We start from the raw sequence: 57,671 nt of genomic DNA on the forward strand, positions 1-57,671 counted from the left end.
CGGGTCCTGAAAGATTACAAATGGAGGAAGGTCCAGTTTATCTGCAACCTTTTTACGTTCTGTCTTTAACAGCTTAAACAGATTTTCATCTGTTGCACCTCCACCCTTTTGAGCTACAACAATAGTATCATCATTGGCTTCTGTATAGGAATGGTCTTCCGTCATTAAAAATGATGTAGGTGATTTTATAAATTCCCTGCCTCGTTTCGTGAGTTTGATAATTCCGTAAGTCTCAATGTCTTTTTTAAGATATCCCGCTACCAGTAATTGTCGCAACAAGGCCATCCAGAAAGAAGGTTCATTATCCACTCCTACGCCAAAGAAGTCTTGCGTATCAGTACGGTGAGATTTTATTAGGGCATTTACTTTACCCACCAAAACATTCACGACTTCTTTTCCTTTGTACTGTTCATTGGTCTTGTCAACAACATTTAATAAAGTTTCTGCTGCCGCTTTAGCTTCTTTTTTCTTTTTGGGATACCGCATATTATCGTCCATATCACCACCATCACCAGTTTCGTTGTCAAACTCTTCTCCAAAATAATGAAGAATAAATTTTCTTCTGGAGATGGAAGTTTCCGCAAAAGCGACTACCTCCTGAAGTAGTGCGTGCCCTATTTCCTGTTCGGCAACAGGTTTTCCGCTCATAAATTTCTCAAGCTTTTCAATATCCTTATATCCATAAAATGCCAAACAATGCCCTTCTCCCCCATCACGTCCGGCACGTCCGGTTTCCTGATAATAACTTTCTATACTTTTAGGTATGTCATTGTGGATCACAAAGCGAACATCCGGTTTATCAATACCCATCCCAAATGCAATCGTCGCCACAACGACATCTGCATCTTCCATTAAGAACATATCTTGGTGTTTTACCCGTGTCTTAGCATCTAAACCTGCATGATAGGGAACTGCTTTTATTCCATTTACCTGAAGAGTTTGCGCCAATTCTTCTACTCTTTTACGACTTAAACAATAAATAATACCACTTTTGCCTTCATTTTGTTTTACAAAACGAGTAATGTCTGAATCAACATTCTTTGTTTTTGGGCGAATCTCATAATATAAATTAGGACGGTTAAATGATGCTTTAAACGTATTTGCATCCTGAATTCCGAGATTCTTCAAAATATCTTCCTGAACTTTAGGAGTAGCAGTAGCTGTTAGACCAATAATGGGAATATCATCACCAATACGTTTAATAATACTTCGAAGGTTACGGTATTCTGGCCTGAAATCGTGTCCCCATTCACTAATACAGTGCGCTTCATCTATAGCTACAAAAGATATTTTTACTGAATTCAAAAACGTTACGTTCTCTTCCTTTGTGAGTGATTCCGGAGCAACATATAACAATTTTGTGACCCCGTTGGTTATATCACTTTTCACTTTTTTGATTTCAGTTTTATTGAGGGAAGAATTAAGAACGTGGGCAATACCTTCTTCTGAAGAAAGTGCGCGTAAAGCATCTACCTGATTTTTCATCAAAGCAATTAGAGGAGAAACCACAATAGCCGTACCTCCTTTTATTAATGCCGGAAGTTGATAGCAAAGGGATTTACCTCCTCCCGTTGGCATAATTACAAAAGTATTGTTATTATTAAGAACACTTTTAATAACATCTTCCTGAAGCCCCTTAAACCGGGTAAATCCAAAAAATTTCTTGAGTGCTGCGTAAATATCTATTTCAGCCACGCTGCTTATATACTTTTAAATTTATTACAATGCATAAGGTTTTGCTATTATAATTGCGTATACAGGGGAACAATTGTAATTTTGCAACCAATATGGTAAAACTGTATCTATAAAATGTAATGCGAACACTATAAATTTTAATATTTTCTGTTCGCATTCTAAATATACTAATTTCTGAAACAGTTACAAACTATTAAAAGTGTAAAATTTTGAACGAACAAAAGCGTATTATATCGGTAGCAAAAAAAACCATCGAAACAGAAAGTAAAGCTATAATGCACCTTTCTGAATTAGTTAACAATGAGTTTGCCGATGCTGTAAGTTATATATTTCAATCCAAAGGCCGTGTAATAGTTACCGGAATTGGTAAAAGTGCAAACATCGCTACAAAAATAGTGGCCACTTTAAACTCAACAGGAACTCCTTCTATTTTTATGCATGCTGCAGATGCTATTCATGGTGACCTGGGTACTATCCAGGAAAATGATACGGTGATTTGTATATCAAAAAGCGGAAACACTGCCGAAATAAAAGTATTGGTTCCTCTTATTAAAGCCATTGGCAATAAACTAATTGGAATTACTTCAAACAAAGACTCCTTTTTAGGACAACAAGCTGATTATATTCTGAATGCTTATGTTGAAAAAGAAGCCTGTCCCAATAACCTTGCTCCTACCACCAGTACAACTGCACAATTGGTAATTGGTGATGCTTTGGCAATGTGCCTGTTGGAATTACGTGGGTTTTCAAGTAAGGATTTTGCTAAATTTCATCCTGGAGGTTCACTCGGTAAAAAACTATATTTACGGGTAAGTGACCTTACTTCTCTGAATGAAAAACCACAGGTACATCCTAACACCGATGTAAAAAATGTAATCGTTGAGATCTCTGAAAAAATGCTTGGTGTGACTGCTGTAGTCGAAAACAATAAGATTTTAGGTATCATTACCGATGGAGACCTGCGTAGAATGCTTACTCGTGTGGATTCCTTTACCGGACTTACAGCAAAAGATATTATGACGCAAGACCCAAAAATTATTGCTAATGATGCTATGGCAGTTGAGGCAATGGAGTTAATGGATACAAATGGCATTACACAGTTGTTGGCCGAAAATAAAGGAAACTATAGTGGTGTAGTACATATTCATAATCTAACCAAAGAAGGTATTATTTAATGGCAGCAAAAAAAAGGATTTCGGCCGTTGGCAAAGAGATGTCTTTTCTCGACCATCTGGAGGAATTGCGTTGGCACCTCATTCGTTCTACGATCGCAATCGTAATCTTTGGAGGGGTAGCCTTTATTGCCAAGGATTTTATATTTGACGTATTATTATTTGGTCCTAAAAAAGCTGATTTCCCTACTTATAAACTTCTTTGTGCTGCAGCGCGTTTTCTAGGATTTGAAGATAGTTTTTGCTTTACGGAGCTTCCTTTCAGAATACAAAGTAGAACTATGGCCGGACAGTTTTCGGCACATATTTGGACCTCTATTACAGCAGGTTTCATTATAGCATTCCCATATGTCTTATGGGAGTTCTGGCGATTTATAAGCCCGGGTTTACACGACAACGAACGTAAAACCAGCCGTGGTTTTATTATTATAGCTTCGCTATTGTTCTTTATTGGTGTTTTATTTGGTTATTATGTAGTGACCCCTTTATCTATTAACTTTTTGGGAAGTTATCAGGTGAGTGAACAAGTCTTCAATGACTTCGACCTAAGTAGCTATATTTCCTTAGTAAGAGCTTCGGTTATTGCAAGTGGGCTTATTTTTGAGCTACCCATCATCATTTACTTTTTAGCCAAAGTTGGTATTGTTACTCCGGAAATATTAAGAAAGTACCGCAAATTTGCATTGGTTATCGTTTTAATTATTTCAGCAATTATCACTCCACCGGATATTGCAAGCCAGATCATTGTTGCTGTACCTGTGGTCGTTCTATACGAGATAAGTATTTTTATCGCCAAAGGAGTTATTAAAAGACAAAACAAAAAAGCAAAAGCCAATGTCAGATAATATTGTAGAAGGGTTCAATGCCTATCGTTCCAAAATGAATGAAAAGTTATTGGAGGATAATAATAAGATCATCAAACGAATTTTCAATCTGGACACCAATGCTTTTACCGAAGGTGCTTTACCCAAGAAAACAAAAGAGTTATTAGGCTTGGGCAATTCAATGGTATTACGCTGTGATGATTGTGTTCGGTATCATTTAGAAGAATGTCATACACTTGGAGCTTCAAAAGAAGAAGTAATGGAAGCTTTGAGTATTTCACTTTTAATTGGGGGTACAATCGTCATACCCCATTTGCGAAGAGCTTTTGAATATTGGGAAGCATTAGAGAATCAAAAATAATTGTTTTTTCTTCGTGAAATTATATAGTACTTTTAACGTTTACGCTACTGAAACAATCCATTAATGAAACTAAAAGCCGAAAATCTTATAAAATCCTATAAAGGCCGGAAGGTGGTGAAAGGAATTACCGTAGAAGTGAATCAAGGTGAAATTGTTGGACTTTTGGGCCCCAATGGCGCCGGTAAAACTACTTCTTTTTACATGATCGTGGGATTGATAAAACCAAACGGCGGAAGAATTTTTCTGGAAGGTAAAGAGATCACCAATTACCCAATGTACAAACGTGCCCAAAACGGGATTGGATACCTTGCACAGGAAGCTTCGGTATTTAGGAAGTTAAGTGTTGAAGATAATATTCTAAGTGTATTACAATTGACCAAACTTTCCAAAAAAGAGCAGGAAATGAAGATGGAGACCCTTATAGAAGAATTTGGATTAGGGCATATTCGCAAAAACCGAGGTGATCTGTTAAGTGGTGGAGAGCGGCGACGTACGGAAATTGCCCGTGCCCTGGCTACAGATCCTCATTTTATACTTCTTGACGAACCTTTTGCAGGAGTAGATCCAGTGGCTGTTGAAGACATCCAGCGCATTGTAGCTCAATTAAAAAACAAGAACATTGGCATTCTTATTACCGACCACAACGTACAGGAAACCCTTGCCATTACAGACAGAACCTATCTGATGTTTGAAGGCAGTATTTTAAAACACGGTATCCCCGAAGAATTGGCAGCAGACGAGATGGTACGTAAAGTGTATTTGGGACGAAATTTTGAGCTTCGGAAAAAGAAACTGGAATTCTAACCCTCTTTCCCGAAAATTGACAGCAAAATATAGATTAAAATAATAGCAGGTATTGCTATAAATTTCAGTAATACTATGGCAATTAAGCTAAGTATCAAAAATACATAGCGTACCGAGTTGCTCTTAAAATCCCAGGTCTTGAATTTTAAAGCAAAGAGTTTTATTTCGGCATTTAGCAAAATACAACTTACTACAATTACTCCTATCAATATCCATTTGTTAAGAATAATACTTTCTGCCACTTCGGAATACTGAAAATGTAAGATCAATGGTAAACTTAAAATCAGTAAGGCATTTGCCGGAGTAGGCAACCCGATAAAACTATTGGTTTGTCTGGTATCTACATTGAATTTTGCTAATCTATAAGCAGAAGCAACTGCTATAAGTAAACCTATGAATGGAAGAAAACTAAATTTTGCTGCGATCCATTCCATAGATTCGGTATTTTCCGAGAACAATTGAAGGTTTGTTCCTTGAGTAGACAAATTTAACATTTGCACCATTACAATCGCAGGGGCTACTCCACTGGTAATAACATCAGCTAAAGAATCAAATTCCAGTCCCACGTCACTTTGTGCTTTCAGCAATCTAGCAGCAAGGCCGTCAAAAAAATCGAAGAAAATTCCGAAGAAAACAAAAAAAGAAGCTGTAATTAAGTCACCGGAAACAGCAAAAAGAACAGCTACACAGCCGCACAATAAATTGAGGGAAGTAATAATGTTAGGTATTTGTTTTATCATATTATTTGGTCAATACTGTAAAAATAGCAAAGTATTTGCGTCTATAATAGTGAAAACACAATATGTGTATAAAATTATAGTTTAGTATTCAGTAAAATAGTGAGATATTTGTTCAAAATTCGAAGCTTGAAAAAGAAAATATTTTTTGCGTTAACAGTACTGTCCATTACTGCTTCCGCCCAGACCGTTAGAAAGTATTCTAATGAGTTTATGAATATTGGGGTGGATGCTGCTGCTTTTGGAATGGCAAATGCTGTTGTGGCATCTACCAGCGATGTAAATTCGGTCTATTGGAATCCCGCAGGATTGGTACATCTTGAAGAAAAAGAGCTCTCTTTAATGCACGCATCCTATTTTGCAAATATTGCCAATTACGACTATGCCGGTTTTGCAATGCCTCTGGATAGTGAAAGCGCCGTTGGCTTTTCAATTATTCGGTTTGGAGTGGATGATATTCTAAATACTACACAGCTAATTGATGACCAAGGAAACATAGATTACAATCGTATTAGCCTTTTCTCTACTGCCGATTATGGTGTTACATTTTCATATGCGCGTCGTTTGCCTTTGGATGGTTTAAATTTCGGTGTGAATGCGAAAGTAATTAGGCGTGTGATTGGTGATTTTGCTTCTTCCTGGGGTTTTGGATTGGACGCAGCCATTCAATTTGAAAAAGGGGATTGGAAATTTGGCCTGATGGCCCGGGATATTACTACAACTTTCAATGCATGGTCCATTGATGAAGAAAAGTTTGCTGAAATACAAGGTGCTGTAGAAGGTCAAAATCAGGAACTGCCTGAAACTACCGAGATCACTATCCCGAAATTACAAATGGGAGCTTCACGAAAGTTTTTGTTCCATCATGACTTTTCATTGGTGACAGAAGTAGATTTAAACTTCCGTTTTGCCGAAACCAACGATATCATTTCTACTTCTTTTACAAGTATCGACCCTGCTTTAGGTTTTGAATTTGGATATATTGATATGGTCTTTGTTCGGGGTGGGTTGGGTAATTTTCAAAACATTACGCAACTGGATGGTAGTGAATCCGTTGGATTTCAACCTAACATAGGTGTGGGCTTTAAATACAAAGGCATACAAGTGGATTATGCCTTAACAGATATTGGTGATCAAAGTGCTGCTTTGTACAGCAATGTTTTTTCAGTTAAATTAGACTGGAGTATTTTTAGATAATCCATCTATGAGTAAAAACTACATTTTCCTGTTTGTTTTTTTATGTTTTGCTTCCTATTCGGTAAGGGCACAATACTTTTCTCTTTCTGAAGATGCCGAAGTAAGCATCCTCACTATAGGCCCTGGAGCACAGTTATATGACAAATTTGGACACAGTGCTTTCCGAATAAAGGATGACAGCAATGATCTGGATTTAGTTTACAATTATGGAGTATATGACTTCGATACACCTAACTTTTACACCAAATTTGCACGTGGAAAACTATTATACAAATTAGGGGTTAGCTATTACGAACCTTTTTTTGAAAGTTATGTAGCTCAGGATCGTTGGGTTAAAGAGCAGCTGTTAAATCTTACCTATACAGAAAAACTGGATCTTTTTAATTTTTTGGAAAATAATGCCCAACCCGAAAACCAGTATTATACATATGATTTTTTTTATGATAATTGTGCAACAAAAATACGGGATGTTCTCGTTGCAGTTTTGGGTGAAAAGCTAACTTACAAAGATGAGTATATCACTGATGCATATACATTCAGGGAATTAATACAGAAAAATGTATATTGGAATTCCTGGGGAAGTTTAGGAATGGATGTGGCAATAGGTGCTGTTGTAGATAAAAGAGCAACACCATGGGAATACCAGTTTTTACCAGACTATATATTTGAAGCTGCTGCGAATGCTACCATAGAAAAACCAGATGGTGAACAACAAGCTTTGATAAAAGAAACAAAAAACCTTTTTGAAAATACCAAAACCAAAGAAGAACGGAATTTCTTTTTGAGTCCGCTTTTCTTTTTTGGGGTTCTTGGACTTTTAATTCTATTTGTAACGTATAAAGACCACAAAAAGAGCTCCCGGAGTCGCTATTTAGATGCCATCATCTTTTTTGTAACCGGCTTAATTGGTATTTTCCTGTTACTGCTCTGGGTAGCCACAGACCATACCGCAACGGCTAATAATTATAACTTGCTTTGGGTATTCCCTCTCAATATTTTATTTCTGAGTGTTATTGGTAAGAGACATCCTAAGACTTGGATACGCCGATACATTGTTTTTCTTATTTTACTTCTATCGTTGATAGTTATACATTGGTTTACCGGCGTGCAGGTTTTTGCCATAGGTTTTATTCCACTATTGACAGCATTGTTAATTAGATATGTATATGTAATCTATTATTTGAAAAAAGAAGCCTCTACTGCCCCCTAAAAAAGATAATTGTACTTAGTGTTTTTATTACTATACTAATGTCCAGAAACAAACTACGCCGCTTGATGTAATATAGGTCGTATTGCAATTTTTCCAAAGCGTCTTCCTGAGTGCTTCCGTATTTTGCATTTACCTGTGCCCAACCTGTTACTCCGGGTTTTATAAGATGCCGCACTTCATAAAAGGGTATCTTTTCTGAAAGTTGTTTTACAAAAACAGGACGTTCCGGCCTTGGGCCTATTACACTCATATCTCCTTTGATCACATTAATGAACTGGGGAATCTCATCAAATCGTGACCTTCGTAAAAAACGTCCAAATTTGGTTACCCGCATATCTTTTTTATCGGCAAATTGGGCTCCGTATTTTTCAGCATCGGTAACCATGCTTCTAAGCTTATATATCCTGAAATGTTTTCCATTTCTACCTACCCTTACCTGAGTATAGAATAACGGCCCACGGTTTGCAAATAAGTTTCCGACGAGAATAACGGGAAAGATTATTAGTCCAAAAATCAAACCTATCAAAGAAAAGAGAAGATCTAAAATTCTATGAAAAAAAAGGTACAATTTATTCTGGTTACTTCTGCTAAAAGGAAAGTATCTGTAAAAATCTTTATCTACATGCTGTACGGGAACACGCCTCGTTATCTCCTCATACACCTGCCTGTACTCACGTATCACAACTCCATTCTCTAAAAGCATAATCAATTGGTTGTAAAGTGAAATGGTCATTCCGGAAGAATCCGGTGTTGCAACCACAATTTCAGAAATTGAATGTTCCTTTACTGTTTCCGAAACATTTTGTAGCCCGAATTCTAATAATTCTTCATATTGTAATGATGTATAAGCAATTGAATCTGTATTGATAAAACCTATCACTCTATAGTTGGGGTCTGATTTTTGAAGTGATTCAATAATGTTGTCAATATCCCGGGCATTACCAACAAGCAATACTTTTTTAAAAAACCGTGGCGCGGAAATGAGTACGATATATGCATAACGCCAAACAAAAAGTGCAAGATTCACTGAAATATAAAAATAGATGATCTGCAAACGGTTTTCGGGCAACTCCGGAGTAAAGAATGGGGTTAACAGATAAAATAAAACTGTTACCGAAGAAGTAAGAATGATGTTCTGTACCACAATCTCAAACTTACTGGCCTTGTGGAGGTTGTATAATTCGAAAATTGTAGCAAAAATAGTGAGGTATAAGCCTAATACGATGGACCAGACCCAGTGATCTGCATTGATCTTAAAATAATCAAAGTCAAATACTAATCCTACCAAATATAGTAAAGCGAGAACACTTGCGATGTCAAAAAGGCGAAGTAATATTTTACGTTCTGAAATATCAAAATGAATACCTGACATTTATGACTTTGGTTTGTTAAGGATGGTTAAAAATAGGTATTTATTTAGTGGTTTAAAAGTGTATCCCAACTATGTTTCACTTTCTGCCAGTCAAGTTCTTCAGCTTTTTTACGTGCATTTTGAGATAACATAGCTGCCAGATCACCATCAGAGAGTAACATCATAATCTTTTCGGCAAATAATTGTGGGTTATTGGGAGGAACTAATAGCCCGGTTATCTCATCATCGATCAGGTAAGGAACTCCTCCAACATTTGTAGATACCACAGGCAAGCCCAAAGCCATTGCTTCAATAACACTTACGGGGGTATTATCAAAATTTGTGGTATTTATAAAGATATCAAATTCCATAGATAGTTGTATCCATTCTTTTTTATCCAACATTCCGGTAAAGGTTACATCCAGATTTTTTTCTCCGGCAAATTTTCTGCAGGTATTTTGTGTGCCGTCTTTTTCGGGGCCCACCATACACAAACTGATATTGTAGCCCTGTTTGTCCAGAATTTCTAAAGTTTGAAGTGCCAGAAGCGGATTATAAATTTCAGCAAAAGAACGTACCCAGAGTACTTTGGGCCGTATTTCCTTCCGAAGTGAGTAAGAGTAATTACTTATTTCAACAGTATTGGGAATATAGGTAAGATTAGTATATCCCTCTGCTATAAATGCTTCGTACAAATACATTGAAGGAGCAATATTAGTCTTTGCCCCTTTAAAAAGCTTGTTAGACAAATTTTTACTCTTTCTAATACGTTCAGGAAGGTTTCCTCCCCGTAAAATAGGTATGTATTCGATTCGTAATAACCTACATACGTTGGCAACCGCTACAGCATAGAAGAAATTCTGAGTACTATATGTATCTATTAATACTATAGAGACCTTTCGATGATAATTAAAGGTGGTAAATAGCATGTCGAACAACCGTAAAAGTTTATTTTTAACAGACGAAGCCATATAAACCTCATATCCCTCTTGCTTCAAAAAACTTCCAAGAGTTTCTATTGAAGTAACTGTACTACCTTTTTTTGATAGTTTATTTCCTATGTAAAGCAGGCTTTTTTTTCGCATTAAGAATAGAAATTAAACAAAGTCCATAAATAAATGCCGGTGCGGCAATACGCATGGAAGAGTGACTTATTGTAAACAACCAAAACAAGAAAAATGAAAAAAGATATACATTGGACTTATTTTTCATTCTAAATACCAAAGGAGTAAGGACAAGTACAATAATTGCAAAAAAACCAAAAATACCGTGTTCGGACAAAATGCGGCTCACTTCATTATGACTGGCAGCCAGTGTTCCGGTTTGTTCGTAACGATACTCCCGAATTTTACCTACGCCTATTCCGGTAAAAGGACTATTGATAAAAGCATTTAATTCGGTTTCGATCAACTCTGTCCGCCCGGTAGAGATATCTTCCTTTATTCTTCCGGCAGCATCTTGATTAGAGTAGCGTTTGTCTATTAGCCCCAATGTAAAAACAGAAGTGATAAACCAAGTTACAGTAATTACAGCTACAACAAGTGCAATTTTAGGAACCAATATGGTTCTTTCCCTTCTTTCAGATCTTAAAAAATAAACAATGAAAAAAACAAGAGCACATATAGCTGCAGTTAAAACTCCGCCTCTTGAAAAAGTAACAATGGCCCGATAGCTTAATAAGCCTAATAGCCCCAGGTCTATTAAATTAATAAACCTGCTCTTTATCATGAACAATCGAGAGAATAGAATGAACATTCCCAGTCCCAGTACAGTTGCAACCTGATTGGGCCCAAAACCTCCGGAAGCTTCATAATTGGATTGTGTTCCCGTAAGTACATCCCTGATATTTGGAGTATATACATATAAATAGCAGGTCATTGCAATAATGGGGAGTAACACTGCCAGTAATATTCCCTGGAGTCTCTCCGGTGGCATCTTTTTATTATAACAATACAAGGCTGAAATGGCCAAACAAATAGGGCCACTTAAATTGAAACTGACAGCATTTAAAAAATTTGTGTTGTAATTGAGGTTAATAGCCGAAAAAAAAACACCCGGAAGTAAAAAAATTATATAAAAAAAGTAAGGCCAGGATTTACGGGTAAAACCTTTAAAGAACATCCCTAAGAATAAAAATCCTATCACAGCAAATTTTGCAAATTCATAAGAAATCCCGGATCCACCTGTCATCCTGGAAAATACCTCAAAACCTGTTATGTAACCTGCAGCAAGTAATACTTCGTCTTTTTTATTTCCATTTGAAAAAATACGGAATAAAAAATATGCTATAATCCCAAACAGAAATAGTCTAGAAGTAAATTCTGCCAAATAGATCACCATTGCCATAAATACATGGGCAATAATCAATTGAAAATATGTTATTTTTTTTAAAGGTCTAATGGATAACGCTTTTATAATGATCTAATAATAAAGGTAAAATCTTTTTTAGAGAATAATTATTAGTTATATGTTTCTGAAATGCCTCTGCATCAATAATACAACTTCCCTTATTTTTTATATAAAATAACAGAGTATTTGCCAAAGCTTCAGAATCATTTGAAGCAACAGTCTTCCCAAATGTACTAATTACTTTTTCACAATACCCTACATTAGTGGTAACTACTGCAAGTCCTGCAGCTCCATATTCTAAAAGTGCCATAGGCAACCCTTCACTTTCCGATGCCAACACGCCAATACTGGCTCTTTGCAATAATCTTTCAACATTGTCTTTTGCTCCTTCAAAAAATACAGATTGACCTAAATTATGTTCCGACACAAATTTCTTTAACTCTTCAGAATAAGAATCTTCGTAATCTTTACCTATCAAACGGAGTTTCCAATCCGGATACTGTTCATGTACATTTTTAAAAGCATTTAATAAATTCAAATGGTTCTTCGGCACTCTTAAATTCGCCAGGCATACAATTTGTTTTTTACGTTGTTCCGGTTCCGAAGAAAACAAAGACTCATCCACAAAATTAGGAAGGTAGACGACATTTTTAGTTGCCAGGTATTGTTTGCACCACTCTTGCAGATCTTCATTAACAGTAATGATCTTTTTGAAAAAGAACGAACACAGATACAAGACTTTGTTTTTATTTCTGTTAGTGAAAACACGTTTTCCGTGGTGCTCGTGCCAGATAAGTTTAACCTTAGGGCTTGTTATTTTTAATAAGGTTGCAAAAAAGTAGGATGTAGTATGTGCATGTATAATACTAACCTTATGCTGTTTTACAAATCTTCGAAGTCGGAGCAATGCCGGAAGGTCCAAAGTTTTTCTTTTATTCAGAAAAAGATATGATACCCCAGGGCCGACTTTTGATTTTAAGATTCCTTCATTTCTTGTAACACATATACAGGAGTCTTCAATGGTCAAAGACAAAGCATTCGCAAAAGTAACTGCAATACGCTCTGCGCCACCTGCTTCCAATGAATCTATAAGCTGTAAAACCCTCATACTAGTAACTTCTTAATTTCCGCTTCAAAATAATCAATTGTATATTGATGTGACCATTTCTGTGCTCGATCACTTTGTTGCAAAAGTTCTTTTGTATTTTCTAATTTGTTGTACAACTGTTCTATATCGGTTTCTAAAATCCCATTTAGCATGATGCCCCGTTCACCGGAATTTAACATCCAGGGGACACAAGAAATCTGTGTAGCAATAGGAACAACTCCCCAGAACATTGCTTCAGCAACTACTTTGGGCCAACCTTCAGATTTTGAGGGTAAAATCAAAAAATGACTTTGTTGATAGGCTTTTTCTACTATTTCCGAAGTCTGATTTCCGTGTAAAGTAATAGTTTCAAATACATCATGTTGTTGGATATATTCCTCGATTGCTGTTCTTTCACTACCATCACCATACATATCCAATCGACATTTAATACCTTTTTTCTGTAGCCCGTAAATTAATTGTAAAGCATACAAGGGTTGCTTACCCGGAACCAAACTTCCCACAAAAAGAAATCTAAACGGTGGTGAAAAAAAAATTGCAGATAAAATTCCAATTTTACTTTTTGGGTAGGTTGCAGTAAAAAAAGGCTTAATGTTTTTGGTTTGATTTGGCCAATCGCCGTATACAAGGACCTGCATGTTCTTTGTCAGGAAAGTATTGCTAAGAATTCGTTTTTGAAAGCGATAACTTAGGGGTTGTTTTGCATTTGGGTCCCAGTTTCCTGCATATTTTGCAGTTTTGGGTTTCTTCGGAAAAAAAATTTGCATACAACAACCTATCAATCCAATTGTACCCGGGCATCTTAAATGAATATGATCTGCTTTTCGCATCTCATTGAAGATTCTCCATTTGATTACCGGAAGATACCACAATGCTTTTATGGTTTCAGAAAAAGAAGTAAATGAAATCGCCGGAATGGTAGAAATATGTACAGAATCTGAAGCATATGAAGATTGAATATTGGAAATTTCGCCTTTGGACATTGGAGCAACAACCCTTACCTCATCTACGTATTTAGCCCAAATATTCATCTCTCTAACGTAAGGTGAATAGGCATACAAAGTATTGTCTTTTCTATAATGAGGTGTGTGTGTTATGATTGCAAGTTTCATCTGCCGGGTTTGTTAACCAGTAAACTAAGCCAACCTGCGGTTCTGCCCAGGGCTTCGGTAAAAGCTTCTTTCTTTTTATTCGCTGTAATGGTATTACTTAGCCGTATCAAAGTTAAAAGAAAAGATGTTGCGTTCCATTTTAATCGGGCCTTAAATGAAGGTTTTGGATATTTTACACGCCAAACATACCATCCGTTTCGAACGACCATTTTCCCATAAGTATATTTATTGGGTCTTCCGGAACCATCATGATAGTGATATAACTGCGCAGCAGTATTGACATATAGTTTTCCTTTTTTTGAAAGACGAAATGTATAATCCGCATCTTCATATAAGCCATAGCCTTCAAAATATTCAGAGAACTTTTGAGTGCCCAATACCTGCTTTGGGTAGGATGCTACACCTCCCATAAACTGTTCTACCTCGTATACCTTTCCGCTGGGAGGAAGAAAACTTACGCTTCTGCCATGGGCAAAGTCCGGTAGATGAGCCGGGGGCCTGTTGGTGTCCAGTCCCAACTTCTTGCGAAGCACAAATCGTGATCCGTCTTTGCGTATCCAACCATCATACACGAACTGTTTCAGGGAAGGTTTTTCTCCTTCCTTCAAAGGTTTCCAATCGGTTTCATTAATAATATACCCCCCTACTCCAAGTGCTTCAGGATAGGTTTTATACGTAGCTATAAGTGTTTCAAAATAGTGACGAGTTAAAACAATATCATCGTCCAAAAAGCAAACAACATCTATATGTTCCTTCACTTTTTGAATCCCGTAATTTCGTTGTTTGGTGAGCCCTCTGTCTCTATCCGAGACTTTATGATACTCCAGGTTTGAAAAACTCTTTTCCTTTAAAATTATTTCAGTCGCATTGTCTGTTGAACCATCCACAATGACAATTTGATCGGGATATAATGATTGCGCTTCAACCGACAGTAATAATTTTTGTAACGGTTGTGGGCGCATATAGGTACAAACTATAAGTGTAAACTTCATGGCTTCTGTATTTGATGCGCCCAGAAAACACTACTGTTCCATCGTTTCTTCATTTTTTTGAGATACGAAATTGGGTTTTTGGTTGATTGTTGTTTATAGAACTTCAGGAATAATAATACTTTATATCCACGAACTTGCTCTTTGATTCTATGTTTTAATTTAAATAATAAAACCGTTGGTGCCGGTTTGGGTAGATCTTTCTCATTTTCCCAAGGTTTTACAACAGGTTCACGAAATCCACCAATAGGTGCCTTTAAATGTGTTAATGGTATAAAAGGATGGTATAGTACGTCACATCCCTGGTTTCGTAATTGCATACCATAATCCTTGTCCTCACCATAACCAAATTCAAAAAAAGTATCATACATTGTTTGCCGGGCTATAGTAGATGCTACCACACTACAACCTGAACCAAAAGAGCTCCATTGGTGAATTTCCTGAAATGCCTCTTGTTCTCCTTCCATAAGACAACTCAAAGTGATTGCCTTGCAATGGTAAGCAGAAAGAAATGAAAACACATCTGCAATCATTGTTGAAGGAAACCGAATGTCATCATCAGCCATAAAAACCCAAGGTGCTGTAACTTCCTTGAGAGCCATGTTCCTTGCCTGGCAAGCTCCGGTCTTATGAACAAAGCGATGTACAATTTCAAAAGGCCAAGAGGTGGTAGTGAGGTAATCTAATTCTGTATGAGACGAAGTATCCGGATTCTGTTCAATAACAATCACCTTTTTTGGAAGAATAGTCTGTTGTGACAGATCTTTCAGTACATCTTGCAGGTATTTTTTTCGCCCTATGGTTGGAATAATAACATCTATTCCCGTTTCTGAAAAAGGGTTATTGGATACCACAGAAATTGTTTCAAAAACAGGAGAAAAACGAAGTAGTTTTTTATGAAAGAATCCCTTTAAAAAAGAAAACAATGGTACCTTTTTTTCATAGATCCAGAAATTCAAAAGCAACAAAAACATCCAACGCGTCTTGTAATGTTGAAATACAAACCTGAAAAGATCACCTCTATTCTTACTTCTTGGTTTACCAATACTACTAAGAGATGACAAGTCAAGTAATTTTGGCGCCGAATAGCACAACAATCCATGCAGCTGTCCGGATTTGGCTATGGATGTTAAAATATAATCGCTATCACCTTTAACAGGTATTGTTTTAAATACTGCTAAGGCCGAAGCATGAATAGCTCCCACGTCACTACTCATTAACCAAGTTGGATACAGCACGTGCCTTTGTATCTTTATAAAGGGAGAATCTTCTACATAACCAATTGTATTGGGTATGGCATATGTCCCTGTAACACTATAACTTAGCAATATTCTGTTATGGACAAAGTATGAAGGAATAATTTCTTTATTTAAAAAAGAATAGTAGTTAGTATGACACCAAACCAAGATTTCTTCGGGAAATGAGTTCGCTAAGGTAAATAGAACAGGTATCAAAGTCTTTCCTTCTAAATGAGCGTATTCATTAGAAAATACTTTGGTAACAATTCCGTCCGTATGTGTCACTACGATCATTTAGTAATAAGTGATTTGTAAAACGTTATATTTTTTTCTACTATCTGATGAATATCGAACGTATTTTCAATTTTCTTTCTGGCTTTTTTTCCTATTTCAAGTGTTTTTTCGGGGTCATCAAAAAGCTCTGAAATAGTTTCGGTATAATGCACTATTTCGTTTGGATCGATCAAATAACCATTTTCCCTGTGATCTATCAACTCCTGAGCCCAACCATAATTTGTATTTACAACGGCCTTTTGTAATGCCATAGATTCTATGGTAACCATCCCTAATGTTTCTGCCAAAGAAGGAAACACACAAACATGTGCTTTTTTCATGTGATCTTTTACCGTTTCGTAAGGGACTTTTCCTAAATATTTTACTCTTTTCTTTGCTTTTTCTGAAAAAACCTCTTCTACCAGTTTCCATGTAGAAGCTGTACCTGTTTGAAGGTCTGATGCATCACCTCCAATTAGAATAAGCTCGGCGTGGGCATACTCATCAACGAGCTTATTAAACATTTCAGCAAGCTGAAAAACACCTTTCTTTCTAATCACAGTACCAATATTCAATAAACGATAGGGCACAAAACGTTCCGGGTTTTCATTTTCAAAATGATCTAGATTAAGTCCGTAATGTATCGTGGTTACCTTAGAAGGGTTAAGCTGAAACAATTCAGCGCTTTTAATACCGGCATAGGTCGTAGGCGCAATATAAGCTACAGCCTTTTGTACCCCGTTTTTTTCAAAAAAGCGATTCTTCCTTTTTTGTTTTCTACCTTCCAAATGGCAGAAATAGGCATCACTCCCGTGAAAACGTATAACCAACGGAGCTTTTAACCTCATAAATGCAGTTATCCCGGTCCAATCCGGTGCTTCTATGGCATCAATACTCTCTGAAGTAATATATTTATTTACATACTTTTCTATATGTTTTCGGTACAGATAAAATCCCAGCAAAGGATATGTTTTACGTTGTATTAAATGAAACGTAATTCCATTCTCCTCAAAAATTTCATTTTGGGTCTGATTGTATATAAATAAAGAAACTGAAACACCTTTAGCTACCAATCCATTGACCAAATTTTTGATACTTGTCGCAATCCCGGCAGCTTTAGTTACTTTAGGGTGAGGATATTCTGAAGTTAAAAAAGCAAGGTGCATTAGTTTACAATTTTAGATATACGGTTCCATATTCTTTCTGAAGCATGTTGCGGTGGATGTAAATTAATAATTTTAAACCATTCTTTTGCTTCGGCAACAGTCTCCGGAACTCCTGATAGCATTTTTTCAATTTGGCCGGCAATCTCATCGGGATGATCTAACCAAACAATAGCTTGAGAAGAAGGCATAGATCGAAAATGTACATAATCATACAGATACACTCCTTTTTGTGGTAATTGTTCAGGATTAAGATAGTTATAATTCATATATGCACAAGGCTTGTCGTGTGCTACATAGTCAAAGACCATACTGGAGGCAAGATTGATCACCCCTTTGGTATGAGCTATGATGTTTGCCTGTAAATTAAGATCTTCGGCAGTGGGCAAAATAGTGTTCCATCCACCTCCTATCTTTTTCCAAAGTGGGGGAATATCGATCAGCACATCATTATAGTCCTTTAGTACCGTATCATACCTGCCGGAAAAATCAACAGGGCATCTTCTAAAAATGATCTTAAGCTGCGAACCTTTTGTATTTAGTTTCCTTACTGCTTCAGCGACATCTCTTACATATAGTTCATCTTTTGGAGAGGTTGTTATGTCATCACCACTATAACACAAATAGGTAGTATTTGGATCCAAATGGTATTTTTTACAAAAAATATCTCTTGAGAGAATTCTGCTTTGCTCGAAATGAGGTTCAAACTGAGGTGTTCCTGTAATACTCACCTGTTTTGGGTCAATATACCTGTGATAATGCAAAAGCTCGTTTTTCATGAGGTCGCTCCATACAAAATAATGATCTGTTGTAATAACCGTTGTTGCTTTTGGGACATTATCCCATGAAAAAATAAACGACCCTGTTGGAATACCCAGATCCTGCGCTGCTGTCAATGGTCCAATTGCAGTAACCGATCGCTGGCTTGTACAAAACACAAAATCAGGTTGTTCTTTTTTTAAGACTTTTTTACATTCCCGGTAATATACTGTTTTACGTTCCGTAGCTACTATTTTTGCCCGTAAGGTATTCAGGCCTTTTTCTGAAGAATATAACTTACTATAAAAGCGAGTCAATAAGCTTTTTGCTGAAGCCTTTATGCTTTTATAGGAAAGTGGAAATAAATATTCAAAATAGATTGGGTCTTTATCTCTTTCTGAAAACAGTTTGATCTCAATATGCTTTTGGGCATTTTTCAATACATTGGTGTACCAGTGGGCGTTGGGTTTATCGATCTTTATTTCAGAAAATCCAATGTTTTTAATATCAAAAGGGGTAGCATTCCAAAAAATCACTTCATAGCCTTTTTCAATTCCTAAGGAATAAAAGGAAGTATATGCGAAATTGCGAAGACTTACCCCATCCGGAAGTAGTACAAAAATTTTCTTTTTAGGTTTTGTCACGAAATTGTTTTTGGTTGCTCAATTTCCACAATGTTTCATTTTTAAGGGCTTGTAAAAATAAAGAAGCACTGTTCCCTTCTCCAAAGGACTCATTGGTAAATGTTATTGTTTTATTCTTTGCTTCGGCTATAGAATCCAAAATCGATGTTGCTTCATATGTACAATGAACAATGTCTTCATGTAAAGCTCTGTTCTGTTGCCTGCTGCCAATATTTACCGTTGGAATATGATAATAGGGTGCTTCTCTGATTCCTGCACTCGAATTTCCTATCATAAATTCTGCATTTTTCAGTAAAATGAGAAAATATTCGAACCGGATGGATGGAAATATTCTAAAACGATTATTACCTCTTAAACGTTTATAAGCTTCAAAAATAGCATCACTTCCCAAATCATTATTTGGATAGATTACCACATAATTAGTATCGTCTTTTAACAAAGCATCCACAAAATTGGCAGCATTTTTTTTCATTTGTTCAAACTCAGTGGTAACCGGATGGAACATTGCAACTGCGTACTGCTCAAATGGTATTTCGTAATACCGCATTACTTCGGGTAGATTTGGTAAATTCCCGGAAAACATAATATCCACATCAGGAGAGCCTATTTCAAAAATAGATTCGCTTAGTTCGCCCATCTGCTCTAAACGTTTGGCAGCAGAAGTATTAGAAACAAAATGTATATGACTTAGTTTACTGGCAGAATGCCGTATCAATTCGTCTACTGTACCCGAAATTTCCCCCCCTTCAATATGTGCCACTAAAACATTGTTAAGTGCTCCAACAATGGCACCTGCCAGGGTTTCTACTCGGTCTCCATGCACTACTATCAAATGAGGTTTCAATTTGTTCACATAGGTTGAAAAACCTTCAATGGTCCGAGCAAGGCTTAGGTCCATTGTTCCTTGTGGCGTTTGATTATCAAACGTATAGATGTGTTGAAAGCCACTTTTTTCAATTTCCATGACGGTAAAACCATACTTTTGTTGCAGGTGCATGCCGGTGGCAAAAATGTGTGGTTCAAAATCCGAGTCTTCTTCGAGAATGCGAAGGAGTGACTTTATTTTTCCAAAATCGGCACGGGTTCCTGTTAGAAATGCTATTTTCTTCATACGTCTATATCTTCCCAGCTTAGTTGTACATCGATTTCAATATCTCTGGAGGCCTTTTTTCCTAAAATACTATTGAATTTCTCTGCAAGGATCTCTCCTGTTCCCGGACGCTTCACCCAAAGATTTTCTTTAGAGAATTTTTCTCCTTTTCCAATAGACTGGATGGTACATACAGTAGCAAACGCAAAGTCGATAGTAACTTGTTCTTCTTTAGCAGGTTCTTTAGTTCCTCCTCTCATCTGCCAGATCTCTTCGCTTCCATGTATCAAATCTGCACATTCAGCTTCGTCCATACTACACACAATATCAGGTCCGGTTCGTTGCTTATGATCTGTAAAATGACGTTCTAAAATAGAAGCTCCTAAAGCAACTGCTCCAAGACAGGCATGGTTATTAAGCGTATGGTCACTCAAACCAAACACCTTGCCCGGAAATGCTTCATGTAACTCTATCATAGCACCATAACGCACCAAATGTACAGGTGTAGGATATAAATTAGTGGTATGTAAGAGGGCTAGAGGTACCTGGTGTGCATCGAAAATGGAAACCGCTTTTTGAACGCTTTCTATCGTATTCATTCCTGTACTCAAAATCACAGGCTTTCCAAACCCGGCAATATGTTCTAAAAGCGGATAATTATTACATTCTCCCGAGCCAATTTTGTAGGCAGGAACATTCATTTCTTCCAAACGGTTGGCAGCAGCTCTGGAAAAAGGGGTAGAAATAAACAACATTCCTTTTTCTTCTACATATGTTTTTAGGGCTCTTTCATCATTTTCGTTAAGAGCGCAACGCTCCATTATATCGTAAATGGAAACACTTGCATTTCCCGGTATCACCTTTTTGGCAGCGCCACTCATTTCATCTTCTACAATATGTGTCTGGTGCTTTACCACCTCTACTCCTGCTCGATAAGCAGCATCGACCATTTGTTTTGCCACAACCAGAGAGCCTTCATGGTTGATTCCTATCTCGGCAATCACCAAAGGCCTGTAATCTCTTCCAATTTTACGTCCTGCAATATTTATAAAGGGCTCCATAGGTTACGGTTACGTTCTGCAATTTCCAAAAGGAAATTGATTACAATCAAAGCGTGGCAATGCCTGCCTGTTCTGTACCAAATCTATAGCTGAAATTGGCCTCGCTTCAACATTAAACGAAAACTGCACGTGTTCGTTGTTGAGTAATTTTCTTGTCTCATCCGTAAAGGTATGAAAACCGCCGTAAGGATAGCAAAAGGTTTTTGCATGAAATTCACCTGTTACCGATTTCAAAAAAGAAAAGGAGTTCATAATTTCTTCTTTTTGTTCCTGAAGTGATAATTTACTCATAACCGGGTGACTTACCGTGTGACTGCCCAGAACCATTCCTGCATCATACATTGCTTTCAATTCTTTTTCTGAAAGATAAAATTCTTCAAATATTTCTGAAGGAGATGCTTCAAAAAAGTGACGCATTAAAGTTTCAATCACTTCAGTTCTAAATTGGTAATCTATATAATAATTAAGAGTCCGTTTTACCAGATTGGTATGGTCATCATTATTCTGAAGTTGATACGTGGCTTCCCTAAAAGCAGAAACATTTTGATGAGAGAGCATAGCTTCTGAAATAATGCCCTGTAAAACTTCAAAAAGTTGTAGAGAGGGTATCTTACCCAGAAGTAAGTGTATTTTGTGAACATCCAGAAGGGTTCGGAATGTGTACACTCCTGTTGTGATATAGAATATCCCCCACAAATTACGTCTTTGTAAGACCGGTAAAACATATTGAAAGTGGTCTTTAAATCCATCATCAAAAGTAAGTATAACTCCCGGTGATGGTATTCCTGTTTCAATCGCTTTTAAAAAATCTGTTTTTGAAACAAAACCTAATGTTTCTTCAAAATGATCCAGTTGCTTTTCAAAATCATCAATATGCAGATTCTTAAAACTGGGATAGTCCGCATCAAAAGGGCGCACATAATGGTACATAACTGCATTCATTGTAGAACTACTCATGTAATAACGCAGGATTTTGAAGGATAGGCATTGATAGATCCCTAGTTGTTTTATCTTTCAGGTAATTGGTAATCATTCCACTATTAAAATTTTTGTGTAGTTGCTCAACAGATGTTTCGGTAAAATCTGAATTCTTATAATACAGGTGTTGATCGCTTTCTTCTAATTGCGGCATTTGCTCGAGAGTGTCAAACTTTTGAATGATCCGGGCAGTAACTTCTGCCATGTATACCAACAGTCTGTTGCAAATAACATGAAACCCATCTGTTTCGTAGACTTTAGGGCGAATCTGGTGAATTACTTCACCCGTATCGATTCCGGCATCAATCTTCATAAAGGTAACGCCACAAGCTTCCGGTGTTTTATTTACAAAAGGCCAGAAATTGGTACCACTTCCACGATAATAAGGTGACAATCCTAAATGAATATTTACAAATCGATCCGGAAATGCATCAATTAGTTTTGACTTAATAATGGAGGATCCATAGGAAAGGATCACGTCCGGATCCAGGTCGATAATCTGTTCTACATATTCCAATTCATTAATGGCTCCTTTGAAAATAGATATAGGGTTTGAGCTGTCCTTAGAATACTTGCAAAACAGTGAAAAGAAATCTTTCTCGGTCTGAATACGTGTTTGCAAATGCCGGTAACGTAGATCCTCCTCGGTAGAATTCTGAATCTTATAAACAAGGTTTTTTTCCGAAGACTCACAAAAACTTGCTATTACTTCAATACCATCCTGCAATGCGATATACTTTCTGAAAAAAGTATGTCGCAACTCTGATGATGTAAGCAGCACGATTCGCTTCATAATAATTCAGAAAAAAAATTCAATACTGTTTCTGCAACTACAAAATCTAATTCGGTATCAATATCTACATGGTCAAAAGGAGTCTCAGTTACATACGCATAATTATCTTCTGTCAAAATGGTTCCTTTTACAATTGCCCTGCTTTCAGTAATATACAAAAGGCCATTTTCTTTATACATAGGTTCCAGATCCTGACTTCGTTGCCCCATGATATAATTAGACGGTGTAAATATGTTGTTTTTGATAGTTCCAAATTTTTCTTCAAACCGACTTACTGATATAAGGCTTTGTGCATTACTTTCTGAAAATACCCGATATGCTTCGGGTAACAAATTCAAGGGCCGTAACGGATTAGTAGGCTGCAACAGAATCACATTTACAAAGGTTTCCTGAAGGGTTTCTAAAACGTGTTGTAAAGCTGTAATCACAGGTTCTTGATCTCCTGCCAATTCATTGGGTCTCATCACAACTCTAGCATCGTAAGATCGAGCAATAGTAGCAAGTTCTTCATCGTCTGTAGTAACTACGATCGTGTCTATAAGTTCAGGAAAACGTTGGGCATACAATATACTGTGTGCCATGAGAGGGTGTTCACCCAAATGTCTGCTATTCTTTCCCGGAAGCCTTTTAGAGCCTCCCCGGGCAGGTATGATAACTATGTTCTTAGGTTGCGCCAACTGTTGGTTTTATTAGTGTGAACTGTATAGCGTTTTCTGCTTCCGAAACACTGTAAATATAGGGATAGTTCCTATAAAAACTTATAATGTGTAACAGTAGTTTGTCATTAACTTCTTTTAAAGAATAATATGCTGACACCTTTTTACCTACAGTCTTCTTGATCTTGTATTTTAGTGTATCTTTTGCATTATCTTCTACAATTTTAAATGAACTAATTCCCAAAGGCAGGTCTTTCAACATCACAAACAAAAAATGATCGATCTCTTCCACTTTATTGGTTAAAGTGGTCACATCTCCCGTATAGCTAAGTAGATCTTCAGCGTGGGATGAGTTCATCACATTTCCCCATCCATCCGGATTAACATTTGTAACTTTATTTTTCTTTGCATGCTTTAAATGCTGATAATTAAGTCTAACAATTCCTTCTAATTGTAGTTCTCTTGTGAGTTGTGTTCTTTCTTTGTTTCGGTAACCGGGATGCCATTGGTGGAGCATTAAGATCTCTCTGTCATAAAACTCAACTTTAACTCCATTGTTTTTAAGGCGAATGTGAACATCGGTATCTTCAGAACCCCAAAAATGATAGAATTCGTCAAACCCACGAATGGCGTGCAATGTAGGAACTGAGAACATGGTAAGTCCTGTCGCTTCATCTGTACTTGGAAAATCTATGGTATAGGCGTCAAACGCCTGTTCCTTTTGTGATTCGTTTTCAGACAGGAACCCTACTTTAAAATAAATTGCTGTTTCTCTTTTTTGGAGGGAAATGGCTCTTTCGATGAATCCCGGATGAAAGATCATATCGACATCGGCTACAAAACAATACCCTCCTTTTAAATGCTTGATAACACTATTTAACGCTTTGCTTTTATTCCAGGGTTGAAATTGTGTTGGTAGGTATTGATATTCCACAAAATCATACTTTTCTACCAAATTTGCTATAGTATTAGCTATTTCTTCATCGGACCCATAGTCTACAAAGCATACCGTAAAATCCTGAACTGTTTGCCGTTGCAAAGAATCCAAAGACCTTTTGATACGTTCCGTATCCCGGTTTCTATATGGGTAGATGACTGTTAGCATTAATTTTTAAGTTCATTTTCTACTTTACGATAGCAATTTACTACTTGTTCCTGTATTATGGTATAATCCAACTTGTGTTTTAGTTGTTGATTGAATGTAAATGCTTTCTGAATTAAATTTGGTTCACTCAAAGCCGTTTCCAAATGTGTTTGTATCTCTGTTTCATTATCATGATTCTCTATAAGTAATCCATTTTCATAATGATTGATCAATTCTTCTGTGACACCTCCCGGATTGGATTGGATTGGAAAAGCTCCCATAATGACTGCTTCCAGAAGTGTATTGGGCGTCCCGTCACTATTACTATTTCCTATATACACTAACGACCTTCCCATCAGTTCCAACACGGTTTGGTGTGGCAACATATTTTTTTTAGCATATACTTTGTGTATATGTGTTCTTAGGAAATTGTCTTTTTCAATAAATGCTACTACTACTTCATCAGCGCCAAATACGACAAATTCGTATCTATCTAAAGAAAAAGTGGTCTGCTTCAATGCTTTTAAAACCGTTAAGGCCCTGCCTGACCTGCCTTGATATCCTTTGATAAGTATTGTTTTCCTTTTGTCCAGAGGTATCGCATGAGATTCCAGTTCTAAGACAGGAAAACCTCCTCCTCCGGGAAAAGCACCTAAAAACTCTCCTGAAAATCCTAATTCTTTAGCAATGTAGTGATCTCGCTTATTATCTGTGAACAGATAGTCTATTCGAGGCAATACCTTTTCTATGTCTTTACGGTATTCGGGTAGTTCTTTGTAATAATACAGGTCACTTCCCCAAGAGGAATATATCCACCGGATGTTGGGATATTTTTGCATCACGGGAAAAACAGGAACACAACATTTATACAAGACAAAACTATGTACCAAATCAGGTTGGATCTTTTGTAAAAGCCTTTCAAATTCTTTGGATACATCCTTTTCCAGTAATTTATGAATTTTAGGAAGTTTGCTTTTCAGAAAAAACCTGCCTTTTAATCGAGAATATCTGTACCTCCACTGGGTATGCTGTATAACCCAATCCAATTCGTCAATACGGCCTCCGTCCAAAATATCAAACCAATGCACTTCATGCCCGGCATCTTTAAGCTGTGTAGTCCACCTTTTAAAATGGATCGATCGCATGGAGACCATAAGGATTTTCATTTTTTGCTAATTTTAAATACTAAAATTCATATCCAAGTAATTCAATATCTTTTTGATAGAAAGTATCTACTATACTACGCGCTTCTTCGGTATACAACTCATGGTAAGGCCTGGATGCATTATACAGAGGGTTAAAATTTTTAATTAAATAAGGTTTCTTTTTAAGAATAGCAATTATATGCCTAATGTTCCAACGACTGTATACATTCTGTTTCTTTTTGGACTTATTAATATACTCCAAATCCCCTAAGTGTGGCGTTATTTTATTTCTGACCGTTTCAAAATCCTTTTGCAAATTTTCAAAACGCCCCACAAAGTCAACCAATTGGTTGCCTTTTGAATCATATATATATTCTACCTGAGGCTTCACAAAATAGTACCGTTCTCTTTCTAACTTAGGGAGTTCTTTTTTGAGAAAACTTGTAAAGCTTATAACTCTGTGAAAATTAAAATGCTTATACAATGATACTGCACGACTCCAGGGATTGCGTACAAAAGCAAATTTAAAATAGCTGTCAAACTTTTCCTGCGATATGTATGAGAGGCTTACATACTCCTCCGGAGATAAATGTGCCAAAGAAGACGGGCCTTTTTCAGGGTCCTCATTATACGTAAGCAATAATGTGCGGTTCTGGCCATTCACAAATTGAAGGCCAATAGATTTTAAAAAAGAGCTTTCAATACTCATCCCCGCCGTTTTAGGAATGTGAATAAAAATGCATTTATGAGTGTGTGATATCAACTAATAAAATTTTAACGATTTTTATTCAATTCTTTTTTCATGGCAAATTTTAATCTTAGTTTTTTAATGTCTTGCCCAAATGTTTTGAAAAGGTGAAATGGGTTCTTTATAAAAACCTTATACAAAAACGATGTGATGATCCTTCCATAGCCGGGAAATGGTATCTCATTAACTTGATGATAGGCAAGTGTCTCTATCTTCCAACGTTTTATGTTACCATCGGTATTTCTTTCGGCGTAATAGAAATAGGTTTCGTTCACTGCTACAACTTTATATCCTTTAGCAATGACCGCCTTAGACCATGCTTTATCTTCATTAGCAATCAAATCTTCATCAAAAGAGGTTTCTTTCCAAACTTTTTTATTGATAAGCGCACAAGCAGCCATCAATCCATGTTTTCCACCATCAGTAATTACAAAATTTGTGGAAACAGCATATTTGTAATTTTGAAATGAATTAACAAAACGTATACCCGCTATAGCAGGATCTGATTGTATCACTGCTTTTGTATTTTCAAAAAATGAGCTTCCTACAGGTACGGCGTGAGCACTTAACAAAAGTACATAAGGTTGTGTTGTCGCAGCTATTCCCATATTGATAGCCTTTCCATAGGTAAAATCTGAAATAGTAAGTACTTTACAGGAAAAGGAATTAGCAATAGCTACACTATCATCTGTAGACTCATTATCAACCACAATGATCTCCGAAATAACATCAACGTAAACACTCCTTAAGATTTTGAGTGTTTGCTGAAGTGCTTTTCCTTCATTTTTATTTCTAATAACAATGCTAAACATACTTTCGGGTCATAGAAGCTTTAAAGCTACTTAGTATTTTACGAATGTAAGAGATTGAAAAAGAATCTCGATTCCAATTTCTGAAAATCATTTTAAATCCTTTACTATATTCTCTACGCCTTATGTATTGAAATTCTGAATAACTCATCCACGAACCTTCCCACAAATGAATGGCATAAGTATCAGGGACCGCAAATTTCACAAAGTTTTTTGGTAGTGCCATATCTTTTATAAAAGGCAATGGGTAAAAATAATCTTTTGGATACACAGTAATACTATCTTTTATTGTGGTAATTGTATTAAAAGTAAGATTTTCAAAAGGATATAATTTATGAATGGCACGTGTTAAAACTCTAGGAATCGCCAAACGAAAGTATTTTTCAGTTAACGGATGCGCATTATAATAATCAAGTGATTCTCTTATTATTGGATGCTTTGGAACAACACCTATGACGCCACAACTTAGTAGGTCTTCCCGCTCGGCACCTATAAAAAATTGTGTGTACAACAGGTCATCAAAATTTTTCAGCACAAACATATCGGTATCCAGATAGATACCACCAAATTCATGAAGTATATGTAAACGAACATAATCTGAAACAAATGCCCATTTCTTATTCTCATAAGCATAAGCAGCAAAAGGGTGCGAAAGGTCTGTATTCTCTTCGTTCCACAATACAAATTCATAGTCGTTCAAATGTTTTTTCCAGGTGTTGATACAGTCTTGCGCTATAGCAGACATAGGATTGTAACCAAACCAACAGTAATGTATTTTTTTGGGTATCATCTTATCCTTGCTTTTATCGGTAGAGATTCTAAATACTTTTTTAGTTTATAACTTGGTCTTTGTAAGAGGTTACATATAGCAAATACATTATTAATTCTAAAATATACTGGCTTGTTTGCACCTGTAAGTATTTGTTTCAACTCCTTCTTAATGATGTTCTTATTCTCCTGATGTTTATTCCGAAATGCTCTAAACCATAATGCAATGGTCTTTTTATAAAAAAAATCAGCGATCTCTTTGTCTTGTAATTCCAATCCGGCTTTTAATTTGCTTAAGTAAATATATGCGATGGATGTTTGTTCTTCAGAAATATATTGTTCGTCTGTAGACGATTTACTATCAGAATGCCTTCGGTATAAAAACAAGTATTCATCTACTATTTTAAACTTTTCTGTATCGAGCTCATAGAACATCCGCGAAAAAAATTCAGTATCCTGAAATTTTTTGATCTTTGTATCAAAAAGTGCTTTCCCTTCCAAAAAATTCCTTCTAAACAAAACTGAAGGCGTAAAAATATGCAATCGCCAAAGAGCAAAATCTTTATAGATATTTTCAGTATTAATCAATGGAATAGGCTGTTGGTTCTCAAAATTTTCATCCACAAAATAACCGGAGCAAATTGTCAAATCCAATGAAGATTCGAATGCGTTAATTTTTGATTGAATAAAATCTGGAAGCATTAAATCATCACTATCAAACCAGTTAATAAATTCTCCTTTACTTACTTCAAATCCATAATTTCTACAAGCATTTGCACCTTTGGGATGATCTAAAGGGCGTTGAAAATACTGAAATCTGGAGTCTTTTTTGAGGTATGTCTCCAACACCTCAGCGGTTGCGTCGGTACTTCTATCATCAACCACGATACATTCCCAATGTCCATAGCTTTGGCTTATCACAGAATCTAAGGTTTCACCAATAATAGAAGCTCGGTTATAGGTTGGGATAATAATTGAAACTAGAGGGTCCATTAATCTATTCAGGGGTTACTTGCCGTTCTAAAGATACTAATAAGATTTTGCACGATATGCGGTAACAATCTGTATCTGTTTTTTTTTAATTATAAACGAACAATGGTTCCACCGCATCTGAATATTCCTTGAGATTAAAATAAGTAAGTACATCTTTCATTCTGGAAATTTGTTCTTCGGAAAGATTTTCTTTCCAATAGCTTAGTTGTGCTTTACCAGAAACAGGACTTCCTTTTTTTGTGGTAAAGCTCTTTTTTGTCAATTCAATGGTATCCAAGTCACAATCTATATTCCATTCATTAAGTACTCGTTCAATTACCGATCTAGAATCTAATAGTAACGCTTCATAATTTAAAGTGATCCAATCCTTATTGTTTCTGGGGTTATTTAAAGCTACTTGATTGGTAATACACCATGTTGCGGTCAACGCTTCCTCATGTGTAGTTAAGGAAGAAAGAAATTCTTTATGTTGGGTATAGACTTCATTGTAGGGGATATCCGGAATATTAAAATTTTTGAAATTGGCATCCCATGCTCCGTGTTTCAATTGTGAAGAAACTACTGCAAACGGGTGTCGAATTAAATGAATTGGTTTGTTTTCAAAAGAATAATTTTTGGTAAGGTAAGGCAGTAACATATTCCCTCTACAAAACTTGATAATAAAATGCTGTGCTTTTAGTAATTCCTTTGGATTGGTTTCGCTTATCAGCCAATCATTCAATAATCTTCCACTAAATAATTGGTCAAAAACTGCATTGGCTTCAGGCCAGTTTTCATTTTCAGGAATGTATTGCCTCCAACCAAAATTTAGTGTTTTAAATTCCTTAACTTTTAGGTGAAGAGGTTCCCAAATAATGGGTTGTTGTGTAATACTCCTAACAATTTCAGCTAGCCAGGTACTACCTCCCCTTGGGTCACTAAAAATCAAATAATTTTCAAGAGGCTCTACAAAAACATTTCTGGAAATGTAAGACATCCGGGCTTGTTTCAATTTTTTCTCTATTCTCCAATATCCCGGAACCCGAAATGATCTCATTCTAGTGATGTTTAATGTACTAAAATACTAATTATACCTATTGTGTTTACTATTTATCTATCCAAATACAAGTCAATATACTTCTTATTTGTTTTCTGAAGATCGTAATGATCTGCTACATGAATTATAGCAGCAGTACTCATTTTTTTTAATAGCGCTTCATCACACATTAAGTTCTCAATTTTGGTGGCTAAAGCTTCCACGTCTCTATCATGCACCAAAAACCCGGAAGTGCCATCTATTATAGTTTCAGGAAAACCTCCAGACTCAAAACCTACAACAGGTAATCCCATTGCCTGAGCTTCCAACGAAACCACTCCAAATGCTTCTCTTCTTTTGTGGTCATCAATAGTAGAGGTCATTAAAAAAACTGAGTGTTCGTTGAAAATTTCTTTTAGTTGAGTATGATTTTTTGCACCTGCTAACACAACCTGTTGGGTTAGATCCAATTCAGTTATTAGATCTTTCAAATTTTGTTTTTCTGGTCCTTCTCCAATAATAGTATAGCGTATGTTATATCCTTTTTGTTGTAAGATCTTGATGGCTTGAATACCTAAATGTTGTCCTTTTAAAGGAATCAATCTCCCAACTGTAATTACCGCAAATGGTTTGGATTTTGTAACCTTTTCGGAAGTGATCTTAAAATGATCCATGTTTACTCCAATAGGAACTATTTTGATGAGATTTTCCGGGAATCCCTTTACAACTAGGATATTTCTTAAGTACTGTGAATTGACGGTAATATATGAGGCATGAGCTTTATAGTTTGCTATTAATTGTAATAACTCACCTTCTTCCGGAAGAAAATGAGCATCATAGCCATGAAAGGTTACAACCAATTTGGCACGTAAAAACCCTATTTGCTTCAATTCAAATAAAGGAGATACAGCATCAGCAAAATGAACGTGAAAAACTGCGACATCTCTATAGGGTCTATAAAATTGTAAAAAATAACTATAGGAAAGATTAATTTTCCTCTTCAGAAAAACATAACGTATAAAATAATAGAAATGTAAGGGGTGAACTAAATAGCTTAGTGCTTTTCCTAAACGAATCAGTTTATTTTTAGGTACCGAAAGACTTTGTACTTTTTCCAAGAGAGCATACTCTTCTATTAATTCTGATAAGGCAGTACGTTCTTTTTGGTTAATAGAATCAGTAACAATTGCTATCTCAAACCCCTCACGAACCGCCTGTACTATATTGTAGACTACAAAGGTCTCTGAAACTGTTGGGAATGCTTTGGTTTTATATACAATTGTTTTATCCAATAGATAAGTGTTTATAAGCTACTTATTGCGTTCGTAAATGTAAAAATCTGCCATAGAAGTATGATCTGGATTATTGGCATCAAATGGGTATCGGTTCTTTATAGTTTCTTTCAATATCCAGGAATCAGCAATATGTTCGTCTATCCAACGGGTAAACTCTCTAGATTTAACATGAGGAGCAGAATGATCATCATAATTACTGGAGTAAATAATCACATATCGGGTAGATGTACTAAAAAGTCGTTTCATATAACTGTGAAATACCTCATTTTCCACCAAATGATATAGCACATCTAAAGACAAAACTAATTCGGCCTGTGCATCTTTTTGGTCAATAGCATCCATGCTATAGAATTGTTTAGTTGTGTCGCCTTTAAATCGTTCTAAACACAAATCGATAGCTGTTTGAGAAACATCAAAACCTTTGTAACTAGGATATTCTGCCAGACTCAACTGATTGCCATCTCCCATTCCGAATTCAATGACGGTTTCAACATCAAATTTTTTTACAAATGCATTAAGGGTTTCAGCTTTAAAGTCGGCAAGTCGGCCATAACTTCCTGCACCTGAATTGTCATTAGCCCTATAACGTTGCTCCCAATACGACTCTGAGCCTAAAAACTCTTGTTTTTTAGAAGGCCCATACAAGATTCGTTTTACCAAGTGACCCAGCCAGGTCTTCTTTATTTTTTTTTTAAAGGAACTCATACAGTTTAAGGTTTTGGGGCTATTTTTTTCTAACAAATAACGCTGTTAACATTTTTAACCAAAAAGTGATTATTTTACGTGCAAAGGCATGATTTTCCAATCCTTTCAATAAGTTAAACCTGTTAGTGATCAATAATTCATTTTGTTCTTGTAAGTTTTTAGCATCTTCTAAGAATAATGGAAAATGGGTTTCAAGAATCCATTGTTTTTCATCCAGTAGAAGTTGCCGGTGTCTTGGATCACTCGATATACCATTGGTATCATAATTTGAAATAAGAGTATTCATATACTGATAGCTTACATTGTTTTTACAAATAGCACAGACCATCAACTCCCAATCTGAAGCAATCTTCAATGTTTCATTATACATCGAAATTGAATCAAAAAGTGTTTTTTTGATAAACGTAGCCGGGTGTGGCACGTACCCTTTGTAATAAAAATAACTGAAAGACAGTACCTTTGGAAATACAAGCTCCCGTTGAATGCCATTCTTTTCTAATAACAAGTTTCCGTAATAAATTGCTTTTCCGCCGGAAATAAACTTTGAAGCTTTTTCAAGTACATCTGCGTCCACCAATGTATCACCACTATTTAGAAATAATAAGTACTCTCCTTTAGAGGAACGGATGCCTTTATTCATAGCATTATAAATACCGCTATCGGGTTCACTAATTGAATAGGACAATTGTGCTTTATACGTGCTGATAACCTCTTTGCTACTATCCGTACTGTTACCGTCAATCACAATGTGTTCATATTGTTTGTAGGTCTGATTTAAAACACTTTTAATGGTGTTTTGCAAACCTGAAGCATCGTTATAATTTATAGTAATAATTGAGATCAAGCGGTTAATAATTTATAAGGTCTGTAAAAAGGTTTCCTGATATACTTTTTTAATGCCTTCGGCTAAAGAAAGCGTATGTTTCCATCCCAAACTATGAATTAGCGATACGTCTAATAATTTACGGGGTGTACCATCCGGTTTATTGGTATCCCATACCAATTCACCTTTAAAGCCAACTATTTCTTGTATCAATTGGGCCAGGTCTTTAATTGAAATATCATTTCCGGTACCAATATTGACAGAAACGTTTCCTTTATATGTATTCATAAGATGTAAACAAGCTACAGCCAGGTCATCTACGTGTAAAAACTCCCGCTTAGGTGTTCCGGTGCCCCACACCTCTACTGAAGGTAGATCGCTCACTTTCGCTTCGTGAAACTTTCGAAGCAATGCCGGTAATACGTGTGAGTTAGTTAAATCGTAATTATCATTAGGTCCATATAAATTGGTGGGCATCACTGAAATAAAATTACAGCCATATTGCTTATTATAATTTTCACACAACTTTACTCCAGCTATTTTAGCAATAGCATAGGGTTCATTGGTTTCTTCCAATGTTCCGGTAAGTAAATAGGACTCTTTTATAGGCTGGGGTGCTAATTTGGGGTAGATACAGGAAGAGGCTAAAAATAACAACTTTTTTATACCGTGTACATAGCTTTGATGGATCACGTTATTTTGTACCATGAGGTTATCATACAGGAATTCAGCTCGGTAGGTGTTATTCGCTACAATTCCACCCACTTTAGCAGCAGCTAAAAAAACATAATCAGGTTTTTCAGATTCAAAAAAGCAGCGTACCTGTTCTTGTTCTCTAAGGTTAAGTTCTTGAGAACTTCGTAATAATAAATTGGTATAGCCTTCTGCTTTTAATCTTCGTACTAAAGCTGAACCTACCATCCCATTGTGCCCTGCCACATATATTTTAGCGTCTTTCTGCATGCTATTCGTGTCGTTGTAAAGTGTCAAATCCACCGCCTTTCAAAAATTCATCCTTTTTAAATAATTCAAGGTCACTTTGCATCATCTCTTCTACCAAACTTTGTAAATTATATTTGGGTTCCCAGTTCAGATTTTCTTTACATTTGGAAGCATCTCCAATCAATAGATCTACTTCGGTTGGACGATGGTAACGTTCATCTATCTTTATTACTACTGTACCTATTTCCACTTGATATTCAGGATTGTTGCAAGCTGCTACAGTCCCGGTTTCGTCAATGCCTGTTCCTTCAAAATGCAAGCTAATTCCAACTTCCTGAAATGCCAGTTCCACAAAATCACGTACCGTAGTGGTCACACCCGTAGCAATTACATAATCGTCCGGAATGTCCTGCTGTAACATTAACCACATTGCTTCCACATAATCTTTGGCATGGCCCCAATCCCTTTGCGCATCCAGATTTCCTAAATACAAAATATCCTGTAATCCCAGTGCAATTCTACTGGCAGCACGTGTAATCTTTCGGGTAACAAAGGTTTCTCCTCGTAAAGGCGATTCGTGATTGAATAAAATTCCGTTACAGGTAAACATATTATAGGCTTCCCTGTAATTGACCGTGATCCAATAAGCATATAGTTTTGCGACACCATAGGGCGAACGAGGGTAAAATGGTGTTTTTTCGTTTTGTGGTGTTTCTTGCACCAGCCCATACAACTCTGAAGTAGAAGCTTGATATATTTTAGTTTTTTTGGTCAGTCCCAATAAGCGAACTGCTTCCAGAATTCGGAGTGTTCCTAATCCGTCTACATCAGCTGTATACTCTGGTGTTTCAAAGCTTACACGCACATGAGACATAGCTCCCAGATTATAAATCTCATCAGGTTGTGTTTCCTGAATGATACGCGTAATATTCATAGCATCACTTAGATCGCCGTAATGCAAAAAAAGTTTAGCTTTCTTTTCGTGTGGGTCTTCATACAGATGGTCTATACGATTGGTATTAAAAAGAGAGCTTCTGCGCTTGATTCCATGTACCTCATATCCCTTTGTCAGCAACAATTCGGCCAAATAAGCCCCATCTTGTCCAGTGATTCCTGTTATTAATGCTTTCTTCATAAGTGAATACGGTTAAGATCCTATAAAAGTATTGAAATCATTTCACAAATCTTTTGATTCTTTTCTGAATAACTAATCCCATTTTTTTTATAAAATAAAAATATGTTCTTATTTCTCCAAAATTCAAAAACTGTAATTGTTCTTTTCTATATTTCTTTTTTTCTTTTAGGTCATCAGACAAAGCAATAATCTTATTGTAATAGGTAAGTATCTCCTTCCATAAATAAGTATTGTATTTTTTTTTATACTTGGGAATACTGAATAAAAATAAAAATCGTTCAAGAGCTACCTTTAAATTATATGTCGTTGTACTTCCCTGCCAAATCCCACCTGAATGGATACGATAAGCAGACATCACTTTATCAATGTAATGTAGTTCTCCAAAGTCGGTAATTACAAAATCAAGAATAAAATCTGAAACCATCTTCGAAAATATCTCCATTTGATCTTTTAAAGCTTGAGTCCTAAAGACCAAAGATGCAGTTGAATATGTACTATGCAAATCTTTTATTGTTGCTTCTTGATCGTAACTAATTCTATTGGTATTGTTGAAATATTTTTCTTTAATTAGTTTGTTATCCTTATCAACACAAATGGAATTATGAAAACAGCCTACTGCTTCTTGATGTAATTCTAGATATTCAACTTGCTTTTCGAGTTTCAAAGCATCGGTCCAATAATCATCTCCCTCGCACATTGCTGTATATTTTGCTTTGCATTCTCCATAAACTCTTAAAGCATTCTTGGCTGCACCTAAATTTTTATCATTAAGTATGAGTTTTATCTTTTCAGGATATTCCTTATGATATTCTTTCAAAATCTCTACTGTATTATCTGTAGAACAATCATCTCCAATAATAATTGAAAAATTAAAAGAAGTCTTTTGATTTAGTATACTTTCTATAGCTTCTGAAACATACTTTTCGTGATTGTATGTAACCATCCATACTGAAACTAAGGGAAGAGAATTATTTTGCTCCATTTATTTTCCTTTGAAAAAGAGGTAAATTATCCTATTAATCTTTTTGAAATCTGTACCTGCCCAAGGAAGAGCAGCAAACGCATCAAAACAACTAATTACACTATCAATTTCTTTAAAATCTTTATTAATGAATAAGTCTATTAAGTAATTTGTATGATTATTCTCGAAATGTCCTTTACAAACATTATATTCTAATTCTCCCAAAGCTACTTCTAATGAAATAGTAGCCGTTTTTGAAAGCCCTATGCAAAATACTTTTGCCATAATCTGTAAATTAATTAATCTAACCTGAAAAAGATGGTTCTAATTTCATCTCTGCATAACCAAATCCGCTTTTTCCAAAACCATTACCATTATAATAGAGCTGCAACATATTTCCATTTTTAATTACATTAGGGTACGCAATCATTTGACTATCCCAGCCTTCGTTACCAGGTGGTATTACATTCTCTTGTTTTCTTTCCCATTCTATTCCATCCAAGCTTTCTGCATATCCAATTTTGTATGAGGACTTAGTGTTTTTTCTATAGTCAGACGATCCTCTCACAGAAAACCACATCATAAATTTATCATTACTTTTTATTACTGAAGCACTTGCTATACCTCCCTCATGATCAAGCAATGGAACAGCAACTTTCTGCAAGATATCCCACTTTAGACCATCGATAGAAGAAGCAATTTTTATATCGTAAAATGGTTCTTTTTTCCCTTCTATAAATTTCCAGCCTACACAACTTAGATAATAGGCTAAAAAAGATCCATCTTTTTTAATTATATTACATGTTCCTGTAAAATAAGGTTCATGTGGTCCTATACCAATAACAGGTCCCTGGAATTGTTTCTTAAAACTTTTTCCGCCGTCCATGCTTATTGCAAGTCCTATAGAGTTGCTAAAAGGGACTGTTCCTCTCGTGGTCCAGCCTATATAATAAAGGTATTTTTTGTCATCTACATTTACAATACATGCTGGCATAATACCTGAGTCATCAAACATACCTCTTTCACCTAGCTCTAAAATTGGTTTGCTGTGGACATAATTTATTTTTAGAGGATTTTTTACGTCAACTTCAATAAAACTCGTTCTACTTCTCCCCTCAATATCACGAGATGCATAATAAATTCGTAAAGTATCTTCAGATATTTTATCAACAATTGGAACTTGACTGTGGCTTTTATTCCAGTCAAATTTGCCATCCACTTTATAAATACACCCTTTTTTAGTCCAATTATTCTCCATCTTTAAAAAACTTCAAAACTTTTTTTTCCCTCTTTTAACTTTGCAGGATTTCCCATATATAGCCCCCATTCTTCAGTTATAATTGAAGTAAGTGAAGCTCCCATTGCCAAAAGGGTGCCTTTAGCAATATGACATCCATCTCTAATAGTAGCGTTAACCCCAAAAAAACAATTGGGTTCAATAATACAATGACCAGACATAACTACATGGGAAGTGAAAAACACATGATCTTTAATAACTCCATGATGTCCAATATGATTGCCACTCCATAAAATTACATTATTACCAATGGTAGTAAATGGTTGAATTGTATTGTTCTCTAGAATAAAACAGTTTTCGCCAATTTCATTATCAAAGAGTGTTGCTTTAGAACTTATATATGAGATAAACTCGTATCCCTTATCTTTTCCTTCATAATACACTTTCTCCCTTAATCTATTCATGTTTGTACCGATCATTGGTGCAAACAATTTGTAATCATTTGGTGAATACTCTTGATCAATGGTTTCAAAGTCTACAATAGGTAGTCCTTTAAAGTTTTCAGCAGGTTTATACTCTTTATGAACAGTGAATGCCACCACTTGATGTTCAGAATCTGTAGTAAGATAATAATGAGCCAATTCGGCAAGGTCTTTTACTCCAAAAATGATAACTTTAGCCATAACTGTTATTTATATAGATATACCGTATATTCATATAGACCGTAATCATTTTTAATTACAAAATTTCTAGATAGATTCTTTGTCATAAAATCTATTAAAAGATCCGTTGAAAGATGGAAAAGATCTTCTCTTTCCCAATCTACAGCCTTAGACATTACATTAAAAGCTATTCCTTTATTAACTTTACTAAATATGGCAGTAATTATTTTTTTAAAGAACAGCCACATCTCATCAAATGTAAGATCTCTTTTTTCAGTAAATACACCATTCAAGATTGCGTAATCAAAATTTTCAATGATAGACAAATCATCTTCTAATATATCTAAACAATAAAAATCATTATTAGGGAATTTCTTTTTACTCAATGAAATAAATCTTTCGGAAATATCTGCTCCAGAATAACTAATACTTTGATAACGCTTTTCATTTTCTAATATATATTCATAAAGATGGGCTGCCCCGCAACCAAAATCCAATAAGCGAATAGAGCCTTCTTTTTTTATAAGATCAAGCATTACTTGGTATCTAACAGAGGCATCTTCTTCGTTAGGCCAATCCACCCCTTTATGACTATCCCCATGCTTATCAAGGCAGTCCTCGTAATGTTTTGCTATGTTTAAATACTTCTTCGACTTCATAAGCTATTCAATATTATATTGAAGTATTAATTTATTTGTTTGATCAATATTATTAAACATCATTATATCAATGATTGATAACCAAGGTACAAAACTAGCCCCATACTGATGGTATTTAATATTATTCGTAGAAAGAAAGTTTAAGTTTATATCTATTTCATCAAAGCTTTCTTTATCATAAATTGCTCTCCCCCCACTTGCATTTAAATACCCAGATGCATTTTCCTTTTTAGCAATATATTTTAGCCTTTCTTGTTTCTCTAAACCTTGAGAGTCTGAATGAATCTCAGAGCTAAGAGTAAAACATTTTTGGATACCAAGATATTTACTAATAAATTTTACGCTATTTGCTGCTAAATTAGATATAAATTCACTTTCCTCTTGAAGAATAAATTTTTTTAGTGAAGGATAAAATTCATCAAAATAAGGTGCTTTCTTATACGATAATTCAATACGTTTAAGAAATATATTTCTTTCATCAGTATCAAAGTTTATACGAATTTCATTTATTAGTTTGTTTTGACTAATATTTTTACAAGGAATTGTGAAAAGATAGGCTTCATTATTTATTAAAATATTATTTCTATTGATCCATCCTTTTTTAATGAAATTTACATCATCGTAAAAAATAAATTTATCTGCCGCATGAACTAATTGAAAATATCCAATGTATGGAAAAAAATAAGGCTGCATGATTGCTAATTTCATACACTGGATTTTATAATTTCAATTATTTTTTGAGTATCATTTAAAGACATACCATAATACAAAGGAAGACAGAGTACACGTTTAGCAATAGATTCAGCAATAGGCATTTTAATATATTCTAAAAATGGTATCGTATTCAATGCCGGGTAAAAATACCTTCTTGGAAATATTTGTTTTTTTTCTAATTGTTTTTTAACTAGCAATAGAACATCTTCATCTTTGAAAATTATTGGAAAATAGGCATAATTTGTAACAGTTTCTTCTCTCCATTTTAACAATTGAATCTCTTTCAAATTACTAAAAGCGTTGGTATATGTAGTACTAATTTTCTTTCTTTCTGTTTTTATTTCTTCTACATGAGGTAAAACCGCCAATCCCATAGCTGCTTGTAATTCACTCATTTTTCCGTTAATTCCAATTCCATAGAATTTTTCATGTCCTTTGTGTCCAAAATTGTGGTGATAAAATAATGTATCAAATATTGTTTCATTCTTAGTGAAAAGTGCTCCTCCTTCTCCGGTATGAAATAACTTAGTGGCATGAAAGCTACAAGTACTCACATCTCCATAATTAAATATTGATTGTCCTTTATAAGTTACATCAAAACAATGTGCTGCATCATAAATTACCTTTAAGTTGTGTTTTTTAGCAATATCTTCAATTGCTAATATATGACAGGGGTTTCCATAAACATGAGTAGCTAATATGGCTGATGTCTTACTAGTAACCATATCTTCAATCTTTGTTTCATCTATAGTAAGATATTCTGGATGAATATCTACAAAAACAGGAGTACAACCTTCCCAAACAATACTAGAAGTTGTAGCTACATAGCTAAACGGAGTTGTAATTATTTCACCTTCTAGTTTTAAAGCCTTAATAGCAATTTGAATAGGTAAGGTTCCATTGGTTACTGCCAGGATATTAGACACATTTAAGTGTTTCTTCAATTTGTCTTCTAATTCCAAAACTAGATCACCTCTATTGGTAATCCATTGCTTCTCCCAAATTCTATCTAGATATTCAGAATATTCCTCCTTTGGAGGTAGAAATGTTTTAGTTACTGGGATCATACTGATTAACTCGTTTTATTTTCCCAAGGAAAATTATCTCTCTGAGGTTCCTTTTTTAAAAAGTCACATAATCGCTTATAGTCATTTTCTTTAGAAACGTTCATTACAATTAGTTTTTCAGGTTGGCTCCTAAAATACTCTTTTATTGAATTATTATGTCGAATATAAAATGATTTCAGAACCTCTTCATTATAAAGATCATTGTCTGGCGTATTATACAAATATTTATGAGCTTCATAAGCAAAGCCTTCATAACAATATTTTACTCTTTTGAGATCGGCAGCTGTGGGAACATTTATTCCATCTGACCATAGCTTTGAATGAAATCTTTTGAGAGAATTATACCATTGATCCGGGCTATCTCTTTCAGTTAATATAAATTTCGCATTTTTAAAATATTGATCTAAAAACATAAATGTATATGGTAGAGAAAAAGGAATATCTTGAAAAGCTTCTGCACTTCTGCTATGTTTTATTATGCTATCGAAATCTCGTTTGTACCAATTAATAAGAAGTAACTCGCCACTATGCTGATCACCAATTTTATAACCTAATTCTCGTAAAGCTTTTTCAATAGAAGTGGTTCCGGTTTTTCCGGTTCCAATACAAAATACTTTTTGTTGCTTCTTATTAAACATAGTAGTCATTAAAAATATTATAAAGAAACTGCTCCTTCTCCTTGATTAAATGTAGTAAATCCTTTGTATAATAATCTTCTATAGATTTTCCTTTTGGCGTAGATCTATTTTGTTTTTTTGCCTCAAGTATAAATTCAATAGACTTTCTCTTGTAGCCCAAATTCTTCAAAAGAGAATAAAGTTCCTGATTTAAATTGCTTTGGTCCAAAAAATGAACATCATACATATCCTCTTTATACCGATTTGATTCGATGTATTCCTTATCAATATTTTTTAAAACCTCAAAAGGTTGCTTGAAATAAAATAATATAAATTGGCTGGAAGCCGGGCCTATGGGAAGTTTACGATTAACCTCCGGATGTTTTTCTAAAGGGTTATATTCTAGCAAGAGTGATACGTATTCTTTAAAACTTAATTCAGGGTATTTAGGGAATCTTTTTATAAGTTCTACTTCTTCGACCCAAGGAGCAATTTTCCAATCACCATACTCATACGCAGAGATATGTCTTTCAAACAAATTTCGTTTAACGCTTAATATTTTTTTTGTTTTATGTATTTCAGGAATCTGAAAGCAAACACCATGTTCATCATTCTTGTTTTTTCTAAAGGAGGTGGTTTTTATGTTTGGCAGCCAAAGATTCTCAAAGTAAGGTTTCTTTTTTATCCCAATAGTATAAAAAGTTTTATCTAAATAGGAATAATTATAATGTATCTGTTTTAAAACATTTCTCACAAACGTACTTCCAGTCTTCGGAAAGTTAATCATTACAAAGTGGTCTGTAATAATCATATAGATTTAGTTATTGTAATTGAAGGTTGTATGACCCCATTTGTTTTAATAAAAACCTCACTGTTCATGATGTTTCTAATTTCAAAACTTATGATATTATCAATTCTTAATTTTGCAACACCTGCCATATTCTCAATTACTCTTAGCGTAATACTGTAAACTCCACTATTCAATTTGGGGCTTTCAATTTTGAATATAAGTTTTTGTCGTTTATTTTTAATGTTTTCAATGGGTGATTGTGGTAATAACCCAGTACCAGTATTAAAGATTATCAATTCTGAATCATTTAGAAATGACGTTGAGATATCTACTCTTTTGGAAGTCTCTTGCAGCAAAGCAAATTCAACTTCTATTACGATATCATCTGAAGGGCTTAAATAATCCGATCCTTTATTAATACTAATAGAATGAATATTGGCAAAATCATTTCCCTTATTTTCAAACTCTAAATAATCTGTAACTCTTTTTTGCTGATTTTTAGTGTAGAATTTCACTGCTTCTGCTTCATCCCCTCTAAACATGATAAAACCATCCTCAAGAACCATCCCTCTATTACAAAGGCTTTGTACAGAGTCCATATTATGACTTACAAAAAGTACGGTACGTCCTTGCCCATGACTTATGTCTTGCATTTTACCAATGGCCTTTTTTTGAAATTCTTTGTCGCCAACAGCCAATACCTCATCAACAATAAGTATTTCCGGGTCTAGGTGTGCCGCAACAGCAAATGCCAAACGTACCCGCATCCCACTACTATAACGTTTTACCGGAGTATCAATATACATCTCACATCCTGAAAATTCAATAATTTCATCGATCTTACCTCTAACTTCAGCTTTGGTCATCCCTAAAATACCTCCATTCAAAAAAATATTCTCTTTTCCGGTCAATTCAGGGTGAAAGCCTGTTCCTACTTCCAACAGTGATGCAATTCGCCCTTTGGTTTTTATAATTCCAGTGGTAGGGCTGGTTACACGAGAAAGGATTTTTAGCAAAGTAGATTTTCCTGCACCGTTCTTACCAATGATCCCCAGAACTTCTCCTTCTTTTACTTCAAAATTAATATCCTGTAAGGCCCATACATAATCCTGAGTCGCTTTAGCGCTTCGGTCATTCACCGCTCCTACTTTTAAATAGGGATCTTCCTTTCCGCGAATGTTATGCCACAAACGGTTCAGGTCATGAGTCAATGTCCCTGTACCCACTAACCCTAAACGATACTGTTTACTTATATTTTCAGCTTTTAAAATAGTATTCATAGTTAGAGTTGATCATTCATTAAATACCTCCATTTCGTGTTCTCAAGATACCCAAATAATTCATCATAGTTAGCAATCAAATTCTTTAATGGTTCCGGATTTTGTTTCTTCAACTTGGCACTTACAGTATGCGGAGGTAAGTCCAGTCGTTGAAATACCGGCACCATCTCGCCTTGATTGTCTTGCGCTAATGCTTCATAAGTAATCTCCATATAATTAGGCCTGGAACCAAATCGTTCACGTGTTTCATTCTCATAATTGCTTATTTTTTCAAAAACCTCAACACAGGCTTCAGGCTCTAATATCACTTTTTTATCTTTAATCACTTCCTGATTGTTAATGTTTTCAGTCCATTTTTTGGTTTTTTCACCTATTTTTTGTGAAACATAAGCCTTTAGAAGGTTTTCTCTGCGTAGATGTATAATAGAGACATCTTTGTCTTTGTCTATAAAATCCCACACTTCTTTATCATCATCAAAAGGGTGATAATAAAACAGTTTAAAACCAACTTGTCTAATTTTCTTCGGCCTTTTTGCAAACAATTCGCCCCAAACCTGTGCGCAAGATTTTCCATCAAGGTTTTTAAATATCTCGCCTTCAATGTGTATTTCAGGATGTGACCGTAAAAATGCCATTAGCAGCGTTGAACCCGTACGAGATCTGCTAATGATCACAAATTTTTGATAGTTTCTATTTCCGAATAACGTATTGTATAACTTCGATCTTAAGAAAAGTAATTTAGTATAAAGTTGCTTTAAACGCTGCATGAAAAGTTGTTGATTTGAAGCAATACATAACGAGTATGTAAATGCATGTTAAAAATAATCCTTTTAATGCAGAGTTAAAAAATTATTTGAATGGGATATTAGTATTGAAAAATTAAGAGCTATACCTCCGGAAACGCTTTTAACAATCCTTCTTTAATTATTCCAAGGGTTTCTTTTTTGGGAAGTGTTTCAGAAGTATTAAAAAATGATTTTAAGTCTGAAAAAGAAATGGCATCCTCGATCAGCATTCCTGTATAGGGTTTCAGGCCTACAGATAAAAAATAGTCTTCAAACTTTACATTATCTCCGGTAAGCTTGTCTGAAAAACGCACCCATACCGAAGGTATTTCATAAGCATGGGATACAATTACACCGTGTAATGAAGAGCTAATCGTTCTTTCACAACTTAAAATTTCTCTGGTAATAACTTCTATATCATCTCCAATAAGATCGATCACTTTTACTTCGGGCCTATCCAGATACCAAGCCTTTACTCTTGGATAATCTACATAATGTGGAATGATGCCTAATGTATGAGTTTTTTTTATGGTATTGGGCAGATAATAGTCCGGGAGTAATAATGCCGGGTCTCCATAAACTTCCGGGCATCTAAACCCTAACTCCAAAACACGTTCTCTGGTTTTAGGACCTCGCACTGCATAAAAGGTTCCTCCGGAAAACATATCCTTTTTTGTAATGATACCACTCCCCCATACCATTGTTTTTTTTGTAGCATAGCTCAATATGCTCCCAATAGCCAGAAGATGCTTTTGTTGAAAGAAAGCTTTACGTTTCTTAGGGGCATTATAATACCTAACCTTTCGTCGGGAAATCTTTTCTACCAGATATTTAGAAAGTAAATCACCATAGTTTTCGTGTGGTTTCTTTTCAAACAGAATAGAAGACCAGAAAAAAAGACGAATATTATTATTTTTATTCAAGTTTTTTGAATTAATGGTTGTCGTTATAAACTATCTTTAGACCGTATCGATAAAACTTTTTTCCGTTCTGTTGAATATGATCAGGCCTACAAAGAAAACCCCAAGACATACTGCTAAAGTATACAGAAATCCGGACCAACTAAAAGTTCCCGTATCCAACAACATATACCTGAATCCTTCAATAATCTGAGTTAAAGGATTATACACTACAAAATCTACAACAAAAGGAGGAAATTTAGATTTCGCCTCAGATAGCGGGTATGGTACCGCAGACATATACATCAATAAAGATGTGGCAAAACCTACCAGTACATTTAGATCACGGTACTTGGTCGTTAAAGCAGATATGGTCATCCCCAAGCCTAATCCTAATAATGCCATCATGATAATATATACCGGAAAGAGAAACAAATTAGAATTGACCGTAATATTCTGTCCCGCATATACATAGTAGATATAGAAACCTGTAAAAATCAATAATTGAATTCCAAATTTGATCAAGTTAGAAATAGTAATAGACATTGGCATGATCACTCGAGGAAAATACACCTTTCCAAAAATATTTTGATTGCTTTTAAACGTGTTGGAAGTACCTGTAAGACATGACTTAAAGTAATTCCAAGCAGTAATTCCTGCAAGATTAAATAAAAATGGAGGAATTGCTCCGGTTTTAATAGCTCCCAGGTTGTTGAAGACCAAAGTAAAGATCACTGATGTAAATAACGGCTGAATTAAGAACCACAAAGGGCCCAAAATAGTTTGCTTATATACAGTAGTAATATCCCGCTTTACAAAAAGCAACAACAGGTCCCGGTACCTCCAGACTTCTTTAAAATTAATATCAATTAGCTTCCGCTTTGCAGAGATTTCATACAGCCATTTTTCATCCCTACTACTCATACAGTATTAAATTTTTCCCAGGTAATTTTTAGACCATCTGCCACCGAAAATAAAGGTTGATATCTCAATAGATCTCTTGCTTTATCAATATTTGCTAAAGAATCCCGAACATCTCCTTTTCGAGGTGGTCCGTAGTTCGCATTAATTTCTTTTCCTGAAATAGCCTTTAGCTCTTCCCAAAGGATATTTAAACTAATTCGGTCTCCAAAAGCAACATTAAACACTTCATTTACTGCTGCTTCCGAAGCAAAAAAAGCACGTACATTAGCTTGTACGGCATTTTCTACATAAGTGAAATCGCGAGTTTGTTCTCCATCACCATTAATAGTTGGGGGAATGCCTTCTTTTAGCGCTTGCATAAATAAAGGCAATACAGCCGCATAAGCTCCATTAGGGCTTTGTTTAGGGCCAAAAACATTGAAGTAACGTAAACCAATGGTTGGTGTACCGTATGTTTTATAAAACACATCTGCATATAGTTCATTCACAAGTTTTGTTACAGCATACGGAGAAATAGGTTTCCCAATAACATTTTCAACTTTTGGGAGGTTTTTACTATCACCATAAGTAGAACTTGATGCTGCATAGACCATTCTGCGTACTGAGTCACTTTCATTTTGTGCAACCAACATATTTAAAAACCCGGTCACATTTACTTCATTTGAAGTAAAGGGATCATTTATAGAGCGTGGAACCGACCCTAACGCAGCTTGATGCGATACATAATCAATTCCTTCCATTGCCTTTTTGCATGTATTACTATCGCGTATGTCTCCTTCCATAAATTCAAAAGCAGGATGCTCTTTAAATTCTGATAAATTATCTAAAGACCCTGTCACTAAATTATCTAAAACACGCACTTTTTTAGCATCGTATTTCAATAAATAGTCAACCAGATTAGAGCCTATAAATCCGGCACCTCCTGTAACCAGAAAACTATATTTTGAAAGGTCTTGTGTATGATAAGGGTTTTTAAACATTAGAGTCTGCCATCAATTTTTTCCTCCGGAAGGAATGATTTAACATCAAATACCACAGATATGTCTGCTGTAAAATTATCAACTTTAAAATTATTGAATTCCGAATGTGCCACAGTTAAAATAATGGCATCATAATTAGGCTTAAGCTTTGAAACTTCAGAAACTAATTCGATCCCAAATTCGTGCTCTACTTCATCTACATTTGCCCATGGGTCATATACATCAACATTGAGATTGTATTTCTTCAATTCTGAAATAACATCAATTACTTTACTGTTTCTAATATCCGGGCAGTTTTCTTTGAAAGTAATTCCTAAAACGAGTACATTTCCGTTCTTAACTTTTGCTTCCTTTTGGATCATTAATTTTACAACTTCGTGAGCAACATAAGCCCCCATACCGTCATTCATTCGTCTACCGGCAAGAATAATCTCCGGATTGTAGCCTTCTTCCTCTGCTTTTTGTGCTAAATAGTATGGGTCTACACCTATACAGTGCCCTCCTACCAAACCGGGTGTAAATTTTAAAAAATTCCATTTAGTGCCGGCAGCCTCCAATACAGCTTGTGTATCGATATCCAGTAAACGAAAGATCTTTGACAGTTCATTGACAAAAGCAATATTAATATCCCGCTGTGAATTTTCTATCACCTTGGCAGCTTCAGCAACTTTGATGGAAGGTGCCAGATGTGTTCCCGCCGTTATGACGGAAGCATATAAATTATCAATATAGTTAGCAGATTTGGGAGTAGAACCTGAAGTAACTTTTAAAATTTTAGTGACCGTGTGCTCTTTATCTCCGGGATTGATACGTTCGGGAGAATACCCAGCGTAAAAGTCTTCATTAAATTTCAAACCGGACTGAGCTTCCAGGATAGGAACACAAATATCTTCTGTCACGCCCGGATATACTGTAGATTCATAAATAACAATGTCCTCTTTTTTAAGGACACTTCCAACGGTCTCACTGGCTTTTACAAGTGGAGTAAGTACAGGTTGATTATATTTATTTGTAGGTGTAGGAACAGTAACAATGTACACATTTGCTTCAGACAATGCCGAAGGATCTTCTGTAATTTCCAGACCCAATGTCTCCGAAACTGTCAATGATTCCTGTAAAAGTGCTTTAGAAATCTCAAGTGTATGGTCAATCCCTTGATTGAGTTCCTCAACACGTTTTTTATTAATATCAAAACCAATAACTTTATATTTTGGAGCAAATGCGACAGCTAGTGGCAGGCCCACATATCCCAGGCCAATAATAGCAATGGTAGGTTGTTCTTTCATATCATTTTCCGCGAAAGCGGCAATCTTTATTTTTTAAATACTGAAGCAAATAAATAGTATATGTCTTTTCGTAAACTCCAGTTTCTAATATATGTTTTGTTTATCTCAACTTTATCCGGCCAAATTACCAAATCATTGTATTCTTTTGGGTTTGACTGTTGTAACAGCAATGCGTCTTCATTCTTATATTTTAACGTTGCCGGCCCTGTAATTCCCGGGTGTATTGACAAAATAATACGGTCATCTCCTTGTAGCTCATCTGCATATCCGGATACATCCGGCCTTGGCCCTACCCAACTCATATTGCCTATTAACACATTAAACACTTGAGGTAATTCATCTAACTTGGTCCTGCGAATCCAGCTACCAAATTTGGTTTCACTCTGGTGTATCTGGATAGCATCTTCATGATACCTTCCCTTTAAAGAACGTATTTTATACAATGCGAAAGGTTTTCCATATCTACCTATACGCTGTTGTACAAACAAGCCATTTTTAGATGTACTAAAAGTTGCTATTAATAACAGCAAAAATAATGGAATTATAGCAAACGGAAGTACAAGTATCGAAATAGATATATCAAAAATGCGTTTTAATACAAGTTGTTGTCTTGTGAGCATATAATTTGAGATCGTTCTTTCAAAAAATAGCGACCCTACCTTTTCTTTTTCTTAAAAAGACTTTTGAGTTTTTTCATTAATGTCGGTTTTCTATCATCTTCATGATAACCATTTCCATAGTTACCGTAGCCGTAACCATACCCGTAGCCATATCCATAACCATATTTTGCTTTATCTTCAAAGAAGTTAAGGACAAAACTAATATTTGAAACCTCGCCTGTTTTATATTTCTCATTAATAAATGCAAACATGCCCCTTTTTGTATAGTTTTGACGTACCATATAAATGGTGGCATCAGCAAATTTTGATAGCTCTAAAGAGTCTGAAACCAATCCTAAAGGTGGCGAGTCAAGAATAATATATTCATACTCTTTTTTCAATTTTTCGATGAGCCCTTCCATGCGTTCGCTCATCAATAATTCTGAAGGATTTGGTGGAATAGGCCCGGAAGTAATAATATCAAGATCTTCAATCTGGGTTTTTTGAATGATGTCTTTCAGAGAAGAATCGTCAATCAGGTAATTGACAACCCCTCTGGTATTATCAATATTAAAATCTCCAAATATCTTAGGCTTTCTAAGGTCCAGCCCAACCAGTATCGTTTTCTTTTCGCTTAGTGCAAAAACTGAAGCAATATTAATAGAACAAAAGGTTTTCCCTTCGCCACTAACTGAAGAAGTTACAAGTACTGTTTTAGCACCGGATATTCCTTGTTTTTTGTAAATGAACTGTAAACTGGAGCGCAATGCCCTAAAAGATTCAGCAATGGCAGATTTAGGTTTGTCAAGTACCGCAAGGTTATTATTAAGACGACTTTTACCCACTACCCCAAGAATAGGAATCTTTGAAAGTCTTTCAATATCCTTAATACTATGTATTTTAGTATCAAAAAATACACCAAGAAAAGTAATGATAAAAGGAATGATAAATCCAAAGAATCCTGCCAGTAAATAATTTAGCTGTGTGTTTGGACCAACTCTTCCTCCTCCTGTATCTTTAGCAGAATCTATCACCAATACATCACTTACGTTAGCTGCTTTTACCAAGCCGGCTTCACTGCGTTTTGCCAAAAACAAATTATAACTTGCATCACTAAGCCTGTATCTCCTTTCGATTTTTAAAAGCTCTTGCTGTTCTTTTGGAAGTTTTCGTATCTCTCCTTCATATCTTCCAATATCTCTATTGATAGATATCAGTTCTTGTTGTTTCAATTTTTTTGAAGAATCAATATTTTCAAGTAATACCCTTTTTACAGCATCAATTTGACGGTCAATATCTGCAAAAACTGGTGCTCCTTCTTTATAGGAATATTGTAATTTATTACGTTGTTCGGCCAGTGCAACAATACGTCCAACCCCGGAAACAATACTACTCTCTGAAATTCCTGCTACAGAAGGAGCCGGAACTTCCCTATAATCTGACCTACTTACCAGATAATCTTCCAGAATATTATAATAATTGACCTCTCTATTGACTCCTTCTTTACGTAGATCCAATCCATTGAGCTTGTCGTTGATCTCTTTTCCTTCTACATTCAGGTCAAAAATGGAATTTTCGTTTTTAAAATTATTGAGTTCGTTTTCAACATCTATAAGCTCTTTCGATTTTACTGTAAGGCTACTATCTATAAATCGTATGGTCTTGGTCGCAAATAAATTTTTTCGTTCCAATGCATTATCGCTTAATACATTAACAGAGGTATTAAGATAGTCTACCAATTTTGCTTTATTACTACCAATTAATACAAGCCTAAGTACCGAAGAACCTTTAGATTCCGGTTGAACGTTGATATTTAGAAAGCGTTTTACACTATTGTCAAAGTTTATAAAATTGATATAATAGACCTTACCCGGAACTATTTTCAGATCCGGATTGGGAGCAAATGTGGCACTAAAAAAAGGGTGTGTAATTTTATCTCCGAACTTGTACTCTCTTTCAAATTCCTGTTCTTCTATAAAAAGCTTGTTTCGTTCCTTTGTGGAAAAATTTTGAAGACTCACATTTCCTCCGGTAAAAGACGTACTAAGTGAAAAAGTAACCGAATCCTTGAAGACAACACGAAATTCTTTCCCTAAAATTTGAGCTTTGGAAGTATCTACTTCGACAAAAAATGGTGTATAGCCATAGGCATCGACTTTTTGGTATTCACCATCTGTCTTGTAGTCCAGATAGTACTGTAATCGTTCTACCACTTGCTCATTATGAGACCGCGACCTGAGTGTAATAATGGCTGTATTCACTTTGTCTGTAGTACCACCCCAATTAAAGGTAAGACTGGTATTAGTAGTAAAAAAAGGGTTTTGATCGTCCTTTACGGAGATCATATTTTCCATCCTGTAAACAGGCAGTTTACGTACATTTTTATAATAGGCGATCCCAAAGGTAATTCCCAAAGAAATAACAAACAAAGGCCAATAACTTAGCAGTTTAAACAAAAACCCCTTAAAATCAAAGGTGGAGTGGACTTCATTTATTTCAAATTCTTCATTCATCTATAATCGAATAAATAATAGTATTGTAGTGGTCAAAGCAGTTATTACAGTCAATATGGTTGTAAATGATTGTAATCCTGTGGTTCCGGCACCAATAGACTTTTGAGGTAATGGGTTTATTAAGATCAAATCATTGGGCTGCACATAGTAATAAGGAGAATTCATGGCATCAATAGTAGTTAGATCAATATGATGTACTTTTTGTCCTAAAGGATATTGTCTGATTATCACCACATTCTTACGATCTCCTGTAATTCTAATATCACCACTATTGGCAATTGCCTCCATAATACTTACCTGATCCCTATATATGATCTGGGAGCCTGGAGAGCCAATTTCACCATTAATTGTATACCGTATCCCTGCCAGTTTTACAGTAACAAATATGTTTGCTTCCGCTTTAAAATAATCTTTTAACAATCTTTTCTCTATGTCCTGCCGCACTTCTTCCACAGTAAGCCCCAATACAGCTATTTCACCTAAGCTGGGAATACGAATATTTCCGTGCGGATCCACTACAAAACCATCATAATACAGTTTTTCTTCACCCGTAGCATTTGGATTAGCATCATTAATAGGGTTAAATATCCCCACTGTTTCCTGATCCAGTGCTTTTACTCGAATGCTAAGCAGGTCATTTACCTGTAACCTGTAAGGTTCCTGCATTTTCTTTATTGGGATGATACTGTCCACTTTGGCAGGATCTTCCTGCAAATACGTAAGTTGCTCTGTCGAAATACATGAAGAAAAACAAACTGTAATGATTAAAAAGAGTATCAGTAAAGTAGATCTCATAAAAGGCAGGGTTGTTATTGAACAAATATAACGTAACCAAATTAATAATAAAACATATTTTACTCTAAGTGGTTAAAATCTCTTTATTTTGCAAAAAAAGTAAGTGTGAACTATCTGTCTGTCGAAAACATTTCAAAATCATATGGAGAACGTGTTTTATTCCAAAACATTTCCTTTGGAATTAATTCCGGGCAAAAGATAGGTTTTGTCGCTAAAAACGGAACCGGAAAAACATCCTTGCTCAATATTCTTTCCGGTGATGATACTCCAGATGATGGTGAAGTTGTATATCGCAAAAATTTAAAGGTTTCCTTCCTCTCTCAAGAACCCGGTCTTAATGATTCTCTCACGATAGAAGAAACTATTTTTGCTTCAGACAATCCAATTCTTAAAATCATTTCAGATTATGAAAAGGTAATAGAGAACCCTAATGATTCTGAGGTATACCAGGTAGCATTCGACAAAATGGACGCTCACAATGCATGGGATTTTGAAACTCGCTACAAACAAATCCTATTTAAACTGAAACTGGAAGATCTTTCTCAAAAAGTTTCAAACCTAAGTGGAGGACAAAAAAAACGGTTGGCACTTGCCAATGCGCTTCTTACCCAGCCAGATCTACTCGTTATGGATGAACCTACCAACCATTTGGATCTGGAGATGATCGAGTGGCTGGAAAATCTCTTTGCCAAAGAAAACATAACGCTGTTCATGGTAACTCATGACCGCTATTTTCTGGAACGGGTATGTAATGAAATTGTAGAACTGGACGAAGGAAATTTATACAGCTATAAAGGCAACTACACCTATTATCTGGAAAAAAGGGATGCAAGAATTGAAAACCAAGCTTCCGAAACTGCTAAGGCAAAACAACTCTATAAAAAAGAGCTGGAATGGATGCGTCGTCAACCCAAAGCAAGAACTACTAAAAGTAAATCCAGGATCGATGATTTTCATGAAATAAAATCGAGAGCACACCAAAGACGAAATGACCATGAAGTCCAACTGGAGCTAAATATGGAACGTTTAGGTACTAAAGTGGTAGAACTACATACCATTTCAATATCGTTTGATGGAAAACAACTGCTTAACAAGTTTGATTATAATTTCTTACGGGGAGAACGAGTAGGAATTATAGGCAAGAATGGAACGGGAAAATCTACTCTATTAAATATCATTACCGGAGATATACGGCCCAATTCCGGAAAAGTAGTTATTGGAGATACTGTAAAGTTTGGATACTATACTCAAAAAGGAATTCATATAAAAGAAGGCCAGAAGGTAATTGATGTCGTACGGGAATTTGGAGATTATATCCCTTTGAAAAAAGGAAGGCAAATCTCTGCGCAACAATTGTTGGAACGCTTTTTATTTGATCGGAAAAAGCAATACGATTTTGTAGAAAAATTAAGTGGTGGAGAACGAAAACGTCTGTATTTGTGTACTGTACTTATTAAAAATCCTAACTTTTTAATTCTTGATGAGCCAACTAACGACCTCGATATTGTCACATTAAATGTATTGGAAAACTTCTTATTAGATTTTCCCGGTTGTCTGATAGTAGTTTCTCATGACCGTTATTTTATGGATAAAATTGTGGATCATTTATTTGTATTTCAAGGAGCCGGAAATGTTCAGGATTTTCCGGGAAATTATTCCGATTTCAGAGCTTATGAAGGTAGTAATCTTGCTGAAAAGCGATCTGAAGATTCTTCTGAAACCAAAACCAAAAATAGCTGGAAGACCACTAACGATAAAGCCAAACTTAGTTACAATGAGCAAAAAGAATATCAAAAATTAGAAAAAGAAATAGTCAAACTGGAATCTGAAAGAGAAGTCCTTCAAAATAAATTTGCAACCGAAGACTGGAACGGAGAAGAGATCGATAAACAATCCCGAAAGTTACAGGAATTGATTGATACTATAGAGAGTAAAACCGAAAGATGGTTTGAGCTTTCTGCAAAACTGGAGGCATGATTTATCAAGTAAGATCATACCTCAATTTCCTTAAAAAATCTACCAATCAGCATGGAGTGCATTCTCCTTTTGTATACAATTTGGTTACCCGGTGTTTCTACGATAAAACAAATTACCATGAGTACACCATACTAAAAGATTTCAGAAAAGAGCTTCTTCTCTCTTCCAAACGTATTGAGGTAACCAACTTCGGGCAAGGTTCACGGGTTTTTAAATCCAATAAAAGAAAAGTTACTGCTATTGTGAAGAACGCCGGAATCTCTCCAAAAAGGCAGCAGCTACTATTTAGATTGACCAAATATCTAAATGCTCAAAAAGTATTGGAATTAGGAACTTCACTAGGCTTAGCTACAGTGGCGCTATCTTCAGGAAATACTTCTGTAAAAATTACAACAGTAGAAGGCTGCCCAAATACTGCAGAGGTTGCAAAGCATCATTTTGATCTTTTTCAATTAAAGAACATTCAACAATATACTACTACTTTTGAAAATTATTTTTCTGAAAACCCTTCAGAAAATTATGATCTGGTCTATATAGATGGACATCACAATAAAGAAAGTACACTTCAGTACTTTAAGACTTTGCTGAAAAATGTGACAAATGATTCTGTATTCATATTCGACGATATTTATTGGAATCAAAAAATGACCGAAGCCTGGCAGGAAATTATTCGGCATCCTAAAGTAACTGTTAGCATTGATTCTTTTTATTGGGGGCTTGTATTTTTCAGAAAAGAACAACAAAAAGAACATTTTACCATTCGTATGTAACATCGTAGCTCCGCCTGCGTCTTATGGTAAAAATAGTATCTTGCAAAAGATTTAAAACCGACCGTTCCAACTATGAGTTTAGTCATAAAAATTAGAAATATTATTAGAGATTTCCCTTTAGGACAAGAAGTAGTTAAAGTTTTAAAAGGTATTGACCTGGACATAGAACGAGGTGAATATGTTGCTTTAATGGGACCTTCCGGATCCGGAAAATCTACTTTAATGAACCTCTTGGGATGTCTGGATACTCCAACAGCAGGAACGTACGAATTAAACGGAAGTGATGTAAGTAATATGAGCGATGACGAGCTTGCTGAAATACGAAATAAAGAAATTGGTTTTGTATTTCAAACATTTAACCTCTTACCGCGTACCACAGCATTAGAGAACGTTGCCCTGCCTATGATCTATGCAGGTGCTTCAAAATCCCAACGTATAAAACGTGCAGAAGAAGTGTTAAACGATGTAGGATTGTCTGACCGCATGGATCATAAACCCAATCAACTTTCCGGTGGGCAACGACAGCGAGTTGCTGTTGGAAGGGCTCTGGTCAATAAACCTTCTATTATTTTGGCAGATGAGCCAACCGGGAACCTTGACTCTAAGACCTCTCTGGAAATTATGAACCTCTTTGATGATATCCATGCTGCCGGAAATACTGTTATTATTGTTACCCACGAAGAAGAAGTTGCGCAACATGCTCATAGAGTGATAAGGCTACGTGACGGAATGGTGGAGAGTGATACTCGCCTAAAATAAGTATCTTTGAATATGGATTTCTTAGATTTTTCAAACCCGGTTATTCTGGTAGTTGGAGTAATTTTGTTATTGCTTTTGTTATATTTTTGGAATAGGCATAATACAAAGACTCAACGCAAAAGAAGGTCTCGAAGTTTTCGCAGCAATTACTACCAAAAAAAGAAAGAAGCAGAAAATGAAAATTTACACTAAAACTGGTGATAAAGGTACTACGGCACTCTTTGGAGGCACAAGAGTACCTAAACATCATATTCGTATTGAAAGTTATGGTACTGTAGACGAACTCAATTCTTATCTGGGTCTAATCCGCGATCAGGAAATTAGTGCACATTATAAAGATACTCTTATCCGTGTACAGGACAGATTATTCACTTTAGGAGCTATTCTAGCTACAGATCCTGAAAAAACTATTCTTAAAAGCGGAAAAGAACGATTAAATATTCCTAAAATTTCTGAAGCTGATATCACCCGTTTAGAAACCGAAATGGATCTCATGAACGAAGTACTGCCTCCTATGACACACTTTGTTCTTCCCGGAGGGCACACAACGGTGTCATATTGTCACATAGCCCGCTGTGTTTGCCGCCGTGCCGAGCGTTTATCAACTCTTTTACATGAACAAGAACCTATTGATGAACATGTTTTAATGTATTTAAATAGACTTTCTGACTATCTCTTTGTACTGGCACGGAAATTGACTTATGACTTAAAAGCTGAAGAAATTAAATGGATTCCTGAAAAATTATAATCTCTTCAGAAAATTAAATTTTAAAGTATTGTATTTCAGTATTTTACATACGTTCTTAAAAATATTGCAGAAATAATTACGATTTTCCTTGACTTTTTAATCTAAAAAATTATTTTTGCACAAAATTAATACCCTAAGTGTTATGTACTGGACATTAGAATTAGCATCCTATTTAAGTGATGCGCCCTGGCCGGCAACAAAGGATGAACTAATTGATTATGCAATTAGAACCGGAGCTCCTCTGGAAGTAGTTGAAAATCTTCAGGCTATTGAAGATGAAGGAGACTCATACGATTCTATTGAAGAAATTTGGCCGGACTATCCCACAGATGAAGATTATTTGTGGAATGAAGATGAATATTAAAATGATAAATAACAATATATAAAAGTCTCATTATGAGGCTTTTTTTTTGCTTAAAAAGCAAGCCCTTAAAAACTCAAGATCCTTTTGGCAAAGTGGTTTTTTTACAGTTTTTTTGTATGGTAAAAAATAGGTGTTACACCTTTGTACTTTAAGCAATACTTACAACAATAGATCATGGGATTATTAGATAATGTTTTAAAAGTTTTTGTAGGAGATAAATCCAAAAAAGATATCGGTGATATTCAACCCTTTGTTGATGAAGTTAAAAAATATGAAGCAGCACTGGAAAAACTATCCTTAGACGAACTTCGGGCCAAGTCTGATGCCTTCCGGTCAAAAATAAAAGAAGACCAAAAAGAAATACAGGAGCAGATCGACCAACTGGGAAAAGATGCTGAAACGATGGAAGATATCGACCAGAAAGAAGATATCTACAATCAAATTGACGCCTTAAAAAATGATCGCTACGAAGTAGAAAAACGAACGCTTGACGAAATCCTTCCCGAAGCATTTGCTGTAGTTAAAGAAACTGCAAAACGTTTTAAAGATAATGAAATCCTTACCGTTACCGCATCCCCATTTGATCGCGAACTTTCAGGAAAAAAAGAGTATGTTACTCTGGATGGTGAAAAAGCCATTTGGCAAAACTCCTGGGATGCAGCTGGTAAAGAGATCACGTGGGATATGGTACATTACGATGTACAATTGATTGGTGGAGTTGCACTTCATCAGGGAAAAGTAGCGGAAATGCAAACAGGAGAAGGTAAGACTCTAGTCGCTACACTACCTATGTATCTAAACGCATTGGCCGGAAACGGTGTTCACTTAGTAACTGTAAACGACTATTTGGCAAAACGGGATAGTGCATGGATGGCTCCTATTTTTGAATTTCACGGAATGAGTGTTGATTGTATTGACAATCACCGGCCAAACTCCGAAGAACGTAGACAAGCATACAATTCAGATATTACCTATGGAACCAATAACGAATTTGGTTTTGACTACCTGCGCGATAATATGTCGCATGCTCCAACAGATCTGGTACAGCGCCCACATCACTATGCTATTGTAGATGAGGTGGATTCGGTATTGATCGATGATGCACGTACGCCTTTGATCATTTCTGGACCGGTACCACAAGGAGATCGCCACGAGTTCAACGAATTGAAGCCTAAAATCCAGGATATTGTTGAGGTCCAAAGAAAATATTTAACCGGTGTTCTGGCCGAAGCAAAAAAACTTATTAAAGAAGGGGATAC

The 57,671-nt window shown here is 35.6% G+C and carries 58 protein-coding genes (2 of these 58 running past the window's edge); 12 read left to right on the plus strand and 46 right to left on the minus strand.

Features of this window, described 5'->3' with window-relative positions:
• Window positions 1-1,695: the 5' portion of a RecQ family ATP-dependent DNA helicase gene (locus tag ACY2RT_RS03435; RefSeq protein ID WP_490154473.1), read on the minus strand. Its footprint begins 498 nt before the window's first position; the window shows 1,695 of its 2,193 coding nt (coding positions 1-1,695); its start codon is at window positions 1,693-1,695; its stop codon lies off the left edge, out of view.
• Between the two features lie 209 nt (window positions 1,696-1,904).
• Between ACY2RT_RS03435 and ACY2RT_RS03440 the strand changes: the two genes are divergently transcribed.
• The 4 genes from ACY2RT_RS03440 to lptB all read left to right on the plus strand — a co-directional run bounded on the left by ACY2RT_RS03440 (window position 1,905) and on the right by lptB (window position 4,856).
• Window positions 1,905-2,870, plus strand: a complete 966-nt coding sequence (locus ACY2RT_RS03440; protein WP_490154474.1) for a KpsF/GutQ family sugar-phosphate isomerase — start codon at window positions 1,905-1,907, stop codon at window positions 2,868-2,870.
• Window positions 2,870-3,712 (plus strand): twin-arginine translocase subunit TatC, encoded by an 843-nt coding sequence (tatC, locus tag ACY2RT_RS03445; protein WP_490154475.1) that lies wholly within the window; start codon window positions 2,870-2,872, stop codon window positions 3,710-3,712. The genes ACY2RT_RS03440 and tatC overlap by 1 nt, the downstream gene beginning before the upstream one ends.
• Window positions 3,702-4,052: a carboxymuconolactone decarboxylase family protein gene (locus tag ACY2RT_RS03450; protein WP_490154476.1), complete on the plus strand. Its 351-nt coding sequence runs from the start codon at window positions 3,702-3,704 to the stop codon at window positions 4,050-4,052. Before tatC ends, ACY2RT_RS03450 begins: the two co-directional genes overlap by 11 nt.
• 63 nt (window positions 4,053-4,115) lie before the next feature.
• Window positions 4,116-4,856 carry an LPS export ABC transporter ATP-binding protein gene (gene lptB / locus ACY2RT_RS03455; RefSeq protein WP_490154477.1) on the plus strand — a complete coding sequence of 247 codons (741 nt, stop codon included), beginning with the start codon at window positions 4,116-4,118 and terminating at the stop codon, window positions 4,854-4,856.
• Here the strand turns inward: lptB and ACY2RT_RS03460 are convergent.
• On the minus strand, window positions 4,853-5,596 hold the full coding sequence (locus tag ACY2RT_RS03460) for a CDP-alcohol phosphatidyltransferase family protein (RefSeq protein ID WP_490154478.1): 744 nt from the start codon (window positions 5,594-5,596) through the stop codon (window positions 4,853-4,855). The two genes, lptB and ACY2RT_RS03460, sit on opposite strands and share 4 nt — an antisense overlap.
• Before the next feature lie 126 nt (window positions 5,597-5,722).
• Between ACY2RT_RS03460 and ACY2RT_RS03465 the strand changes: the two genes are divergently transcribed.
• Entirely contained in the window at window positions 5,723-6,790 is a 1,068-nt protein-coding gene (locus ACY2RT_RS03465; RefSeq protein ID WP_490154479.1) for a putative type IX sorting system protein PorV2, read from the plus strand.
• A gap of 7 nt (window positions 6,791-6,797) precedes the next feature.
• Entirely contained in the window at window positions 6,798-8,000 is a 1,203-nt protein-coding gene (locus ACY2RT_RS03470) for a DUF6427 family protein (RefSeq protein ID WP_490154480.1), read from the plus strand.
• Here ACY2RT_RS03470 and ACY2RT_RS03475 read toward each other — a convergent pair.
• From ACY2RT_RS03475 to ACY2RT_RS03690, 44 genes are all read right to left on the minus strand, one after another.
• The gene (locus ACY2RT_RS03475) at window positions 7,987-9,372 is read right to left on the minus strand and encodes a sugar transferase (protein ID WP_490154481.1); all 1,386 of its coding nucleotides are present in this window, start codon (window positions 9,370-9,372) and stop codon (window positions 7,987-7,989) included. The genes ACY2RT_RS03470 and ACY2RT_RS03475 overlap by 14 nt on opposite strands.
• Before the next feature lie 44 nt (window positions 9,373-9,416).
• Complete coding sequence (locus ACY2RT_RS03480; RefSeq protein WP_490154482.1) at window positions 9,417-10,436, minus strand: glycosyltransferase family 4 protein; 1,020 nt, start codon at window positions 10,434-10,436, stop codon at window positions 9,417-9,419.
• Window positions 10,402-11,718, minus strand: a complete 1,317-nt coding sequence (locus ACY2RT_RS03485; RefSeq protein ID WP_490154483.1) for an O-antigen ligase family protein — start codon at window positions 11,716-11,718, stop codon at window positions 10,402-10,404. Before ACY2RT_RS03485 ends, ACY2RT_RS03480 begins: the two co-directional genes overlap by 35 nt.
• Window positions 11,719-11,746: 28 nt before the next feature.
• Window positions 11,747-12,808 (minus strand): glycosyltransferase, encoded by a 1,062-nt coding sequence (locus ACY2RT_RS03490; RefSeq protein WP_490154484.1) that lies wholly within the window; start codon window positions 12,806-12,808, stop codon window positions 11,747-11,749.
• Entirely contained in the window at window positions 12,805-13,920 is a 1,116-nt protein-coding gene (locus ACY2RT_RS03495) for a glycosyltransferase family 4 protein (RefSeq protein ID WP_490154485.1), read from the minus strand. Before ACY2RT_RS03495 ends, ACY2RT_RS03490 begins: the two co-directional genes overlap by 4 nt.
• Window positions 13,917-14,912 (minus strand): glycosyltransferase family 2 protein, encoded by a 996-nt coding sequence (locus ACY2RT_RS03500; RefSeq protein WP_490154486.1) that lies wholly within the window; start codon window positions 14,910-14,912, stop codon window positions 13,917-13,919. Before ACY2RT_RS03500 ends, ACY2RT_RS03495 begins: the two co-directional genes overlap by 4 nt.
• Window positions 14,909-16,441: a glycosyltransferase family 2 protein gene (locus ACY2RT_RS03505; RefSeq protein ID WP_490154487.1), complete on the minus strand. Its 1,533-nt coding sequence runs from the start codon at window positions 16,439-16,441 to the stop codon at window positions 14,909-14,911. Before ACY2RT_RS03505 ends, ACY2RT_RS03500 begins: the two co-directional genes overlap by 4 nt.
• The gene (locus ACY2RT_RS03510; RefSeq protein ID WP_490154488.1) at window positions 16,438-17,586 is read right to left on the minus strand and encodes a glycosyltransferase family 4 protein; all 1,149 of its coding nucleotides are present in this window, start codon (window positions 17,584-17,586) and stop codon (window positions 16,438-16,440) included. The genes ACY2RT_RS03505 and ACY2RT_RS03510 overlap by 4 nt, the downstream gene beginning before the upstream one ends.
• Window positions 17,586-18,986, minus strand: coding sequence for a UDP-glycosyltransferase (locus ACY2RT_RS03515; RefSeq protein ID WP_490154489.1), 1,401 nt, complete (start codon window positions 18,984-18,986; stop codon window positions 17,586-17,588). The genes ACY2RT_RS03510 and ACY2RT_RS03515 overlap by 1 nt, the downstream gene beginning before the upstream one ends.
• Complete coding sequence (neuC, locus tag ACY2RT_RS03520) at window positions 18,973-20,097, minus strand: UDP-N-acetylglucosamine 2-epimerase (protein ID WP_490154490.1); 1,125 nt, start codon at window positions 20,095-20,097, stop codon at window positions 18,973-18,975. Before neuC ends, ACY2RT_RS03515 begins: the two co-directional genes overlap by 14 nt.
• Window positions 20,094-21,137: an N-acetylneuraminate synthase family protein gene (locus ACY2RT_RS03525; RefSeq protein WP_490154491.1), complete on the minus strand. Its 1,044-nt coding sequence runs from the start codon at window positions 21,135-21,137 to the stop codon at window positions 20,094-20,096. The genes neuC and ACY2RT_RS03525 overlap by 4 nt, the downstream gene beginning before the upstream one ends.
• Window positions 21,138-21,146: 9 nt before the next feature.
• Window positions 21,147-22,094, minus strand: coding sequence for a polysaccharide deacetylase family protein (locus ACY2RT_RS03530; protein WP_490154492.1), 948 nt, complete (start codon window positions 22,092-22,094; stop codon window positions 21,147-21,149).
• Complete coding sequence (locus ACY2RT_RS03535; protein ID WP_490154493.1) at window positions 22,087-22,908, minus strand: formyltransferase family protein; 822 nt, start codon at window positions 22,906-22,908, stop codon at window positions 22,087-22,089. Before ACY2RT_RS03535 ends, ACY2RT_RS03530 begins: the two co-directional genes overlap by 8 nt.
• Complete coding sequence (locus ACY2RT_RS03540) at window positions 22,905-23,585, minus strand: acylneuraminate cytidylyltransferase family protein (RefSeq protein ID WP_490154494.1); 681 nt, start codon at window positions 23,583-23,585, stop codon at window positions 22,905-22,907. Before ACY2RT_RS03540 ends, ACY2RT_RS03535 begins: the two co-directional genes overlap by 4 nt.
• Entirely contained in the window at window positions 23,572-24,669 is a 1,098-nt protein-coding gene (locus ACY2RT_RS03545; RefSeq protein WP_490154495.1) for a glycosyltransferase family 2 protein, read from the minus strand. Before ACY2RT_RS03545 ends, ACY2RT_RS03540 begins: the two co-directional genes overlap by 14 nt.
• Window positions 24,669-25,814 carry a glycosyltransferase gene (locus tag ACY2RT_RS03550; protein ID WP_490154496.1) on the minus strand — a complete coding sequence of 382 codons (1,146 nt, stop codon included), beginning with the start codon at window positions 25,812-25,814 and terminating at the stop codon, window positions 24,669-24,671. Before ACY2RT_RS03550 ends, ACY2RT_RS03545 begins: the two co-directional genes overlap by 1 nt.
• A gap of 19 nt (window positions 25,815-25,833) precedes the next feature.
• Entirely contained in the window at window positions 25,834-26,556 is a 723-nt protein-coding gene (locus tag ACY2RT_RS03555; protein WP_490154497.1) for a sulfotransferase family 2 domain-containing protein, read from the minus strand.
• A gap of 11 nt (window positions 26,557-26,567) precedes the next feature.
• Window positions 26,568-27,353, minus strand: a complete 786-nt coding sequence (locus tag ACY2RT_RS03560; RefSeq protein ID WP_490154498.1) for a glycosyltransferase family 2 protein — start codon at window positions 27,351-27,353, stop codon at window positions 26,568-26,570.
• Window positions 27,346-28,140: a glycosyltransferase gene (locus ACY2RT_RS03565; protein ID WP_490154499.1), complete on the minus strand. Its 795-nt coding sequence runs from the start codon at window positions 28,138-28,140 to the stop codon at window positions 27,346-27,348. The genes ACY2RT_RS03560 and ACY2RT_RS03565 overlap by 8 nt, the downstream gene beginning before the upstream one ends.
• The gene (locus ACY2RT_RS03570; RefSeq protein WP_490154500.1) at window positions 28,137-29,111 is read right to left on the minus strand and encodes a glycosyltransferase family 2 protein; all 975 of its coding nucleotides are present in this window, start codon (window positions 29,109-29,111) and stop codon (window positions 28,137-28,139) included. The genes ACY2RT_RS03565 and ACY2RT_RS03570 overlap by 4 nt, the downstream gene beginning before the upstream one ends.
• A gap of 85 nt (window positions 29,112-29,196) precedes the next feature.
• The gene (locus tag ACY2RT_RS03575) at window positions 29,197-30,147 is read right to left on the minus strand and encodes a hypothetical protein (protein ID WP_490154501.1); all 951 of its coding nucleotides are present in this window, start codon (window positions 30,145-30,147) and stop codon (window positions 29,197-29,199) included.
• 53 nt (window positions 30,148-30,200) lie between these two features.
• Window positions 30,201-31,418 (minus strand): glycosyltransferase, encoded by a 1,218-nt coding sequence (locus tag ACY2RT_RS03580; protein WP_490154502.1) that lies wholly within the window; start codon window positions 31,416-31,418, stop codon window positions 30,201-30,203.
• Window positions 31,419-31,436: 18 nt separating this feature from the next.
• A complete protein-coding gene (locus ACY2RT_RS03585) occupies window positions 31,437-32,126 on the minus strand; it encodes a methyltransferase domain-containing protein (RefSeq protein ID WP_490154503.1) in 690 nt (229 codons plus the stop codon).
• A 19-nt stretch (window positions 32,127-32,145) separates the two neighbouring features.
• A complete protein-coding gene (locus ACY2RT_RS03590; RefSeq protein ID WP_490154504.1) occupies window positions 32,146-32,970 on the minus strand; it encodes a glycosyltransferase family 2 protein in 825 nt (274 codons plus the stop codon).
• Window positions 32,971-32,982: 12 nt separating this feature from the next.
• On the minus strand, window positions 32,983-33,912 hold the full coding sequence (locus ACY2RT_RS03595) for a GDP-L-fucose synthase family protein (RefSeq protein WP_490154505.1): 930 nt from the start codon (window positions 33,910-33,912) through the stop codon (window positions 32,983-32,985).
• Between the two features lies 1 nt (window position 33,913).
• Window positions 33,914-35,026, minus strand: a complete 1,113-nt coding sequence (gene gmd / locus ACY2RT_RS03600; protein ID WP_490154506.1) for a GDP-mannose 4,6-dehydratase — start codon at window positions 35,024-35,026, stop codon at window positions 33,914-33,916.
• Window positions 35,027-35,063: 37 nt separating this feature from the next.
• Window positions 35,064-36,008, minus strand: a complete 945-nt coding sequence (locus ACY2RT_RS03605; protein WP_490154507.1) for a glycosyltransferase — start codon at window positions 36,006-36,008, stop codon at window positions 35,064-35,066.
• The gene (locus ACY2RT_RS03610) at window positions 36,009-36,272 is read right to left on the minus strand and encodes a sulfotransferase (RefSeq protein ID WP_490154508.1); all 264 of its coding nucleotides are present in this window, start codon (window positions 36,270-36,272) and stop codon (window positions 36,009-36,011) included.
• A 19-nt stretch (window positions 36,273-36,291) separates the two neighbouring features.
• A complete protein-coding gene (locus ACY2RT_RS03615; protein ID WP_490154509.1) occupies window positions 36,292-37,245 on the minus strand; it encodes a glycoside hydrolase family protein in 954 nt (317 codons plus the stop codon).
• Window positions 37,246-37,247: 2 nt separating this feature from the next.
• Window positions 37,248-37,907: an acetyltransferase gene (locus tag ACY2RT_RS03620; RefSeq protein ID WP_490154510.1), complete on the minus strand. Its 660-nt coding sequence runs from the start codon at window positions 37,905-37,907 to the stop codon at window positions 37,248-37,250.
• A 5-nt stretch (window positions 37,908-37,912) separates the two neighbouring features.
• Window positions 37,913-38,545 carry a class I SAM-dependent methyltransferase gene (locus ACY2RT_RS03625; protein ID WP_490154511.1) on the minus strand — a complete coding sequence of 211 codons (633 nt, stop codon included), beginning with the start codon at window positions 38,543-38,545 and terminating at the stop codon, window positions 37,913-37,915.
• A gap of 3 nt (window positions 38,546-38,548) precedes the next feature.
• Complete coding sequence (locus tag ACY2RT_RS03630) at window positions 38,549-39,253, minus strand: WbqC family protein (protein ID WP_490154512.1); 705 nt, start codon at window positions 39,251-39,253, stop codon at window positions 38,549-38,551.
• Complete coding sequence (locus ACY2RT_RS03635; RefSeq protein WP_490154513.1) at window positions 39,250-40,326, minus strand: DegT/DnrJ/EryC1/StrS family aminotransferase; 1,077 nt, start codon at window positions 40,324-40,326, stop codon at window positions 39,250-39,252. Before ACY2RT_RS03635 ends, ACY2RT_RS03630 begins: the two co-directional genes overlap by 4 nt.
• A gap of 5 nt (window positions 40,327-40,331) precedes the next feature.
• A complete protein-coding gene (locus ACY2RT_RS03640; RefSeq protein WP_490154514.1) occupies window positions 40,332-40,964 on the minus strand; it encodes a sulfotransferase family protein in 633 nt (210 codons plus the stop codon).
• The gene (locus tag ACY2RT_RS03645) at window positions 40,957-41,754 is read right to left on the minus strand and encodes a hypothetical protein (protein WP_490154515.1); all 798 of its coding nucleotides are present in this window, start codon (window positions 41,752-41,754) and stop codon (window positions 40,957-40,959) included. Before ACY2RT_RS03645 ends, ACY2RT_RS03640 begins: the two co-directional genes overlap by 8 nt.
• A complete protein-coding gene (locus tag ACY2RT_RS03650; protein ID WP_490154516.1) occupies window positions 41,751-43,013 on the minus strand; it encodes an ABC transporter ATP-binding protein in 1,263 nt (420 codons plus the stop codon). The genes ACY2RT_RS03645 and ACY2RT_RS03650 overlap by 4 nt, the downstream gene beginning before the upstream one ends.
• 2 nt (window positions 43,014-43,015) lie before the next feature.
• A complete protein-coding gene (locus ACY2RT_RS03655) occupies window positions 43,016-43,780 on the minus strand; it encodes a hypothetical protein (protein ID WP_490154517.1) in 765 nt (254 codons plus the stop codon).
• 119 nt (window positions 43,781-43,899) lie between these two features.
• Window positions 43,900-44,721 carry a polysaccharide pyruvyl transferase family protein gene (locus ACY2RT_RS03660; protein ID WP_490154518.1) on the minus strand — a complete coding sequence of 274 codons (822 nt, stop codon included), beginning with the start codon at window positions 44,719-44,721 and terminating at the stop codon, window positions 43,900-43,902.
• A gap of 36 nt (window positions 44,722-44,757) precedes the next feature.
• Window positions 44,758-45,621 (minus strand): ABC transporter permease, encoded by an 864-nt coding sequence (locus ACY2RT_RS03665; protein ID WP_490154519.1) that lies wholly within the window; start codon window positions 45,619-45,621, stop codon window positions 44,758-44,760.
• Window positions 45,618-46,601 (minus strand): SDR family oxidoreductase, encoded by a 984-nt coding sequence (locus tag ACY2RT_RS03670; RefSeq protein ID WP_490154520.1) that lies wholly within the window; start codon window positions 46,599-46,601, stop codon window positions 45,618-45,620. Before ACY2RT_RS03670 ends, ACY2RT_RS03665 begins: the two co-directional genes overlap by 4 nt.
• Complete coding sequence (locus ACY2RT_RS03675; RefSeq protein WP_490154521.1) at window positions 46,601-47,887, minus strand: nucleotide sugar dehydrogenase; 1,287 nt, start codon at window positions 47,885-47,887, stop codon at window positions 46,601-46,603. The genes ACY2RT_RS03670 and ACY2RT_RS03675 overlap by 1 nt, the downstream gene beginning before the upstream one ends.
• 26 nt (window positions 47,888-47,913) lie before the next feature.
• Entirely contained in the window at window positions 47,914-48,507 is a 594-nt protein-coding gene (locus ACY2RT_RS03680) for a sugar transferase (RefSeq protein ID WP_490154522.1), read from the minus strand.
• Window positions 48,508-48,542: 35 nt separating this feature from the next.
• Window positions 48,543-50,999 carry a polysaccharide biosynthesis tyrosine autokinase gene (locus tag ACY2RT_RS03685; protein ID WP_490154523.1) on the minus strand — a complete coding sequence of 819 codons (2,457 nt, stop codon included), beginning with the start codon at window positions 50,997-50,999 and terminating at the stop codon, window positions 48,543-48,545.
• The gene (locus tag ACY2RT_RS03690) at window positions 51,000-51,794 is read right to left on the minus strand and encodes a polysaccharide biosynthesis/export family protein (RefSeq protein WP_490154524.1); all 795 of its coding nucleotides are present in this window, start codon (window positions 51,792-51,794) and stop codon (window positions 51,000-51,002) included. It abuts the gene before it with no gap.
• Window positions 51,795-51,899: 105 nt separating this feature from the next.
• On the opposite strand from ACY2RT_RS03690, the gene ACY2RT_RS03695 reads away from it, so the two are divergent.
• From ACY2RT_RS03695 to secA, 6 genes are all read left to right on the plus strand, one after another.
• Window positions 51,900-53,771 (plus strand): ABC-F family ATP-binding cassette domain-containing protein, encoded by a 1,872-nt coding sequence (locus ACY2RT_RS03695; protein ID WP_490154525.1) that lies wholly within the window; start codon window positions 51,900-51,902, stop codon window positions 53,769-53,771.
• Window positions 53,768-54,541: an O-methyltransferase gene (locus ACY2RT_RS03700; RefSeq protein WP_490154526.1), complete on the plus strand. Its 774-nt coding sequence runs from the start codon at window positions 53,768-53,770 to the stop codon at window positions 54,539-54,541. Before ACY2RT_RS03695 ends, ACY2RT_RS03700 begins: the two co-directional genes overlap by 4 nt.
• 72 nt (window positions 54,542-54,613) lie before the next feature.
• Window positions 54,614-55,300, plus strand: coding sequence for an ABC transporter ATP-binding protein (locus tag ACY2RT_RS03705; protein WP_490154527.1), 687 nt, complete (start codon window positions 54,614-54,616; stop codon window positions 55,298-55,300).
• Window positions 55,301-55,475: 175 nt separating this feature from the next.
• The gene (locus ACY2RT_RS03710; protein ID WP_490154528.1) at window positions 55,476-56,048 is read left to right on the plus strand and encodes a cob(I)yrinic acid a,c-diamide adenosyltransferase; all 573 of its coding nucleotides are present in this window, start codon (window positions 55,476-55,478) and stop codon (window positions 56,046-56,048) included.
• Window positions 56,049-56,190: 142 nt separating this feature from the next.
• Complete coding sequence (locus ACY2RT_RS03715; RefSeq protein ID WP_008272287.1) at window positions 56,191-56,412, plus strand: DUF2795 domain-containing protein; 222 nt, start codon at window positions 56,191-56,193, stop codon at window positions 56,410-56,412.
• A 174-nt stretch (window positions 56,413-56,586) separates the two neighbouring features.
• Window positions 56,587-57,671: the 5' end (the start) of a preprotein translocase subunit SecA gene (gene secA / locus ACY2RT_RS03720; protein ID WP_490154529.1), read on the plus strand. Its footprint extends 2,269 nt past the window's final position; only the first 1,085 of its 3,354 coding nucleotides appear in the window; the start codon lies at window positions 56,587-56,589; its stop codon lies off the right edge, out of view.

Source organism: Ulvibacter sp. 2210JD10-4, from assembly GCF_058148525.1.

What these genes read in the sequence shown, in the direction of transcription:
- tatC (WP_490154475.1), top strand. Translation starts at nt 2,870, where the DNA reads ATGGCAGCAAAAAAAAGGATTTCGGCCGTTGGCAAAGAGATGTCTTTT.
- ACY2RT_RS03450 (WP_490154476.1), top strand. Translation starts at nt 3,702, where the DNA reads ATGTCAGATAATATTGTAGAAGGGTTCAATGCCTATCGTTCCAAAATG.
- lptB (WP_490154477.1), top strand. Translation starts at nt 4,116, where the DNA reads ATGAAACTAAAAGCCGAAAATCTTATAAAATCCTATAAAGGCCGGAAG.
- ACY2RT_RS03460 (WP_490154478.1), bottom strand. Translation starts at nt 5,596, where the DNA reads ATGATAAAACAAATACCTAACATTATTACTTCCCTCAATTTATTGTGC.
- ACY2RT_RS03470 (WP_490154480.1), top strand. Translation starts at nt 6,798, where the DNA reads ATGAGTAAAAACTACATTTTCCTGTTTGTTTTTTTATGTTTTGCTTCC.
- ACY2RT_RS03475 (WP_490154481.1), bottom strand. Translation starts at nt 9,372, where the DNA reads ATGTCAGGTATTCATTTTGATATTTCAGAACGTAAAATATTACTTCGC.
- ACY2RT_RS03480 (WP_490154482.1), bottom strand. Translation starts at nt 10,436, where the DNA reads ATGCGAAAAAAAAGCCTGCTTTACATAGGAAATAAACTATCAAAAAAA.
- ACY2RT_RS03490 (WP_490154484.1), bottom strand. Translation starts at nt 12,808, where the DNA reads ATGAGGGTTTTACAGCTTATAGATTCATTGGAAGCAGGTGGCGCAGAG.
- ACY2RT_RS03495 (WP_490154485.1), bottom strand. Translation starts at nt 13,920, where the DNA reads ATGAAACTTGCAATCATAACACACACACCTCATTATAGAAAAGACAAT.
- ACY2RT_RS03500 (WP_490154486.1), bottom strand. Translation starts at nt 14,912, where the DNA reads ATGAAGTTTACACTTATAGTTTGTACCTATATGCGCCCACAACCGTTA.
- ACY2RT_RS03505 (WP_490154487.1), bottom strand. Translation starts at nt 16,441, where the DNA reads ATGATCGTAGTGACACATACGGACGGAATTGTTACCAAAGTATTTTCT.
- ACY2RT_RS03510 (WP_490154488.1), bottom strand. Translation starts at nt 17,586, where the DNA reads ATGCACCTTGCTTTTTTAACTTCAGAATATCCTCACCCTAAAGTAACT.
- neuC (WP_490154490.1), bottom strand. Translation starts at nt 20,097, where the DNA reads ATGAAGAAAATAGCATTTCTAACAGGAACCCGTGCCGATTTTGGAAAA.
- ACY2RT_RS03525 (WP_490154491.1), bottom strand. Translation starts at nt 21,137, where the DNA reads ATGGAGCCCTTTATAAATATTGCAGGACGTAAAATTGGAAGAGATTAC.
- ACY2RT_RS03530 (WP_490154492.1), bottom strand. Translation starts at nt 22,094, where the DNA reads ATGAGTAGTTCTACAATGAATGCAGTTATGTACCATTATGTGCGCCCT.
- ACY2RT_RS03535 (WP_490154493.1), bottom strand. Translation starts at nt 22,908, where the DNA reads ATGAAGCGAATCGTGCTGCTTACATCATCAGAGTTGCGACATACTTTT.
- ACY2RT_RS03545 (WP_490154495.1), bottom strand. Translation starts at nt 24,669, where the DNA reads ATGCTAACAGTCATCTACCCATATAGAAACCGGGATACGGAACGTATC.
- ACY2RT_RS03550 (WP_490154496.1), bottom strand. Translation starts at nt 25,814, where the DNA reads ATGAAAATCCTTATGGTCTCCATGCGATCGATCCATTTTAAAAGGTGG.
- ACY2RT_RS03560 (WP_490154498.1), bottom strand. Translation starts at nt 27,353, where the DNA reads ATGTTTAGCATTGTTATTAGAAATAAAAATGAAGGAAAAGCACTTCAG.
- ACY2RT_RS03565 (WP_490154499.1), bottom strand. Translation starts at nt 28,140, where the DNA reads ATGATACCCAAAAAAATACATTACTGTTGGTTTGGTTACAATCCTATG.
- ACY2RT_RS03570 (WP_490154500.1), bottom strand. Translation starts at nt 29,111, where the DNA reads ATGGACCCTCTAGTTTCAATTATTATCCCAACCTATAACCGAGCTTCT.
- ACY2RT_RS03575 (WP_490154501.1), bottom strand. Translation starts at nt 30,147, where the DNA reads ATGAGATCATTTCGGGTTCCGGGATATTGGAGAATAGAGAAAAAATTG.
- ACY2RT_RS03585 (WP_490154503.1), bottom strand. Translation starts at nt 32,126, where the DNA reads ATGAGTTCCTTTAAAAAAAAAATAAAGAAGACCTGGCTGGGTCACTTG.
- ACY2RT_RS03595 (WP_490154505.1), bottom strand. Translation starts at nt 33,912, where the DNA reads ATGCAGAAAGACGCTAAAATATATGTGGCAGGGCACAATGGGATGGTA.
- gmd (WP_490154506.1), bottom strand. Translation starts at nt 35,026, where the DNA reads ATGAAGAAAGCATTAATAACAGGAATCACTGGACAAGATGGGGCTTAT.
- ACY2RT_RS03605 (WP_490154507.1), bottom strand. Translation starts at nt 36,008, where the DNA reads ATGGAGCAAAATAATTCTCTTCCCTTAGTTTCAGTATGGATGGTTACA.
- ACY2RT_RS03610 (WP_490154508.1), bottom strand. Translation starts at nt 36,272, where the DNA reads ATGGCAAAAGTATTTTGCATAGGGCTTTCAAAAACGGCTACTATTTCA.
- ACY2RT_RS03615 (WP_490154509.1), bottom strand. Translation starts at nt 37,245, where the DNA reads ATGGAGAATAATTGGACTAAAAAAGGGTGTATTTATAAAGTGGATGGC.
- ACY2RT_RS03620 (WP_490154510.1), bottom strand. Translation starts at nt 37,907, where the DNA reads ATGGCTAAAGTTATCATTTTTGGAGTAAAAGACCTTGCCGAATTGGCT.
- ACY2RT_RS03625 (WP_490154511.1), bottom strand. Translation starts at nt 38,545, where the DNA reads ATGAAGTCGAAGAAGTATTTAAACATAGCAAAACATTACGAGGACTGC.
- ACY2RT_RS03630 (WP_490154512.1), bottom strand. Translation starts at nt 39,253, where the DNA reads ATGAAATTAGCAATCATGCAGCCTTATTTTTTTCCATACATTGGATAT.
- ACY2RT_RS03635 (WP_490154513.1), bottom strand. Translation starts at nt 40,326, where the DNA reads ATGATCCCAGTAACTAAAACATTTCTACCTCCAAAGGAGGAATATTCT.
- ACY2RT_RS03640 (WP_490154514.1), bottom strand. Translation starts at nt 40,964, where the DNA reads ATGTTTAATAAGAAGCAACAAAAAGTATTTTGTATTGGAACCGGAAAA.
- ACY2RT_RS03645 (WP_490154515.1), bottom strand. Translation starts at nt 41,754, where the DNA reads ATGATTATTACAGACCACTTTGTAATGATTAACTTTCCGAAGACTGGA.
- ACY2RT_RS03650 (WP_490154516.1), bottom strand. Translation starts at nt 43,013, where the DNA reads ATGAATACTATTTTAAAAGCTGAAAATATAAGTAAACAGTATCGTTTA.
- ACY2RT_RS03655 (WP_490154517.1), bottom strand. Translation starts at nt 43,780, where the DNA reads ATGCAGCGTTTAAAGCAACTTTATACTAAATTACTTTTCTTAAGATCG.
- ACY2RT_RS03665 (WP_490154519.1), bottom strand. Translation starts at nt 45,621, where the DNA reads ATGAGTAGTAGGGATGAAAAATGGCTGTATGAAATCTCTGCAAAGCGG.
- ACY2RT_RS03670 (WP_490154520.1), bottom strand. Translation starts at nt 46,601, where the DNA reads ATGTTTAAAAACCCTTATCATACACAAGACCTTTCAAAATATAGTTTT.
- ACY2RT_RS03675 (WP_490154521.1), bottom strand. Translation starts at nt 47,887, where the DNA reads ATGAAAGAACAACCTACCATTGCTATTATTGGCCTGGGATATGTGGGC.
- ACY2RT_RS03680 (WP_490154522.1), bottom strand. Translation starts at nt 48,507, where the DNA reads ATGCTCACAAGACAACAACTTGTATTAAAACGCATTTTTGATATATCT.
- ACY2RT_RS03685 (WP_490154523.1), bottom strand. Translation starts at nt 50,999, where the DNA reads ATGAATGAAGAATTTGAAATAAATGAAGTCCACTCCACCTTTGATTTT.
- ACY2RT_RS03690 (WP_490154524.1), bottom strand. Translation starts at nt 51,794, where the DNA reads ATGAGATCTACTTTACTGATACTCTTTTTAATCATTACAGTTTGTTTT.
- ACY2RT_RS03700 (WP_490154526.1), top strand. Translation starts at nt 53,768, where the DNA reads ATGATTTATCAAGTAAGATCATACCTCAATTTCCTTAAAAAATCTACC.
- ACY2RT_RS03705 (WP_490154527.1), top strand. Translation starts at nt 54,614, where the DNA reads ATGAGTTTAGTCATAAAAATTAGAAATATTATTAGAGATTTCCCTTTA.
- ACY2RT_RS03710 (WP_490154528.1), top strand. Translation starts at nt 55,476, where the DNA reads ATGAAAATTTACACTAAAACTGGTGATAAAGGTACTACGGCACTCTTT.
- ACY2RT_RS03715 (WP_008272287.1), top strand. Translation starts at nt 56,191, where the DNA reads ATGTACTGGACATTAGAATTAGCATCCTATTTAAGTGATGCGCCCTGG.